47 protein-coding genes (1 of these 47 running past the window's edge) are annotated in these 57,671 nt (G+C 61.3%); 28 read left to right on the plus strand and 19 right to left on the minus strand.

Going from position 1 to position 57,671, the window contains the following annotated elements; translation table 11 throughout:
- Positions 1-106 precede the first annotated feature (106 nt).
- From DEHOM01_RS06775 to DEHOM01_RS06795, 5 genes are read left to right on the plus strand one after another with little or no spacing between them, the layout of a single operon-like run.
- Positions 107-1,681 carry an ABC transporter ATP-binding protein gene (locus DEHOM01_RS06775; RefSeq protein WP_061212078.1) on the plus strand — a complete coding sequence of 525 codons (1,575 nt, stop codon included), beginning with the start codon at positions 107-109 and terminating at the stop codon, positions 1,679-1,681.
- Entirely contained in the window at positions 1,678-3,006 is a 1,329-nt protein-coding gene (locus DEHOM01_RS06780) for an ABC transporter permease (protein WP_061212079.1), read from the plus strand. Before DEHOM01_RS06775 ends, DEHOM01_RS06780 begins: the two co-directional genes overlap by 4 nt.
- Position 3,007: 1 nt before the next feature.
- Positions 3,008-4,357, plus strand: coding sequence for an ABC transporter permease (locus tag DEHOM01_RS06785; protein ID WP_061212080.1), 1,350 nt, complete (start codon positions 3,008-3,010; stop codon positions 4,355-4,357).
- An 11-nt stretch (positions 4,358-4,368) separates the two neighbouring features.
- Entirely contained in the window at positions 4,369-4,770 is a 402-nt protein-coding gene (locus DEHOM01_RS06790) for a cytidine deaminase (protein ID WP_016665048.1), read from the plus strand.
- 38 nt (positions 4,771-4,808) lie between these two features.
- The gene (locus DEHOM01_RS06795; protein WP_061212081.1) at positions 4,809-6,095 is read left to right on the plus strand and encodes a thymidine phosphorylase; all 1,287 of its coding nucleotides are present in this window, start codon (positions 4,809-4,811) and stop codon (positions 6,093-6,095) included.
- A 31-nt stretch (positions 6,096-6,126) separates the two neighbouring features.
- Here DEHOM01_RS06795 and DEHOM01_RS06800 read toward each other — a convergent pair whose 3' ends face one another.
- Positions 6,127-7,257, minus strand: a complete 1,131-nt coding sequence (locus DEHOM01_RS06800; RefSeq protein WP_245630676.1) for an NUDIX domain-containing protein — start codon at positions 7,255-7,257, stop codon at positions 6,127-6,129.
- 64 nt (positions 7,258-7,321) lie between these two features.
- On the opposite strand from DEHOM01_RS06800, the gene deoC reads away from it, so the two are divergent.
- On the plus strand, positions 7,322-8,002 hold the full coding sequence (gene deoC, locus DEHOM01_RS06805) for a deoxyribose-phosphate aldolase (protein ID WP_061212148.1): 681 nt from the start codon (positions 7,322-7,324) through the stop codon (positions 8,000-8,002).
- A 3-nt stretch (positions 8,003-8,005) separates the two neighbouring features.
- Here deoC and DEHOM01_RS06810 read toward each other — a convergent pair whose 3' ends face one another.
- From DEHOM01_RS06810 to DEHOM01_RS06840, 7 genes are all read right to left on the minus strand, one after another.
- Positions 8,006-9,745 (minus strand): phospho-sugar mutase, encoded by a 1,740-nt coding sequence (locus DEHOM01_RS06810; RefSeq protein WP_061212083.1) that lies wholly within the window; start codon positions 9,743-9,745, stop codon positions 8,006-8,008.
- The gene (locus tag DEHOM01_RS06815) at positions 9,742-10,578 is read right to left on the minus strand and encodes a purine-nucleoside phosphorylase (protein ID WP_061212084.1); all 837 of its coding nucleotides are present in this window, start codon (positions 10,576-10,578) and stop codon (positions 9,742-9,744) included. Before DEHOM01_RS06815 ends, DEHOM01_RS06810 begins: the two co-directional genes overlap by 4 nt.
- A gap of 27 nt (positions 10,579-10,605) precedes the next feature.
- Positions 10,606-12,381, minus strand: a complete 1,776-nt coding sequence (locus DEHOM01_RS06820; RefSeq protein WP_061212085.1) for an acetyl/propionyl/methylcrotonyl-CoA carboxylase subunit alpha — start codon at positions 12,379-12,381, stop codon at positions 10,606-10,608.
- Positions 12,382-12,456: 75 nt separating this feature from the next.
- Entirely contained in the window at positions 12,457-13,176 is a 720-nt protein-coding gene (locus tag DEHOM01_RS06825; RefSeq protein ID WP_082738773.1) for a Maf family protein, read from the minus strand.
- Positions 13,173-14,873, minus strand: coding sequence for a DUF885 domain-containing protein (locus tag DEHOM01_RS06830; RefSeq protein ID WP_061212086.1), 1,701 nt, complete (start codon positions 14,871-14,873; stop codon positions 13,173-13,175). The genes DEHOM01_RS06825 and DEHOM01_RS06830 overlap by 4 nt, the downstream gene beginning before the upstream one ends.
- A gap of 22 nt (positions 14,874-14,895) precedes the next feature.
- The gene (locus tag DEHOM01_RS06835) at positions 14,896-15,189 is read right to left on the minus strand and encodes an acyl-CoA carboxylase epsilon subunit (RefSeq protein ID WP_061212087.1); all 294 of its coding nucleotides are present in this window, start codon (positions 15,187-15,189) and stop codon (positions 14,896-14,898) included.
- Complete coding sequence (locus DEHOM01_RS06840; RefSeq protein WP_061212088.1) at positions 15,186-16,772, minus strand: acyl-CoA carboxylase subunit beta; 1,587 nt, start codon at positions 16,770-16,772, stop codon at positions 15,186-15,188. Before DEHOM01_RS06840 ends, DEHOM01_RS06835 begins: the two co-directional genes overlap by 4 nt.
- A gap of 93 nt (positions 16,773-16,865) precedes the next feature.
- Between DEHOM01_RS06840 and DEHOM01_RS06845 the strand changes: the two genes are divergently transcribed.
- The 11 genes from DEHOM01_RS06845 (at position 16,866) to DEHOM01_RS06895 (ending at position 29,560) form a co-directional block, all read left to right on the plus strand.
- The gene (locus tag DEHOM01_RS06845) at positions 16,866-17,642 is read left to right on the plus strand and encodes a biotin--[acetyl-CoA-carboxylase] ligase (RefSeq protein WP_061212089.1); all 777 of its coding nucleotides are present in this window, start codon (positions 16,866-16,868) and stop codon (positions 17,640-17,642) included.
- A 43-nt stretch (positions 17,643-17,685) separates the two neighbouring features.
- The gene (locus DEHOM01_RS06850) at positions 17,686-18,795 is read left to right on the plus strand and encodes an adenylate/guanylate cyclase domain-containing protein (protein ID WP_061212090.1); all 1,110 of its coding nucleotides are present in this window, start codon (positions 17,686-17,688) and stop codon (positions 18,793-18,795) included.
- 72 nt (positions 18,796-18,867) lie between these two features.
- Positions 18,868-19,566 (plus strand): response regulator transcription factor, encoded by a 699-nt coding sequence (locus DEHOM01_RS06855; protein WP_061212091.1) that lies wholly within the window; start codon positions 18,868-18,870, stop codon positions 19,564-19,566.
- A 19-nt stretch (positions 19,567-19,585) separates the two neighbouring features.
- On the plus strand, positions 19,586-21,046 hold the full coding sequence (locus DEHOM01_RS06860; RefSeq protein ID WP_061212092.1) for a sensor histidine kinase: 1,461 nt from the start codon (positions 19,586-19,588) through the stop codon (positions 21,044-21,046).
- On the plus strand, positions 20,991-22,241 hold the full coding sequence (locus DEHOM01_RS06865; protein WP_082738774.1) for a 5-(carboxyamino)imidazole ribonucleotide synthase: 1,251 nt from the start codon (positions 20,991-20,993) through the stop codon (positions 22,239-22,241). The genes DEHOM01_RS06860 and DEHOM01_RS06865 overlap by 56 nt, the downstream gene beginning before the upstream one ends.
- Positions 22,242-22,244: 3 nt before the next feature.
- The gene (purE, locus tag DEHOM01_RS06870; RefSeq protein WP_061212093.1) at positions 22,245-22,787 is read left to right on the plus strand and encodes a 5-(carboxyamino)imidazole ribonucleotide mutase; all 543 of its coding nucleotides are present in this window, start codon (positions 22,245-22,247) and stop codon (positions 22,785-22,787) included.
- Positions 22,784-23,404: an acyltransferase gene (locus tag DEHOM01_RS06875; protein WP_061212094.1), complete on the plus strand. Its 621-nt coding sequence runs from the start codon at positions 22,784-22,786 to the stop codon at positions 23,402-23,404. The genes purE and DEHOM01_RS06875 overlap by 4 nt, the downstream gene beginning before the upstream one ends.
- 30 nt (positions 23,405-23,434) lie before the next feature.
- Complete coding sequence (locus tag DEHOM01_RS06880; protein ID WP_061212095.1) at positions 23,435-24,541, plus strand: DegT/DnrJ/EryC1/StrS family aminotransferase; 1,107 nt, start codon at positions 23,435-23,437, stop codon at positions 24,539-24,541.
- Positions 24,541-25,530, plus strand: a complete 990-nt coding sequence (locus DEHOM01_RS06885) for a Gfo/Idh/MocA family protein (RefSeq protein WP_061212096.1) — start codon at positions 24,541-24,543, stop codon at positions 25,528-25,530. The genes DEHOM01_RS06880 and DEHOM01_RS06885 overlap by 1 nt, the downstream gene beginning before the upstream one ends.
- A gap of 66 nt (positions 25,531-25,596) precedes the next feature.
- Complete coding sequence (locus tag DEHOM01_RS09975; RefSeq protein WP_150128895.1) at positions 25,597-27,669, plus strand: DUF6541 family protein; 2,073 nt, start codon at positions 25,597-25,599, stop codon at positions 27,667-27,669.
- 97 nt (positions 27,670-27,766) lie between these two features.
- The gene (locus tag DEHOM01_RS06895) at positions 27,767-29,560 is read left to right on the plus strand and encodes an ABC transporter ATP-binding protein (protein WP_061212098.1); all 1,794 of its coding nucleotides are present in this window, start codon (positions 27,767-27,769) and stop codon (positions 29,558-29,560) included.
- 41 nt (positions 29,561-29,601) lie between these two features.
- On the opposite strand, the gene DEHOM01_RS06900 is transcribed toward DEHOM01_RS06895, so the two are convergent.
- The 5 genes from DEHOM01_RS06900 to DEHOM01_RS09800 form a co-directional block, all read right to left on the minus strand.
- A complete protein-coding gene (locus DEHOM01_RS06900; RefSeq protein ID WP_061212099.1) occupies positions 29,602-30,726 on the minus strand; it encodes a glycosyltransferase in 1,125 nt (374 codons plus the stop codon).
- A gap of 1,300 nt (positions 30,727-32,026) precedes the next feature.
- On the minus strand, positions 32,027-32,719 hold the full coding sequence (locus tag DEHOM01_RS10070) for a glycosyltransferase (protein WP_161493616.1): 693 nt from the start codon (positions 32,717-32,719) through the stop codon (positions 32,027-32,029).
- A gap of 817 nt (positions 32,720-33,536) precedes the next feature.
- Positions 33,537-34,688 carry a glycosyltransferase gene (locus tag DEHOM01_RS10360; protein WP_150128896.1) on the minus strand — a complete coding sequence of 384 codons (1,152 nt, stop codon included), beginning with the start codon at positions 34,686-34,688 and terminating at the stop codon, positions 33,537-33,539.
- Positions 34,689-34,690: 2 nt separating this feature from the next.
- Positions 34,691-35,707: a glycosyltransferase family protein gene (locus DEHOM01_RS06905; RefSeq protein ID WP_156468320.1), complete on the minus strand. Its 1,017-nt coding sequence runs from the start codon at positions 35,705-35,707 to the stop codon at positions 34,691-34,693.
- 187 nt (positions 35,708-35,894) lie between these two features.
- Positions 35,895-37,004: a glycosyltransferase gene (locus tag DEHOM01_RS09800; RefSeq protein WP_167346659.1), complete on the minus strand. Its 1,110-nt coding sequence runs from the start codon at positions 37,002-37,004 to the stop codon at positions 35,895-35,897.
- Between the two features lie 120 nt (positions 37,005-37,124).
- On the opposite strand from DEHOM01_RS09800, the gene wecB reads away from it, so the two are divergent.
- Together wecB and DEHOM01_RS06920 are read left to right on the plus strand one after the other, a co-directional pair.
- Complete coding sequence (wecB, locus tag DEHOM01_RS06915) at positions 37,125-38,189, plus strand: non-hydrolyzing UDP-N-acetylglucosamine 2-epimerase (protein WP_061212102.1); 1,065 nt, start codon at positions 37,125-37,127, stop codon at positions 38,187-38,189.
- A 43-nt stretch (positions 38,190-38,232) separates the two neighbouring features.
- Complete coding sequence (locus DEHOM01_RS06920) at positions 38,233-39,360, plus strand: glycosyltransferase family 4 protein (RefSeq protein WP_245630677.1); 1,128 nt, start codon at positions 38,233-38,235, stop codon at positions 39,358-39,360.
- A gap of 27 nt (positions 39,361-39,387) precedes the next feature.
- Here the strand turns inward: DEHOM01_RS06920 and DEHOM01_RS06925 are convergent, their stop codons facing one another.
- From DEHOM01_RS06925 to DEHOM01_RS06935, 3 genes are read right to left on the minus strand one after another with little or no spacing between them, the layout of a single operon-like run.
- Entirely contained in the window at positions 39,388-41,328 is a 1,941-nt protein-coding gene (locus DEHOM01_RS06925; protein WP_061212104.1) for a DUF6541 family protein, read from the minus strand.
- Positions 41,325-41,744 carry a DUF2304 domain-containing protein gene (locus DEHOM01_RS06930; protein ID WP_061212105.1) on the minus strand — a complete coding sequence of 140 codons (420 nt, stop codon included), beginning with the start codon at positions 41,742-41,744 and terminating at the stop codon, positions 41,325-41,327. The genes DEHOM01_RS06925 and DEHOM01_RS06930 overlap by 4 nt, the downstream gene beginning before the upstream one ends.
- Positions 41,741-43,060 carry a nucleotide sugar dehydrogenase gene (locus tag DEHOM01_RS06935; protein WP_061212106.1) on the minus strand — a complete coding sequence of 440 codons (1,320 nt, stop codon included), beginning with the start codon at positions 43,058-43,060 and terminating at the stop codon, positions 41,741-41,743. Before DEHOM01_RS06935 ends, DEHOM01_RS06930 begins: the two co-directional genes overlap by 4 nt.
- 145 nt (positions 43,061-43,205) lie before the next feature.
- On the opposite strand from DEHOM01_RS06935, the gene DEHOM01_RS06940 reads away from it, so the two are divergent.
- Positions 43,206-43,889, plus strand: a complete 684-nt coding sequence (locus DEHOM01_RS06940; protein ID WP_061212107.1) for a glycosyltransferase family 2 protein — start codon at positions 43,206-43,208, stop codon at positions 43,887-43,889.
- Positions 43,890-43,920: 31 nt separating this feature from the next.
- On the opposite strand, the gene DEHOM01_RS06945 is transcribed toward DEHOM01_RS06940, so the two are convergent.
- Positions 43,921-44,832 carry an LCP family protein gene (locus DEHOM01_RS06945; RefSeq protein WP_061212108.1) on the minus strand — a complete coding sequence of 304 codons (912 nt, stop codon included), beginning with the start codon at positions 44,830-44,832 and terminating at the stop codon, positions 43,921-43,923.
- Positions 44,833-45,342: 510 nt separating this feature from the next.
- Between DEHOM01_RS06945 and DEHOM01_RS09805 the strand changes: the two genes are divergently transcribed.
- The 6 genes from DEHOM01_RS09805 (at position 45,343) to DEHOM01_RS06975 (ending at position 53,241) form a co-directional block, all read left to right on the plus strand.
- Positions 45,343-47,382 carry an NAD-dependent epimerase/dehydratase family protein gene (locus DEHOM01_RS09805; RefSeq protein WP_156468321.1) on the plus strand — a complete coding sequence of 680 codons (2,040 nt, stop codon included), beginning with the start codon at positions 45,343-45,345 and terminating at the stop codon, positions 47,380-47,382.
- Positions 47,379-48,266, plus strand: coding sequence for a glycosyltransferase (locus DEHOM01_RS06955; RefSeq protein ID WP_061212109.1), 888 nt, complete (start codon positions 47,379-47,381; stop codon positions 48,264-48,266). The genes DEHOM01_RS09805 and DEHOM01_RS06955 overlap by 4 nt, the downstream gene beginning before the upstream one ends.
- 120 nt (positions 48,267-48,386) lie before the next feature.
- On the plus strand, positions 48,387-49,544 hold the full coding sequence (glf, locus tag DEHOM01_RS06960) for a UDP-galactopyranose mutase (RefSeq protein WP_061212110.1): 1,158 nt from the start codon (positions 48,387-48,389) through the stop codon (positions 49,542-49,544).
- 42 nt (positions 49,545-49,586) lie between these two features.
- Positions 49,587-51,593 carry a glycosyltransferase gene (locus tag DEHOM01_RS06965; protein WP_245630678.1) on the plus strand — a complete coding sequence of 669 codons (2,007 nt, stop codon included), beginning with the start codon at positions 49,587-49,589 and terminating at the stop codon, positions 51,591-51,593.
- Positions 51,590-52,498, plus strand: coding sequence for an ABC transporter permease (locus DEHOM01_RS06970; protein WP_082738779.1), 909 nt, complete (start codon positions 51,590-51,592; stop codon positions 52,496-52,498). The genes DEHOM01_RS06965 and DEHOM01_RS06970 overlap by 4 nt, the downstream gene beginning before the upstream one ends.
- A complete protein-coding gene (locus DEHOM01_RS06975; protein ID WP_061212111.1) occupies positions 52,498-53,241 on the plus strand; it encodes an ABC transporter ATP-binding protein in 744 nt (247 codons plus the stop codon). The genes DEHOM01_RS06970 and DEHOM01_RS06975 overlap by 1 nt, the downstream gene beginning before the upstream one ends.
- A gap of 11 nt (positions 53,242-53,252) precedes the next feature.
- Here DEHOM01_RS06975 and DEHOM01_RS06980 read toward each other — a convergent pair whose 3' ends face one another.
- Together DEHOM01_RS06980 and DEHOM01_RS06985 are read right to left on the minus strand one after the other, a co-directional pair.
- A complete protein-coding gene (locus DEHOM01_RS06980) occupies positions 53,253-53,885 on the minus strand; it encodes a TIGR03089 family protein (protein WP_156468322.1) in 633 nt (210 codons plus the stop codon).
- The gene (locus DEHOM01_RS06985; protein WP_061212113.1) at positions 53,882-55,132 is read right to left on the minus strand and encodes a folylpolyglutamate synthase family protein; all 1,251 of its coding nucleotides are present in this window, start codon (positions 55,130-55,132) and stop codon (positions 53,882-53,884) included. The genes DEHOM01_RS06980 and DEHOM01_RS06985 overlap by 4 nt, the downstream gene beginning before the upstream one ends.
- Positions 55,133-55,381: 249 nt before the next feature.
- Between DEHOM01_RS06985 and DEHOM01_RS06990 the strand changes: the two genes are divergently transcribed.
- Positions 55,382-55,684 (plus strand): WhiB family transcriptional regulator, encoded by a 303-nt coding sequence (locus DEHOM01_RS06990; RefSeq protein ID WP_016665007.1) that lies wholly within the window; start codon positions 55,382-55,384, stop codon positions 55,682-55,684.
- Positions 55,685-55,714: 30 nt separating this feature from the next.
- Positions 55,715-57,671: the 5' portion of a hypothetical protein gene (locus tag DEHOM01_RS06995; protein WP_061212114.1), read on the plus strand. It continues 1,613 nt past the right edge of the window; only the first 1,957 of its 3,570 coding nucleotides appear in the window; it begins with the start codon at positions 55,715-55,717; its stop codon lies beyond the right edge, outside the window.

Here is a 57,671-nt window from a genome sequence, read left to right on the forward strand (position 1 = left end):
GGCCCCCTCCCGCGGGAGGGGGCCGCCAGCACGCCCATCCCCCTATACTCGAATCCACACCCCCTCGGGCCCGCGGGGTCCGTGTGACTCACGGAAGGCAGCGCTCGTGAAACTCGAACTGCGAGGCATCACGAAGGTGTTCGGCTCGCTCGTAGCCAATGACCACATTGACCTGGTCATCAATGAGGGCGAAATTCATTCGCTCCTCGGCGAAAACGGCGCGGGTAAGTCCACCCTCATGAACGTTCTGTACGGGCTCTATCAGCCCGACGGCGGCCAAATTCTTATCGATGATCAGCCCGTGCATTTCGCGGGCCCCGGAGATGCTATGACCGCCGGTATCGGCATGGTGCACCAGCACTTCATGCTCATCCCGGTCTTCACCGTTGCGGAAAACGTGGCGCTCGGCCACGAGCCTACGAAGGGCGCCTTCCTCGACCTCGACCAAGCACGCGCGAAGGTGCGCGAAATCTCCAAGCGTTTCGGCTTCGACATCGACCCGGACGCAAAGGTCGAAGATCTCCCCGTCGGTGCGCAGCAGCGAGTCGAGATCATCAAGGCGCTTTCGCGCCGCGCCGAGGTTCTTGTTCTCGACGAGCCCACGGCGGTGCTCACGCCGCAGGAAACCGATGAGCTCATGCAGATCATGCGGCAGTTGAAGGATGAGGGCACATCGATCGTGTTCATCACCCACAAACTGCGCGAGGTTAAGGCGGTCGCGGATCGCATCACGGTCATTCGACGCGGCAAGGTTGTGGGCGCAGCCGATCCAAGCGCGCCGCAAACCGAACTTGCAAACTTGATGGTGGGCCGTCCGGTGGCCCTTGACTTTGCGAAGTCTGAGCCGAAGGACGGCAAGGCGGCCCTCAGAGTTGAGGACCTCACGGTCACGGATTCGCAGGGACTCAAGCTTTTGAACTCCGTGAGTTTTGACGTCCACGAGGGAGAGATCCTTGGCGTCGCCGGTGTTCAGGGCAATGGCCAGACGGAACTCACCGAAGCCCTCCTCAGCCTTCAGGAGAACGTGAGCGGTCACGCCGTCCTGAACGGCACTGATCTCGTGGGCCTCAGCACGAAACGGATCCTGGACGAAGGCGTCGGATTTGTTCCCGAGGACCGCACCGAGGACGCCCTCATGAAGTCGTTCTCGGTCGCTGAAAATCTTGTTCTCGACCAACACGACCGCAGGCCTTTCGGCTCGGTAATCTCCCTTCACCCGGGCACGATCCGCACGCACGCTGAAAGCCAGGTCAAGGAGTTCGACATTCGTACGGCCGGAATTGACCTTCCCGTTGGCTCCCTCTCGGGTGGCAACCAGCAGAAGGTCGTCATGAGCCGCGCGCTTTCGCGAGACCTTTCGCTCTTTATCGCCTCTCAGCCCACACGCGGCGTCGACGTCGGCTCGATCGAGTTCCTTCACAAACGCATCGTTCTCGAACGAGACAAGGGAACCCCGGTCATCATCGTCTCGACCGAACTCGACGAGGTGTGCCAGCTTGCCGACCGCATCGCAGTGATGTACCGCGGTGAGATCCTCGGGATTGTGCCTGGAGACGAAAGCCGCGAAGTGCTGGGCCTCATGATGGCCGGGTACACCGCCGAGGCGGCTCGCGAGGCCGTCGCTAACGGAACGGGAACGCTGAGTGAGAGCGCCCTGACCGAGGAAGGAGAGCTCTCGTGAGCGAGAAAAACACCGCGTCGAGTCGCACCCTCGCCCAGCGGATTGGCCGCAGCGAAGTTTCGGTCGTCATCGGTGCGTTCATCATTGCCGCGATCATCGGTAGCGTTCTCATCTTGATCGCCAATGAAGATGTACGTGAGTCCTTCGGCTATGTCTTCGCGCGCCCGAGCGATTTCTTTGGGGCCTCGTGGGCAGCGATCGCCGGGGCGTACGAGGCGATGTTCCGCGGCGCTATCTTCGACTACAACGCGCGAACGACCGCCCTCATGTGGCGCCCTCTGTTCGAGACACTGACAGTCGCGACCCCGCTGATCATCGCCGCCTACGGCATGGCCGTGGGTTTCAGGGCGGGCATGTTCAACATCGGCGGCACCGGTCAGCTCCTCATCGGTGCTGCAATGGCCGGATACGTCGGCTTCACGTGGACGTTCCTTCCGCCTGTCGTCCACCTCATTGTCGCGCTTGCGGTCGGTGCACTCGCAGGTGCGGTGTGGGGCGGCATTGCGGGCTTCCTCAAAGCTCGATTCGAGGCGAACGAGGTCATCTCGACCATCATGCTCAACTGGATCGCGGTCTCGCTTCTCGGCTTCCTCCTGACGACGAAGGCCTTCACCGCAGCGAACTCGTCGCAGCCCATCTCGCCGAACGTCGCCGTGAATGCACAGCTTCCCGTTCTCCTCTCCGGTTACCGTCTGCACGCCGGTATCTTCATCATGCTCCTCGCGGGCGTGTTCATGTGGTGGCTGCTCACGCGCAGCTCGCTCGGCTTCAAGTTCCGGACCGTCGGTGAAAACCCCCGCGCCGCGCAGGTCGCGGGCATCAAGGTCGGCACGACGAGCTTCCTCGTCATGGTCGTCGCCGGCGCACTCGTGGGTCTGGCCGGCTCCGTTCACTTGCTCGGCACCGAGCACCGCCTCACGAGCGGAATCGCCGGCAACGTCGGCTTCGACGCGATCACGGTTGCGCTCCTCGGCCGCTCGGGCCCCATCGGGATCCTCCTTGCGGGTCTTCTCTTCGCGGCCCTCGGCGTTGGTGGCCGGTTCATGGAGTCGAACCAGGGAGTCCCGATCGACCTCGTGAGCATCGTCCAGGCACTCGTCGTGCTCTTCATCGCCGCGCCACCGCTCGTGAGGACCCTCACCGGTCTCTCGTTCCTCGCGCGAGACAAAAAGGACGACGACACACCGGCGGGTAGTGCCGCCCCCGCGACGGAGGAATCCGACGCCTCCACGGCAACCGTCGGAACCGCAACCCCCGCCGCAGCCGGCAGCCACCGGGTAAACGCCCCCGCAGCCGACTCCGCCGACGCTTCAAAGGAGGCATGAGATGAGCGTTCAGGATCCCCGCGCCCTTCCCACGGACGACGTCGTCGTTCTCGACACCGTCAAGGGGCGCCTCCCGAACTGGTGGCACATGCCCGTTGCCCTGAGCGTCTTTGCGCTCGTGGCCCTCGCAGGGTTTTGGCTCGGGGCGGTCCCCGGGCACGACTCGACATTCGCTATCGCCCGCGAGTCAATGTTTACCGACATGGGAGTGCCCCAGAGAATTGCGTTGCCCGCACAAGCAACCTCGCTCGTGCTGGGCCTCATTCTCGTCGCTCTCGCGGTCCTTGCGTGGATTGTTCAGGCGAAAAACATCGCGTGGCCGCGCGGTACAAAAGCGCTCCTGCAGGTCCTCTTCGGTATTGTGTGGGCCTTTGACTTCCTCGTGTGGGCGGTCGCGGGTCAGGCACTTGACCTCGGCTACCTCCTCCAGGCGACTCTTGCCCTCGCGGTTCCGCTCGTGTTCGGTGCGCTTTCGGGCGTGCTGTCGGAGCGCGCGGGCGTCGTCAACATCGCGATCGAGGGCCAGCTGCTACTCGGCGCTTTCGGCGCCGCGCTCGTAGGCTCGATGACGGGCAGCCCGTGGATCGGCATGATCGCCGCGCCGATCGTCGCGCTCCTGATCGGTGCACTGCTCGCGCTCTTTGCGGTCGGCTACCACGTGCAGCAAATTATCGTCGGTGTGGTGCTGAATGTGCTCGCGATCGGCCTCACGGGCTTCCTGTTTGGAACGCTCATGAAGCAGGATCCGGAACACTTCAACACCCCCATGCGGCTGCCGAACCTCCGCGTTCCCGTTCTCGCCGATATCCCCGTGATCGGACCCGCGCTCTTTGACCAGAACATTCTCGTGTACCTCATGTGGGTCATCGTTGCCATCCTCACGACCGCGCTTTTCTGGACCCGCTGGGGTCTTCGCGTACGTGCCGTTGGCGAGCACCCCCTCGCCGCCGACACCGTGGGCATTAACGTTGCGCGCACGCGCTGGAGCAATGTTCTCCTGGGCTCGGCCGTCGCCGGCCTCGGCGGCGCGACCCTCACCATTGGCACGAACGTGGCGTTCGCGAAGGAAATGAGCGCGGGCAAGGGCTATATCGCTCTCGCCGCCATGATCCTCGGCCGCTACCACCCCGTTGGAGCAATGTGTGCGGCGCTCTTCTTCGCGTTCGCGACTGCCCTCCAACAGAACCTCGGCATTCTCTCGAGTTCTCTTCCGCCGGACCTTCACAAGGCCACCGTGCCCTCGGAGTTCCTCGCGATGCTGCCGTACGTTGTGACCCTATTCGCCGTTGCGGGCTTCGTGGGACGCGTGCGCGTTCCGGCCGCCGATGGCGAGCCGTACATCAAGCAGTAGGAGCCTCGGCGATGACCGACTTCGAACCTTTGCTTGAGGCAGCGCGCGCGGTCGCCGCCCGCGCCTACGTCCCGTATTCGCACTACCCTGTGGGGGCCGCGGGGCTCGTGGACGACGGACGCATCGTACGCGGGTGCAATGTCGAGAACGCCGGTTATGGTGTGACGCTCTGCGCCGAATGCGGCATGATCTCAGAGCTCATGGCGAGCGGTGGCGGGAAGATCCGTGCGTTCGTGTGCGTCAACCGGCTCGGCGAGGTCATCATGCCGTGCGGCCGCTGCCGGCAACTTCTCGCCGAACACGCGGCGAGTGACTTCACGATCCTGACGCCGAAAGGGGAGGCGAGCCTCGACGAGATGCTTCCCCAATCGTTCGGCCCCGCCGATCTCGATGCTGCCGCGCCCGAGGCGTAGGCGCGTTTTCTCAATTGACACAGTCGAAAGGACACCCCATGGCTGAAGCATTTGATGCGGTTGATGTCATCCACGCCAAGCGAGACAAGCGCGAGCTCACGCCCGAGCAAATCGCCTGGACGATCGACGCATACACGCGTGGTGTGATCGCCGAAGAACAGATGAGCGCGCTCGCGATGGCGATCTTCCTCAACGGAATGAACCGCGAGGAGATTGCACTGTGGACGAAGGCCATGATCGCTTCGGGCGAGCGAATGAGCTTCGACGCACTGTCGAAGACGACGACCGATAAGCACTCCACGGGTGGCGTGGGGGATAAGATCACCCTTCCGCTCGCTCCGCTTGTCGCCTCCTTCGGGGTGGCTGTTCCGCAGCTCAGCGGCCGCGGTCTCGGCCACACGGGAGGTACACTCGACAAACTCGAGTCGATCCCCGGTTGGCGCGCAAACCTCACGAACGATGAAATGATGCGCCAGCTCGAGACCGTTGGTGCGGTCGTGTGCGCGGCGGGAAGCGGTCTTGCCCCGGCCGATAAGAAGCTCTATGCGCTGCGTGATGTGACGGGGACCGTGAACTGCATTCCGCTCATCGCGAGCTCGATCATGAGTAAGAAGATCGCCGAGGGAACCGCCTCCCTCGTGCTTGACGTGAAGACCGGCTCGGGCGCGTTCATGGAAGACGAGTCGATGGCGCGGGAGCTCGCCCGCACGATGGTCGATCTCGGTTCCGATGCGGGCGTCAATACCGTCGCGCTCCTGACCGACATGTCCGTCCCGCTCGGGCGCGCGGTCGGCAACGCGATCGAGGTCGAGGAAAGCGTCGAGGTTCTCGCCGGCGGTGGCCCGGCCGACGTCGTTGAACTCACCGTTGCCCTCGCGACCGAAATGCTTGCCGCAGCGGGCGTCACGGACGTTGACGTCGACGCCGCGCTCAAGGATGGCCGCGCGATGGACACGTGGAAGACCATGATTCGCGCTCAGGGCGGCGACCCGGAGGCCGCACTCCCCGTCGCGAAGCACAGTCACGAGGTCATCGCGCAGTCCGACGGCTGCGTGACTGGCCTCGATGCCATGAAGGTCGGCGTTGCCGGTTGGCGTCTCGGTGCTGGCCGTTCGCGGCCCGGCGAAGCCGTCCAGTTCGGCGCGGGCGTGCGTCTCAACAAGACCGTTTGCGATCGCGTCAGGAAGGGCGAAGTTCTCGCGACGCTCCTCACCGATACCGAGGATCGTTTTGCGCGCTCCCTCGAAGCGATCGAAGGCGCGTGGTGCATCGAGGACGTCGAGAGTTTCGAGCGTGGATCACTCGTGCTCGACCGGATCGCCTAAAGAGCGAATGGGGCCCTGCCCCCTTCGTTGCTCAGTGTGCGGCGTTGAGTTTCGCGCGTAAGCGCGGAAGCACCTCATCGCGAAACAGCGGGGCAAGGAGGTTCGCCTCGCCCGGCTGGGGGTGGATCGGAAACCACCGCACTTCTTCGATCTCTGCGTGCGCGGTGAACTCCTCGGGGCTCGCAACTTCGGGCGCGAGGAAGACATCGGAGATGAGGAGCGTACCGGCTTCGTTCGCAGCGGCGGTTTGAAAATGCCCAAGGTGCGTGAGCTTTTCCGGATCGAGGCGGAGATTGAGCTCCTCGTGAATCTCCCGCACCGCGCAGTCGAGTGGGGTTTCGCCCGCTTCGGGTTTTCCTCCCGGTTGCATGAACTTCTCTGTCCCGCGCTTGCGGACGCCGAGGACCTGCCACTCGCCTTGGGACTTGCCGTAGAAGCATACGGCAGACACCGTGATTGTGGGCGGTGTCTCGCGCGAGCGCGCGGGTTCGACGGTTGCTGAGCGAGCGTCGGCCTCCCACAGGCACTCAAGCCCGCCTAGGCGGGCGAGGGCCGGCCTGAGTGCGAGGCGGCGCATCCCGGCCCCCGCCCATGCGTCGACGTCTCGGCCCTGGGAACGGGCGAGTGCGAGACCGCGGCGAACGAGAGTGGGGATCGGCTTGCGTGCCTGGCGAACGTCGCGCACGAAGCGCAAACCGAAAACGAGGGCGGCGGGACGGTCGAGGACGATCGCATCCGCGAGAAGCCCGCGCTCGGCGAGGGAAGTGACGAGTTCGGCCGCGAAAATGCCTTCGGCAATGACAAGTGGAGATTCCTCCGCACTGAAGATGCGGGTGCCCGTGCGCCTGGACTGCGAAATCGAATACGTGGGAACCTCGACCGCTCCCTCGTAGCATAGTGTTTCGATAGCTGCGAGGGCGTCGCCTGCGCGCCACGATGCCGGATCGTCCCAGTCCACGATCCCAAAGGCGGAAGGGAGACCTTCTTCATCGCCGTCGCGGTAGAAGTCATCGAGATTGAGCACGGGCAAGCCCGAATGCTCCGCAAGGCGCCCCTTGCCGCTTCCCGAAGGGCCGGAGAGAAGGACGATGCGGCGCGCGGGCGCGCCGGAGCGTGGGCGATGCATCGAGGCGGGGCTTTGGGAAATTAGGGGATGACTCACGGAACCTCATCCTATGCGCATCGGCTTTGAGAGAGCCCCGGTTGGCGCGTGGGAGAATGAACGCATGACAAATCACAACGACAACACCACCGTGTCCTACGACGAGCTGGCCGCGATGATCGACCACACGCTCCTCAAGCCCGAGTCGACTCCTGCCGATGCCGCGGCTCTCGCGCGCGAGGCTGAGAAGCTTGGCACCTACTCGATTTGCGTGTCGCCATCGATGCTCCCGATCGAGACGAGCGTCCACGTCGCGACCGTGTGCGGTTTCCCTTCGGGGCAGGTAGCGCCCGAAGTGAAGGCCTACGAGGCCGCCGATTCGGTCAAGAAGGGGGCCGAAGAAATCGACATGGTGATCAACGTTGGCCGCGCGATCGCGGGCGACAGCGACTTCACTGAGCAGGAAATTCGCGCCGTGCGCGAAGCCGCGCCGAAGCCCGTCATTCTCAAGGTCATCATCGAGTCCGCAGCGCTCACCGATGAACAGATTGTTGCCTCATGCGAGGCGGCTAAGCGCGCGGGCGCCGATTTCGTGAAGACCTCCACGGGCTTCCATCCCGCCGGCGGTGCGAGCGCCCACGCCGTCGCGCTCATGCGCGAGACCGTGGGGGAAAACTTCGGCGTGAAGGCCTCGGGTGGCATCCGCACGCTCGAAGCCGCGGAAGAAATGATCGCCGCGGGCGCGAACAGGCTTGGCCTGTCCGGTTCCGCGGCGATCCTCGGTGAGCTAGAGGCGCGTTCCTAGGCTCTAGGCGCCAAGGAGTTCGCTGAGCTCCTTCTTCATGAGTTCGAGCTTCTCGGCCGCGCGTTCACGTGCGGCCGAGAGGTCGTTAAAGCCCGCGTCTGTCGCGATGGGGCTGACGACCTCGAGGTAGGCCTTGAGCTTCGGCTCGGTTCCCGACGGGCGCACGATCACACGCGAGTCGTCCTCGGCGAGCAGGAACATGCCGTTTGTGGGCGGTAGGCCCGTGGTCTCGAGCGACCCCTCGGCGAGATCGCGGACGTCGACCACAGGCGAGTTCGCGAGAGCGCTCGGGGGAGTCGTGCGCAGGGTGGTCATCATCTCGCCGATGCGGTCGAGGTTGCTCACCCGGATCGAGAGCTGCGAGGTGAGGTAGAGCCCGCACTCGCGCGCAAGGTCGTCAAGGAGATCGACTAGGCTCGCGCCGTGTGCTTTCGTGAGGGCGGCGAGCTCGGCGATCGCGAGAGCCGCAGACATGCCGTCCTTATCCTTGACGACATCGGGGAGCACGCAGTAGCCGATAGCTTCTTCGTACCCGAACGCGATGTTGTGTGCGCGGGCGATCCATTTGAAGCCCGTGAGGGTCTGGGTGCTCGCGTATCCGCGAGCTTTCGCGAGCGCCCCGAGGGAGCGTGAACTCACGATCGAGTTCGCAAATGTCCCCTCGACCTCGCGGTGGTCAGCAATGTAGGTCGCGAGAAGCAGTCCCAGCTCATCGCCGTGCAGCATGCGCCACGCCTCGCGGCGCGGGTCATAAATGGCGGCGGCACAGCGATCCGCGTCAGGATCGTTCGCAATGACCAGATCGGCCTCGACCTGTTCGGCGAGTTTTGCCGCGAGATCGATCGCGCCCTTTTCCTCCGGGTTCGGGAAGGGGACGGTCGGGAAGTCGGGATCTGGCCCTTGCTGTTCCTTCACGCTGTGGACATCCGTGAAGCCAGCGCTCTCGAAGGCGGAGAGCATCGTCGCGCTACCGACGCCGTGCATGGCCGTGTGGACGATACGCAGGTTCGCACGTGCGGCTCGCGCCGCATTCGTATCGGTCGCGTCGCTTCGCTCAATAATCGGGAGGATAGCCTCGACGTACTCGTCGACGAAGGATTCGGGCATCGTCTCCCACCCGCTTTCGGCCAGGGGAATGTCGCGCACCGCAACCACGGAGGCGATCTTCGCGGCGATATCCGCGTCGGCCGGCGGGACGATCTGCACGCCGTTGCCGTCTTCACTCGCGGCGCGGCCACCCAGGTAGACCTTGTAGCCGTTGTCCCGTGCGGGGTTGTGGGAAGCCGTCACCATGATGCCGCAATCTGCACTCTTCGCACGCACGGCGTGCGCGAGCACGGGAGTTGGCCAGTGGTGGGGCATCAGGATGACCTCGTGGCCGGCAGCGGTGAGGATAGCGGCGCTCGTTTCGGCAAACGTGCGTGAGTTGTAGCGCGCGTCGTAGCCAATCACGATGCGTGCCTTCCCAACGACATCGCTGAGGTAAGCGCCGATGCCTGCCGCGGCGCGCGACACGACCGCAACATTCATGCGGTTCGGGCCGGGGCCCATCGCACCTCGAAGACCGGCGGTGCCGAACTGGAGAGCTCCGGCGAAGGCTCCTTCGAGTTCGGCGAGTTCGGCCTCGTTGCCCTCCTCAGCAGCGGCAATGCGGTGCTGGAGTTCCTCGCGCGAGCTCTGGTCCGGGTCATCCTCCATCCATGCACGCGCGCGGGATGCAAGGTTTGGCTCGAGAGCGTTCATCGGTTGCTCTCCTCTGCGATGGCGTGGATGGTGCTGGACAAAAGCTTCGCGAGGCGCGGAGCCGCAGCGCGCCCTGCCTCAATGACTTCTTCGTGGTTGAGCGACGTCGGGGAGATTCCCGCGGCAAGGTTTGTCACGAGCGAGAAGCCGAGCACGTCGAGGCCCGCTTCGCGCGCAGCCATGGCCTCGAGCACGGTCGACATGCCCACGAGGCTCGCACCGAGAACGCGCGCCATTTGGACCTCCGCGGGGGACTCGTAGAACGGTCCGCGAAATTGCATGTAGATGCCTTCGTCGAGGCTCGGATCGATTGACTTCGCGATCTCGCGCAGGCGCGGTGTGTAGATGTCGGTTTGGTCGACGAAGGTCGCACCCGTGATCGGGCTGTCACCCGTGAAGTTGATGTGATCGGTGATGAGTACGGGACTACCCGGCTTCCACTGTTCGTTCAGGCCGCCGCAGCCGTTGGTCAGCACGAGCGTCGTCGCGCCAAATTCGGCAGCGGTGCGCACGCCATGGACCGTGGCGCCTACGCCATGGCCCTCGTAATAGTGGGTGCGGGCACCGAGGACGAGCACGCGGGGCCCGCCGGGAATCTCATAAATCCGGAGGGTTCCGACGTGGCCTTCGACCGAGGGCTTCTGGAAACCGGGGATCGCGTCGGCGGGAGTGCTGAACAGTTCGGTGCCGAGAAGCTCGGCTGCCCCGGACCAGCCGGATCCGAGCGTCACGGCAATGTCAATTCGCTCGATGCCGGAGGCTTCGCGCAGGGCGTTTGCCGCGTCCTTGGCGAGGAGGTACGGGTCGGGTGTCGTGTGTGCATTGTCAGTCATGCGACAAGCCTACCCGCGCGGGACCTCCTAATCTTCGATCGAGCAGAGTTGCGCACCCGCGGAAACCGTGGCGCCGATCTCCGCGTCGAGGTTCGTCACAATTCCGCTCCGGTGCGCAAGGATCGGCTGCTCCATTTTCATCGCCTCAAGGACGAGGATGAGGTCACCGTCGGCGACGGTTTGCCCCTCCTCGACGGCGATCTTGACGATGGTTCCCTGCATGGGTGCGCTCACCGCATGGCCGCCGGCCGAGGTACTCCGGGCGCTGCTCGTGCGACGCTTGCGGCGCTGGGGAGTGGCTGCACGAGGCGCGCGCAGAGACGCGGGAAGCGAGATCTCGACCTTGCGCCCGTCGATCTCGACGATGACGTCCTCGCGATCCTCGACGTCGTCCGTGGCGTTCGGGAGAGCGGAGGGGGTGATGTCACCCGAGAATTCCGTCTCAATCCAGCGCGTGTGCACGGCGAAGGGAGTATCCGGATCGCTCGGCGCGAATGCTGGATCGTCGACGACGAGTCGGTGGAAGGGCATGACGGTGGGAATGCCGTCGATGCGGAACTCAGCGAGGGCACGACGTGAGCGCTCGAGCGCCTCCTCGCGGGTCGCACCGGTCACGATGAGCTTCGCGAGCATGGAGTCGAAGTAGCCGGAAATCGAGTCACCCGTGCGTACACCCGAGTCGACGCGCACGCCCGGGCCGAGGGGCGGTTCGAAAAGCTTGACGGGCCCGGGGGCGGGGAGGAATCCTCGCCCCGCGTCTTCGCCGTTGATGCGGAACTCAAAGGAGTGTCCGCGAGTCTGAGGATCCACGGGGGAGATTTCCTCGCCCGCGGCGATGCGGAACTGTTCGCGCACAAGGTCGACTCCCGTGACCTCTTCGGTCACGGGATGCTCGACCTGGAGGCGCGTGTTGACTTCGAGGAACGAGATGGTGCCGTCCTGACCCACGAGAAACTCGCACGTGCCCGCCCCCACGTAGTGGGCTTCCTTCAAAATCGCTTTGGACGATTCGACAAGGCGCGCGTGTTGCTCGTCGCTCAAAAATGGTGCAGGCGCCTCCTCGACGAGTTTCTGGTGGCGTCGTTGGAGCGAGCAGTCCCTGGTAGAGACGACCTGGACGTTGCCGTGGCTATCGGCGAGGCACTGCGTTTCCACGTGGCGCGGTGCGTCGAGGTAGCGCTCAACAAAGCATTCTCCACGGCCGAACGATGCGATTGCCTCGCGAGTCGCGGAGTCGAAGAGCTCGCGCACCTCACTGAGCTCACGCGCGACTTTCAAACCGCGCCCGCCCCCGCCGAATGCCGCCTTGATGGCGATTGGGAGGCCGTGCTCCTTGGCAAAGGCGACCACTTCGCCCGAATCTTTGACGGGATCCTTGGTGCCCGCAACGAGCGGCGCTCCTGCCGCCTGGGCAATATGGCGTGCGGAGACCTTGTCGCCGAGCTTCTCGATGGCCTCGGGACTGGGGCCGATCCACACGAGGCCAGCGTCAATCACGGCTTGCGCGAAGTCCGCACGCTCCGACAGAAACCCGTAGCCCGGGTGGATTGCTTCAGCGCCGCTTCGCTGCGCGATGTCGAGAAGCTTGTCGATCACGAGATAGCTCTGCGCGGCGCTCGCTCCGCCGAGGGCGTAGGCCTCGTCCGCGACGCGCGTGTGCAGAGCGTCGCGATCCGAGTCGGAATACACGGCGATCGATCGCAGCCCGGCGTCGCGGCAGGCACGGGCAATGCGTACGGCGATCTCACCACGATTGGCAATGAGAACCGTGCGGAACGGTCGATGGAGCGCGGGCTTAGGCATTCGGGATCCTTTTCAGGTGTCGGGCGAAGTGCTCAGCAACCTTCCGAGCATATACCGCCCGTAGACGAAAGAGCTTTACGGCGTGGGCGTGGGACGCCAAAGGTCAGTGATCGGGAGAGAAATCTCCGCGAGCATCCGGCGAAGAAGCGGAAGCGACAGACCGATGACCGCGTGGTGATCGCCCTCGATGCGTTCAATGAAGGGGCCGCCGTACCCGTCGATCGTGAAGGCGCCCGCAACCCAAAGCGGTTCGGCCGTCGACACGTACGCGTCGATCTCGGCATCGGAAAGCTCGGCAAAATAGACATCTGTCGATGCCGTATTGCCGAACGTCGCCCCGGTTCCGCCATCGAGCGGGTCGCGATCATCGATGAGCCAGTGCCCCGAATGAAGTCGCGCCCTCTTTCCTCGCATCTCCCGCCACCTCTCGCGTGCGGCATCTGCCGTGCGGGGCTTGCCTACGAGGGTGCCATCGATCTCGAGCATCGAATCGCCCCCGAGAACGACATAGCCACCCTCGCTCGCCGCGCACGACGCTTCGGCCTTCGCTCTGGCGAGTGTCAACACTTGATCCTCGAAGGCCATCTCGCCCGAGGACTTGAGCGCCGCGGCGAGAACAGCCTCCTCGTCCACATCCGCGGGCAGGGTCGTGAACTCGATCCCCGCACGCGTCAGCACGGCCTTACGGCCGGCAGATTGGGAGGCCAAGAGCAGGAGCGGTTCGTGAAGTGGGGTTCCGACGGTTGCAGGGCTGCCGTCGGCCCCTTCGCCCACCCCGGGGAGCCCGCTGTTCATGCACCGACCCCGCTGCCGTGGGGAGCCGAAAGAGCGGAGCGCAGCACCGAAAGCGGCAGGCTGCCGAGCTCGAGCGCTTCGCGATGGAAGTCGCGAAGAGACGTGCCGCGCGCGAGAGCCTCGTCGCGCAACTGCTCCCAGACTCGCTGGCCGAGCTTGTAGCTCGGGGCCTGGCCGGCCCAACCGAGATAGCGGTGATACTCGAAGCGCTGAATCGGCTCTTCCATGCGCCAGTGCTCGCGGACGAACTCCCAACCGCGCTCGTAGGTCCACTGCCCGCCACCAAACTGTTCAGGAACGGGAAGTTCGTTGTGAAGACCGATATCGAGGACGACGCGGCCGGCGCGCATGCGCTGCTCCATGAGCATGCCGAGCTTTTCTCCATCGGTTGTGAGATAGCCGAGCTCCTCCATGAGCCGCTCTGCGTACAGCGCCCAGCCTTCGCCGTGGCCCGACACCCACATGAACGACGCGCGCCAGCGGTTCAGACGCTCCGCTTGAAGCTGCTGCGTGCCCACCTGGAGGTGATGCCCGGGCACGCCCTCGTGGTACACGGTTGTGGTTTCACTCCACGTGCGGAACGTGTCAACTCCGGCGGGGGTATCCCACCACATGCGACCGGGGCGCGAGAAGTCCTCGCTCGGGCCGGTGTAGTAGATGCCGCCCGCGCCCGTTTCAGCGATCATGCATTCCAGGCGCGTGAGCTCCTCCGGAATATCAAAGTGCGTCCCGGCAAGATCACGAATCGCCGCGTCGGAAAGCTCCTGCATCCACGCCTTGAGGTTGTCGGTGCCGTGAAGAACGAGCGACTCATCGGCATTGAGGGAGGCCATCGCGGCATCGATAGAATCGCCGCCGCCATTGCCGTAATGCGCATTCAGGCGCGAGGCTACCTGCTTCTGTTCGTCGATCAGGCGCGTGAGTTCCTCAACACCGAACTCGTATGCCTCCTCGACGTCGATCTCTTCGCCGAGGAACGTGCGCGAACCGAGCTGGTAGGCCTCGCGGCCGACGGCGTCCTTCTCGGGAGCGTTGTCCGCAAGTTCCTCAAACACCTCTGCGAGTTTCGTATAGGCCTCGCACGCGAGGTTCACGTTCTGTTCAAGCTTCGCGCGGGCCGAGCCCTCAAGGCCGGACTTGGCGACGAGGGAGGGGAAGAAACCGTCGGCCTTCGTGAAGGAGCGTGACTGTTCCGCGCCGATGAGCTGCTGGCGCTTTGCCGCGAGAACCCCCTTCGACGCGGCGTATCGGAGCGATTCGGCGTAGCCCTCGACGGCCGCCGGCACGCGTGCGAGGCGCTCGCTGATCGTGTCCCAATCCTCGGCGCTTTCGTTCGGCATCATGTCAAAAATGCTGCGGATCCCTTGAACGGGGGAGGCGATGTTGTTCACGGTCGCATGCGTGAGGAGCGCGTCGTGATGCTCGAGCTCGAGGCCGAGGCGCTCGCGCATGGCTGCGCGCGTTACGTGATCGACATCGTCGCCAGGATGCTCACGCTCAACGCCGTCAAGGGCGGCGAGCGTCTCGCGCGTCAGTGAAGCGCCCTTTTCAAGACCTTCTGGGGACAAGTCGTCCATGAGGTGATCCTGGCCGGGAACGCCGAGGCTCGTGGCGGTCATGGGGCTCAAAGCGATCGAGCGCTCAACAAAATCATTCGCGACGTGATCGGTAGGGCTAGGGGTGCGCTTCGTTGTCATGGCACCACTGTAGTCGCGTGAGTCAGCGCTGGGAGAAAATCCAGGAGCTTTGGCCTGCGCTCGCGCGGAGGGAGTGAGCCGATCTGTGGGTGCGCACGGGAGAATTCCATGCCGAGGATGAGCCTCCTGCGCGCTCTGCGATTTCACGCTGGTGTGCCTCTTCTCGCGAAATCGCGCTCATCGCCGCGACCGCCACTGAAATGGCGGCGATTTCTTCCTCGGCAAGGCGGCCCGAGACAAGTTCGACGCTTGGGCGAGGCTCTGCTCCGTCGCTTCCGGCGAATGAAGGAGGGCTCAGCTGCTCGTGAGCGCTCACAGCGGAATGTTCCCGTGTTTCTTTGTGGGCAGGGCGTCACGCTTGGTCCGCAGTGCCCTGAGCGCCCGCGTAATCGCCTCGCGAGTCTCGTGAGGCTGAATCACGCCGTCGAGAAGGCCCCGCTCAGCGGCCACATAGGGATTCGCGAAGGTCTCTTCGTACTCGGTTTGGAACTGTGCGCGAAGCGCCTCGGCGTCCTCGCCTGCTTCGCCGGCTGCTTTGAGTTCCTTTCGGTGAAGGATATTGACCGCTCCCTGTGCACCCATGACCGCGATTTGAGCGGTTGGCCACGCGAGATTGATATCCGCACCAAGCTCCTTCGAGCCCATCACGATGTACGCGCCGCCGTACGCCTTGCGGGTGATGACGGTAATGAGCGGGACGGTCGCCTCAGCATACGCGTACAGAAGCTTCGCGCCGCGGCGAATAATGCCGCCATACTCCTGGCCCGTTCCCGGGAGAAAACCCGGCACATCCACGAAAGTCAGCACCGGAATGTTGAAGGAATCGCATAGTCGAACGAAGCGTGCGGCTTTCTCGCTCGCATCGATATCGAGCGTGCCTGCGAGCTGCGAAGGCTGATTCGCGACGATGCCGACGCTGTGCCCTTCGACTCGCCCGAAACCCACGATGACGTTTTTCGCGAAATTCCCGTGGATCTCGAGGAACTCGTCGTCGAGGACCGCCTCGACCACGCTGAGCATGTCGTAGGGCTGATTCGGGGAATCGGGGACGAGGCGATCGAGCGCGCGGTCTTCCGCTCTCGGTTCGAGATCCGATTCGTCGGGATAGACGGGGGCCTCAGTAAGTGTGTTCGCCGGAAGATACGAGAGAAGGTCTCGTACGTAATCGAGTGCGTCTGACTCATCGCTCGCCATGTAATGCGCGACTCCGGACGTGCTCGAGTGCGTGCGAGCCCCGCCAAGTTCCTCAAAGCCCACGCTCTCGCCAGTGACGGTCTTGATGACGTCGGGACCCGTAATGAACATGTGCGAGGACTTCTCCACCATCACGATGATGTCCGTGAGCGCAGGTGAGTACACGGCGCCGCCAGCCGCGGGCCCCATGATCAGAGAGATCTGGGGGATAACGCCCGAAGCACGCGTGTTCCGCCGGAAAATTCCCGCGAAGGCCGCGAGTGACGCAACGCCTTCCTGGATGCGCGCGCCACCGCCGTCGAGGATCCCGATAATCGGAACCCCGGTGGACAGTGCGAGGTCTTGAATCTTCTGGATCTTCTTGCCGTGTGCCTCGCCGAGTGAGCCACCGAGAACAGTGAAATCCTGCGAGTACACGCACACCTGGCGGCCATCGATCGTCCCGTACCCCGTGACGATTCCATCGCCATCGATACGTTTATTCTCGAGCCCAAAATTGTGGCTTTGGTGGCGCACGAAGCGATCGGTCTCGACAAACGATCCCGCATCGAGGAGTTCCTCGATGCGCTCGCGGGCGGTTTTCTTGCCGCGCGCGTGCTGCTTCTTGATCGCTGCGGCCCCCGCCTCCGTGACGGCCGCATTCTCGCGGGACCGAAGTTCGTCAAGTCTCTCGGCGGTCGTGGACCGCCTCGGGGTCTCGTTCACTCCCACTCCTGCTCCGTCGTGGCCTGGCACAATTGCTCTCGTGAGTGTACGCCATAGTGGAAAAGCGAGGCAGCGAAGAGGGAGTGAAAGGCCGTGAGTGAGCATTTGCGTATCGACTATGTGGACTCCTGCACCTCGACCCTCGACATTCTCACCGAGCCGCCTTACGACGCGCTCGAAGCGCCGTTCGCTCTCTTGACTCTCGATCAGCGCGCCGGGCATGGGCGGCAAGGGCGGCGCTGGCAGAACCGGCCGGGAGAATCCCTCGCGCTCACGCTCGCGTGGCCGCTGCCGGGACCCGAGCGCCGAGGCTGGTACCCGCTCGCCGTGGCCCTCGCCGTTCTCGATGCCTGCGCTGAAGTAGCCCCCGGGGCTGCATTACCCCTTGTGAAGTGGCCAAACGACATTCTCTCGCTCTCAGGCGAGAAGATCGCGGGGATTCTCGTTCGGCTTGACCGTGGGCGTCTCCTCGCGGGAGTTGGCGTCAATCTCGTGGGGGAGATTGAACGGGGGCGCGAGGGGTTGGAGAAGGCGCAGACGCTTGCGAGCATGGATGCTTTGTACGGTGGAGTTCTCGCCGATGCGGATGGGCGCTGCGAGTTTGGCGCCGTGCTCGCGCGAAACATCGCGCGCATTTTCGCACTTGTCGATCACGGCGGAGAGGACTTCAGACACCTGCAGAGGCGGTATGCTGTGAACTGCCTCACTGTGGGGTCGTCGGTTGTTGTGACGACACCGGCGGGTGCCACCTACAGCGCGAGGGCGCTCGGGATCGATCCAGTGGGCAGGCTGCTCGTCCACAATGCCGATCGAGGTCACCACGCTCTCGATGCCGCCGACGTCCATCTGGCGCGGCCGAAGCAAGTGTGAGCACCAGGAGATGCGGGATTCGAGGACAGAACGAAAGGACCCGATGAGTACCGTCCACGATCGTGAGGAGCCCAGCGCGCCCGTCGCAGGCGACGCCGTGCCGAATGAGCTCAACGAACGCTTTGCGCGCGTGCGTGGCGCCATTGGTGCACTCGAGCGCTCCCTCCTCGACGGCGAACGCGAATACTCCAGGCGGGATCTCGAAGAAGACTTCAACGTCGACCGGCAACTCAGTACCGACTATTGGCGCGGACTCGGGTTTTCCAACGTCGCCTTCGACACGACCGTCTTCACCGAAGACGATGCCGAAGCGATCGCCGACCTCGCCGCTCTCGTCAACGACGGCACCTTGAGCGACGACGCATTTGTCACGATTGTTCGCGGGCTCGGCTTTCATATGGGACGCCTCGCGATGTGGCTTACCGAAGCACTCGTGGACGATGCCAAGCAACGCCACGGCATGAGCGACACCGAAGCGCGTATGCGCATGCTCGAGAGCGTTCCGCAGTTCGTCGAAATCTTCGAACACCAAGCGATCCACGTGTTCCGCCGGCAAATGTCGGCCTACACCGCGCGTGCCGGTGCGGAGATTCTGCGGACCTCGACGAGTGAATGGGACGACGATTCTCTCCCGCTCCCGCGCGCCGTTGGCTTCGCGGACCTCGTCCAGTTCACGCGCCTCGCTCAGTCGATCGATGGCATCGAGCTTGCCGGGGTCATCAGGGATTTTGAGAACCTCACACGCGATGTCATTTCTGACGGCGGCGGGCGCGTCGTCAAGACGGTGGGCGACGAAGTAATGTTCCTCGCCGATACCCCGGAGGACGGCGTCAGAATCGCGCTGTCGATTTCGGAAAACATTAAGCGTCAGCCGTCGCTGCCCAACGTGCGCGTGGGCCTTGCGTGGGGAAACATGTTTTCCCGCTACGGGGATGTGTTCGGCCCCAAAGTGAATCTCGCGGCGAGGCTCGAAGGTATCGCCGAACCGGGTGCGGTCGTGATCGACGGCGAGACGGCGGATCTGGTCGACCGCGCCTTCCCGGGCGGATTTACGCGCGTAGCCGAATGGACGGAGGAGCTTCACGGGATCGGCGAGACCGCCATTGTGAGGGTCGAACGGGCTGCGGCCTCGCTCATCGAGCGTCACTCGTGAGAGAGTAGGGAGTCGCTTGAAGGTCTGCGCTTCTCACAGCGGGGACACACGCACTCGGGTAAGGATGACTTCGTGACACGACTACTTCTTGTTGAAGACGATTCGGCGATCGCAGAGCCCCTCTCGCGAGCCCTCGACCGCGAAGGCTACTCCGTTGTGAGAGCGTCAAGAGGAATTGACGCCCTGACCATCGTCGCGAGCGAGGACCACATCGACTTCGTGATTCTCGATCTGGGCCTACCCGACATCGACGGCCTCGAAGTATGCAGGAGGCTTCGCAAAGGTGGCCTCGAGGCCCCCGTTCTCATTCTCACCGCGCGAGCCGACGAGGTCGACGCGGTTGTGGGGCTCGACGCTGGCGCCGACGATTACGTGACTAAGCCCTTCCGTCTCGGTGAGCTCCAAGCCCGTATCCGAGCCCTCCTTCGGCGGACCCAGGTCGCAGAAGACACGAGCTCGAACGTGTACGACATCAACGGGGTGAGCCTCGATCCATCCGCGCGCCGCGTGTACGTCGACGGCGAGGAGCTCTCCCTCAGCGCTAAAGAGTTCGATCTTCTCGCGGTGCTCATGCGCGAAGCAGGAAGCGTCGTCACTCGCGACGATCTCATGCGGGAGGTGTGGGGCGCCGAGTGGTGGGGCTCCACGAAAACGCTCGACATGCACATTTCGTGGCTGCGCCGCAAACTTGGCGACGACGCGACAAGTCCCAAGCGCATCACCACCATTCGCGGCGTGGGTTTCCGCTTCGAAGACACCGACGCCCACTAAGGCGCGCTAGGCGCTCACCATGCAACTTCGAGTTCTCCAGGCCACCCTCATGACCGTGCTTCTTGCGGTCCTCCTGCTCGGCATCCCCCTGGGTGCGGCGTGGCTGACAGCTGTTCGCGACAACCTCTCCGCTCAAGCCGGCACCCTGCTTCAAGACGTCATTTCCGAAACGGATCACCGCCTCAACGAGGGGCTCCCGATCGACGAGACAATGCTCCAAGAGACCGTCGATCAGGTTGTGAACCTCGACGTGCAAATTGCGGTCACGTATCAAAACACGGAACTCGAAGCAGGTGAAGACGCCGGCGCCGATGCACTCCAACAGTCGGCACAGGGCGTCAACGGCCAGATCGTGACCGTGCGCATTCCCCAATCCGATGTCCGAGCGCACACGGCAAGCGCGTGGGTACTCATCATTGTTGCCGCGATAAGCGCGATTGCGATCGGCGTGTCGGTCGCGCTGTGGCAAGCGCAGAGGCTTTCCGCGCCGCTCGTTCGCCTCACGAGGCGCGCTGAAGAACTTGGCAGCGGTAGGAGCCGCTCGGAGTGGAAGCCGAGCGGGATCGCCGAAATTGACACCGTAGCGGTCGAACTTACCCGCTCCGGCGCGATGCTCACCGAACGGCTCGAGGCGGAATCGGCACTCGCCTCCGACGCTTCCCACCAACTGCGCACACCGCTCACGGCCCTGTCCATGAGGCTCGACGAAATTCTCGCAACGAGCTCGGAAGAATGGGTCCGCGAGGAAGCGCGTGTGTCTCTCGAACAGGTTGACCGCCTCACCCAGGTCGTCCATGACCTCATTAACGCCCCCCGTTCCTCCCAGCGCCGCACCCCCGGCGTCGTCGATCTCCGTCAAGTCCTCGTACAGCAGGCCGAAGAATGGAAGCACGCCTTCCGTGGCGCCGGTCGCGAGCTGCGAATCCAGGTCCCGCACGCCGCAGCCGTATGGGCCTCGCACGGGCCGCTCACTCAAGTGATCGCCACGTTGATCGAGAACTCCCTCGCCCACGGCGGGGGAACGACCCGCGTGAAGGTACGCCGCAACGAGCAATCAACCGTCATCGAGGTCGTCGACGAAGGTGCCGGCATCGACCCGGCTCTGGGCCAGCGCATTTTCGAACGCTCCGTCTCAGGCAAAGACTCGCGTGGAACGGGCGTCGGCCTTGCCCTTGCCCGCACCCTCGTCGAGGATGACGGCGGTCGACTCGAGCTCATTGATGAGCGCCCCGCGCGCTTTGGCATCTTCCTCTCGACGGCACCCGCTCCCGAGGACCCCGAGCTCGCAGACACAGAAGACCAGCAGCCGTCGGACCCCGCCAAAGCCCACGGGCTCGTGGCGCGGCGGGAGAAGCGACGCGCCGAGCGACACCAACGAGAAGCTGCCGCCTCCGCGGCGCACGCTCTTGAGGCATTGCCCACCGATGCAAGTTCCGCCCAGCGTGCCGGGGACGCGAGCGCGGACGGCGCACTACACTAGCGGCGTGAGTACTCAACACGCCCGCAAGTCCAGCACATCACATGTGGAAGGTGCGCGCTCGCCGCGTATTGGCGTGATCGGTGGTGGACAGCTCGCGCGCATGATGATCCCCGCCGCAATCGAACTCGACCTCGACTTGCACGTACTCGCGACTACCCCGGAAGAGTCCGCGGCGCGCGTGAGCCCTCACGTCATGCTCGGGCGTCACGACGACCCCGAGGCAGTCACGGCCTTCGCGAGGAGCGTTGACGTCGTGACCTTCGATCACGAACACGTCCCTACGGGCCTCCTTCACGCGCTCGAGCACGAAGGGGTGGTGGTGCGTCCAGGCCCCAACGCGCTCGTGTACGCACAGGACAAGCTCGCCATGCGTGCGCGCCTCAGCGAACTTGGCCATCCATGCCCCCGGTGGTGGCGCGTCGAGACCGAAGCTGATCTCGAAGCCGCCCTCCATGAGAGCGGGGGAGACCTCATCCTGAAGACCGCGCGCGGCGGTTACGACGGTCACGGAGTGATGCGGGTTGAGGCACTCGAGGACGCCCGTGAGTGGCTCGAAAGAGGACAGCCGCTGCTCGCCGAGGAGCGCGTCCCCTTCGTCCGTGAACTCTCGGCGCAGGTCGCGCGGCGGCCGGGCGGAGAAACCGCGTCGTATCCCGTAACGGAATCCGAGCAAAAAGACGGGGTGTGCTTTCGCGTGAGCGCGCCCGCACCGAACCTCGCACCGGAAGTCGCCGAGCGAGCACGCACCCTCGCCGCAAATATCGCGAGCGATCTCGAGGTCGTGGGAATGCTCGCTGTCGAACTGTTCGAGTACCCGGATGGTCGCATTGCCGTCAACGAACTCGCGATGCGGCCCCACAATACGGGGCACTGGAGCATGGACGGGTGTGTCACGAGCCAATTTGAGCAGCATCTGCGCGCTGTCGCAGACCTCCCACTCGGAGACACCACCCCCACCGCTGCCTGGACCGTCATGGTCAACACTCTCGGCAGCACCCGCGAAAACCTCGCCGAAAGTGCACGAGAGGCTCTCGCGAACGATCCCGGAATCAAGCTGCATCTGTACGGCAAGAGCGTTCGCGCAGGCCGCAAACTTGGGCACGTGACCGCTCTCGGATCCTCCCTCGAGGAGACAGAGCGCCGAGCCCGCGCCGCGGCGCACACCATCGTGACCGGCGACGAATCAAAGGAATAGCACATGAGTAAGAAGCCTCTGGTCGGTATCGTCATGGGGTCCGATTCGGACTACCCCGTGATGAAAGATGCCGAAGAGCAGCTCGCCCATTTCGGCATCGCCTGCGAGGTCGAGGTCGTGAGCGCTCACCGCATGCCCGAAGACATGGTCGAGTACGGACGGTCCGCGCACGAGCACGGCCTGCGTGCGATCATTGCCGGTGCAGGCGGGGCCGCACACCTGCCGGGAATGCTCGCCGCCCTTACCCCCCTTCCTGTGATTGGCGTTCCTGTTCCGCTGCGGCACCTCGACGGCATGGACTCACTCTTGTCGATCGTGCAAATGCCGAAGGGAGTGCCCGTCGCAACCGTATCGATCGGTGGCGCTGCCAACGCCGGGCTCCTCGCAGCGCGCATTCTGGGTTCCGGAGACTCGGATTTTGCGCGAGAGATCCGCGAAAAAATGGTGAGGTACCAAACAGAATTGCGCGATCTCGCGTACGAAAAAGGCAAAAAGCTGCGGGAGTCCCGCCAACATTACTTTACGGATGGCAAGGTGGAGGTATGAGCACAGAGCGTAACTACCGGCTCGCAGAGGGTGCGGACGTTTCACCTGAGGCGAGTGTCGGCGAAGGCAGCTCAGTCTGGCACTACGCGCAGGTTCGCGAGGGGGCCTCGCTTGGTGAGAATTGCATCATCGGGCGCGGAGCTTATATCGGCTCCGGCGTCACAATGGGGGCGGGGTGCAAAGTGCAAAACTACGCCCTTGTGTATGAACCTGCCGTGCTTGGTGACGGGGTGTTCATCGGGCCCGCAGTCGTCCTTACCAACGATCATTTTCCGCGCGCAGTCAACCCGGATCTGAGCCCGAAGAGCGCGTCCGACTGGGAGCCGGTGGGCGTGACGATCGAAAAGGGCGCCGCTATCGGAGCTCGTTCTGTCTGCGTCGCCCCTGTCACTATCGGTGCCTGGGCGCTTGTGGCCGCGGGCTCGACCGTCGTTAAAGATGTCCCACCGCACGCGCTCGTTGCCGGGGTGCCCGCGAAGCGCATTGGTTGGGTTGGTAGGTCAGGTAAGCCCCTCGCAGCAGACCCCGAAGGCGGCTGGGTGTGTCCCGAGACGGGAGAGCGTTACATCGAAGATAATGAGAGCGGGGGCCTGACCTTGCTCGAGTACGCTGCATAGTTTTACTGATTGACAAGAAGGACATTGCACATGTCAAACAATTTGATTCCCGCCGCCAAACCGATCATCGGTGAGGAGGAGCGCGCAGCGGTTGATCGCGTACTTGCTTCCGGCATGATCGCGCAGGGGCCCGAGGTCGCGGCTTTCGAAAAGGAGTTCTCGAGTGCGCTCGCCGGTGGGCGTGAGTGCGTTGCCGTTAACTCGGGCACGTCGGGTCAGCACCTCGGTCTTCTCGCCTCGGGTATCAAGCCCGGCGACGAGGTTATTGTTCCGTCCTTCACCTTTGCGGCGACCGCTAATGCGGTTGCCGTGATCGGGGCGACGCCTGTTTTCGTCGATATCGATCTCGATACGTTTTGCATGGACCCCGCGCAAATCGAAGCGGCGATTACTGAGCGAACGGTAGCGATTGAGCCCGTGCACCTGTACGGTCACCCGGCTGCGATGGAGCAGATCTGTGAAATCGCGAAGAAGCACAACCTGTGGGTTGGCGAAGATGCCGCGCAGGCCCACGGCGCGACTCTCAACGGCAAGCAGGTCGGTACGTTCGGTCGCTGGGGCATGTTCTCGCTGTACCCGACCAAGAACATGACGTCGGGTGAGGGCGGCATGGTCTCGTGCGAGGATGCCGAGACCGCACGTCGAATCCGCCTGTTCCGTAACCAGGGGATGGAGAAGCAGTACGCAAACGAGGTCGCTGGCTTCAACAACCGAATGACCGACATCCATGCCGCGATTGGCCGTGTTCAGCTCACCAAGCTGGAGGCATGGACGAAGCGCCGCCAGGAGACAGCCGCATTCTTCGATGAACACCTCGAAGGCGTCGTGACGCCCAAGGTGGCCGAAGGAGCGACCCACGTGTACCACCAGTACACGATCCGAATTGATGGCGCCAGCGCAGAGGAGCGCGACCGCTTTGCCCAGGCGCTTCGCGAGGAGTATGCAGTGGGCTGCGGCGTGTACTACCCGACTCCCGTGCACCGCCTTGCCTCGTTTGATCGCCGCGACACTGAGCTCCCCGTGACGGAGAAAGCTGCGCGCGAGGTGCTCTCACTTCCGGTTCATCCGAGTGTGAGTGATGCGGATCGCGAGCGCGTGGTTGAGGCCGTGAATGCCGTTGCGAAAGCGGGTGCCTGATGAGCAAAAATCTTCGCGCTGGCCTTATTGGCCTCGGCATGATGGGCCGCCATCATGCCCGTAATCTCCGCGCTCTCGAAGGTGTTGATCTTGTGGCCGTTGCGGATCCTCAAGGCGATCCGCATGGCGCCGCGCCCGGCTACGAAGTCTTGCCAAATGTCGAAGCCCTTATCGAAGCTGGACTCGACTATTGCGTGGTTGCAGTGCCGACTGCATTTCACCGGGACGTAGCGCTCGCGCTCGCCGAGGCCGGTGTTCACACGCTTGTCGAAAAGCCGCTTGCTTTCGACATCATCGAGGCTGAAGAAATCACCAATGCCTTTGAATCAAAGGGTCTTGTGGGTGCGGTGGGCTATATCGAACGCTATAACCCCGCCCTCCAGGAAATGCGCAAGCGAATCGAAAACGGTCAGCTCGGCGATATTTATCAGATCTCTACCCGGCGCCAGGGGATTTTCCCGGCTCGAATTGCCGATGTCGGGGTAGTGAAAGATCTCGCCACTCACGATCTCGACCTCACGGCATTCGTTTCCCGCTCAAACTTTGCGCAGGTCTCGGCTGTGACGACCGGCAAGTCCGGCCGCGAATACGAGGATATGGTCTCGATTGCGGGCCGCCTCGCCGATGGCACCATTACGAACCATCTCGTAAATTGGCTATCGCCGTTCAAAGAGCGCGTGACTATCGTGACCGGTGAAAAAGGCGCACTCGTTGGCGACACGTTGACCGCAGATCTCACGTTCCATGCGAACGGCGAGACCGTAAACGAATGGGACGCAATTGCATCCTTCCGCGGCGTGAGTGAGGGCGATACCGTTCGCTACGCTCTCAACCGCAAGGAGCCTTTGAGGACCGAACACGAGGCCTTCCGCGACGCTGTACGCGGCGACGCCTCGAACATCGTGACGATGCGCGAAGGCCTTAATACGGTCCGCGCCGTGGAAGCAGTTTTGGACTCGGCGGCGGCAGGTCGCACGGTAGCTTTATAGCACTTTCGGGCCAGGGCCCATGCAGAACACTGGATATGGGTCCTGGTCTCTTAGAAGATTGACTTCATGGCGACGCTCCTCCCTCTTTTTACCTCCTTTGTCTGGCTTTGCGTGCCTGGCTACCTCGCATTGACTGCATTGCGCGCTCGGATTCCTTTTCGACTCGGCGCCGCGCCAGCAGTTAGTGCTGCACTCCTTTCGATCGTAGGGCTGGTGTGTGAACCACTCGGCATTCGGTGGGGCCCAGTGTCGGCAGCGGTGGGAATCTCTTTGGCCATCGCGATTCTTTGGGCGGTCGTGGCAATGGTCGATCCACGTCGCGCGCACAGGGTCCGTGGTGTGAGGTGGGCCGGCAACCAAACTTTGCGCGTCGATGAAGGTTCCGACGAACACGTGCATATGCGAGCCTCCCATGCATTGTGGAGACGAAACCTAGATTTTTGGCCTCTTGTACTTTCAACTTTAGGTGTCATCGTCGTCGCGCTGGTTTACCTACTTCCCATTGCGGGCGGTGGTATGAAGCTGACGTCGATTTCGAGCGCATTTGATGCCGTGTTTCATTACAACGGTGTTGCCTTCATTCGTAGTGAAGGTTCTGCGGCGCCATGGACTGCCCTGCAGTCTATGTACGGTTCCCAGCCGACGTTTTACCCTGTGGGGTTTCATATCATTGCCTCGCTCGTAGCTGGGGCGCCGGTAGTAGCCGCGAACGCGACGATGTTCGTAGCCTTGTGCTTATCTGGATCAGGGTTTGTAAGCCTATGTTGGCTCGTGGTTCCCGAGGGATTTGCGAGACTTCGAAGCGCAATTGTGATTGCGGCACTTATCCCTTCGTGCACGCTATTTTTCTCTATAGCTTCCATGTCACTCTTGACGGGCCTGTGGCCGAATGCCTTTGCTGGTGTGGTGTTTCCAGGGGTTGTGGCCGCAATTCTGAGTGCCTTCACACGGCGTGGAGGTGGAGTTGAGCGAGATTTGCCTTGGGCTCTCTCGTCTTTATTGCCGGCCGTCCTGGCCGTTCTAGGTGGAGTAGCAATCCACACGAGCACAGTTTTTGCAGTGGGGCTTGTCGTGTGGTCTTTGCTTGCTGCTCATGCGGTAGTGACATGGCGGGCAAACCGGGGTCGTGCGATTGCATTGATGGTATTTCTCGCCCTAGCTGTAGCTGGTTTTGAGTTTGTGGGAATGACAACTTTGCGGTCGATGGCACTGACACCGAAGATCGAAATGAATACCGTCGCGAAACTTTTGACACTCATCGCAGATCGCCCACGTATTACGGCTGTTCGCCTTAAAACTTCCTATGTGCTCGGTGTGTACTTTCTCGCCGGAATAGGCATTGTCTTTGGCGTTTTGCGGAGATCCCATTCGCGTATGCGCATAGCGCTCGTCATCATGTTGGGAGTGACATTCATCGTTGCCCTTGGCACCGCGTACTCCTTTCTCCCGCTTTCGTCTCTCGCTAATCCGTGGTATCAAGCTCGGGAGCGAGTACTCCCAATGATGATGACGGCGCTCATCCCGCTTGCCGTCATTGGTGCCTGTCACGCCATTGCGTGGTTGGAGGAGAAAGGACGCATGCTTGGGAGTGCTTTTTTAGCCCTCTTAATCGTCGCGAGTGTTAGTGGAGCGGTGTTGAATGGGACGAGACATGATCGAGTCCCCAAACTCGTCGAGCTTGCCTCGGATTCTTCAGATGGTTATTTTACAAACACAGTGAGCGCAGACGAGAGAGAATTCATCGAAGAAACAGCGTCGCGACTGGATCATGACGCGGTGGTTTTAGGAGATCCCCGTTCGGGCGCATCACTGTACTGGGCTCTTGGCGGCGTAAAGGTGGTATTTCCCCACCTTGGTCGGCCGACGCTCGACCGGGATATTCTGTTGGCAAAGCGTGCGGATGAATTTTCCTCCGACCCTGCTGTTTGTCGCGCTCTCATTGCGCATGGCCCTCGCGTATATTTATATGAAGACCACACTGCCACAAAACGAAAAATAGAATCCCAGGAAGACGTGAAAGAAGGGGACTTTAGGGGGCTAGAAAATTTCCCGGCTGGAAGCCGGACTTTAGTGGCAAAAAGTGGCAACGGAGACTATGAACTCACGGAGCTTAGGGTCAATTGTACCCCGAACCCATGATCGACAATACTGGACCCTGCACGTGCGCCTATGGGGCAGGTAGTCGGCCCATGGGGAGCGTCAAATGTGTTTGGCAATCGACCGATAGGATTGGGTTATGAAGAAAGTACGGGCCACACTCCGCGAGTTGATGCCCTTGTTGCCCTCCGATGCCCGTCGTTTCATTCGGTTTTTCGGAGTCGCCTCGGCAGCACTCGCCCTACTCGATTCGGTCGCGCTCGGCGTTCTGACGGTGATCCTCTCTCGCCTGATGTCCGGGTCCTCGACCATCTACGTTCCGCTACTTGGGAGCACCGATATTCAGAAAGGCGTCTTGCTTCTTCTCGGGGCGGCGGGCACGATGGTATTCAAGGCTGTGCTTAACATTTGGCTGCAGCGCTGGGCCACCTATCGATTCGCCCACTTTGAGCAAGAAATTGGCAAGCGTCTCTTTTTGAGCTATATTCGCGCGCCGTGGACAGAGCGACTCAAGCGATCGTCTGCTGAAGTGGTGCGCATGGTTGATGTAGGTATTGCCAATACGATCTCTGGTGTGATTGTTCCATGGGCGCAAATGCCGACTAATGTGCTTATCTTTTTGGGCTCTCTTTTGGTGATTATACTGATGCAGCCAGCAACAGCCCTAGTAACTTTTCTGTACCTAGGGTCGATTGCAGCCATCATGTATCTGTGGATTTCGCGCCGTTCGTTTGAGTCGGGTAGAGCAAATCGTCTTGCCGGAACTCAGATGGTAGCTATGGTCACCGAAATGATTTCTGCGTTGAAGGAGATCACCCTCCGAGACAAGTCCGACGAAGTCGCTCGTACTGTTTTTGAGTATCAGCGTGAGGCAGCGTTGAGCCGCTCGCATATTCGGTTTCTCGGAGCGGTCCCACGATTCGTGATTGACGTCGCACTTATTGGGGGGGTAGTCCTCATCGGCGCGATCAGCTATCTTCAGGGTGGTTTAACGCATGCAATGGTCTCGGTGGCTGTTTTCGGTATCGGCGGATACAAAATGGTGCCTGCGATAACCTCGATCCAAGCCCTTTCGAACCAAATGAACGCATCTCTGACACATGCTGAGGCCGTTGTCCGTGACATTAAAGATGCTGAGAGGTATAGCCTTACTTCAGAGCGAATTGGAACTGAACCCATCCCCGAAAATCCGCGGACTTTGTCGCTGAGAAATGTTGAGTTCACCTACCCTGGCGCGGACGGACCCGCCCTTTGCGATGTTTCGCTAGATATTCCGATGGGGTCAACGCTTGGAGTGGTGGGCGCTTCAGGGGCGGGCAAGTCGACACTGATTGACATTCTCCTGGGCCTTCTCACTCCGTCATCTGGAGATATCACGCTTGATGGGAGAAGGTTGTCGGATGTTCTCGGCGCGTGGCGAGCACGTGTCGGGTACGTTCCCCAGGACGTCACTATTTTCGACGGAACTATCGCGCAAAATGTTGCATTGACATGGAGCAACGATATTGACGAAGCGAGAGTTCTCGATGCGCTAGAGAAAGCGCAGTTGCTTGAAACAGTGATGAGGCGCAAAGGTGGGATTCATGAGAACGTGGGAGAGAGGGGCATTGCCATTTCGGGCGGCCAGCGCCAACGGTTGGGCATTGCACGAGCGTTGTATGTCCAGCCGCTCGTCCTCGTCCTTGATGAAGCGACCAGCGCGCTAGATACCGCTACCGAAGCGGCAGTGGCAAAGGCGGTGCGAGACCTTCGTGGTGAAGTGACCGTGATCAGCGTAGCTCATCGGCTTTCCACAATCCGCACGTACGATCAAATCGCCTTCATGAAAGAGGGACGAGTCTCCTCGCTGGGGGCCTTTGATGAAGTCGTCGCTGCAGAACCCGATTTCGCCATGCAGGCCACGCTTGCTGGGCTCGTTTCCTCCCGCGAGTGAGCTCCTGGGGTAGTGGGCTACGTGCGGTTTGGTAGAACTTTTTAGCCGAGAAGCGCGCTGAGAGCGGTGTCCCAAGCAGTCATTTGCGCCTCGGCGCTCAATGGTTTCGCTGCTTTGTGTGAGCGCTCTTTCATCATTGCAACTTGTCCCGGGGTAACAGAGCGGATCGCCGCGCGTAAAGATTCGACTCCGAAATCGCTTGCAACAATCCCAAGACCGTGCGCATCGACGACCGCGGCCATCTCCGGCGAAGGGCCAATTATTAGGGCGAGGCGCGCCTGGATAAAATCGTAGATCTTGTTGGGGACGGCCCATGTGGTGTTGAAGTTCACCGGAGGGAGAGAGTATAGGCCGACGTCGTAAGTGTTGAGTGTGCTGACAAGCTCACTGTAAGGGACCGGATCGAGCACACGAACGTTGGCTGTTTTCGACGCGCGTGACTTTAGCTCGCGGAAGTAGTCCGTGGTGTTTTGTGTGAGGTAGAGATCGAGCGTTACACCTTCAATTCCAGCCACAGCATCGATGTGGTTTTCTAGCCCTCGTTCGGCACGGGCGGCGCCGGAGTGCACGAGACGTAAGGGACGTGAGACGGCAGTCGGTCGCAGGCTCGAAGCGTATGGAGCGGCATTGGGCACGACTCCGACATTCTTCAGTCCGAATTGTGCTTCATATTCTCGGGCGATGTGATCTCCAACTGTAGTGACAGATGCCGCTTTGCGAACGTAGGTTCGCACCATCCACTCCATGAACGGCCGGACCCAAAAGTTCCATTTCGGGTATTGGTCGTTTTGGCGGGGAGCATATTCGTGGAGGTCAACATGAACCCCGTTGCGAGGGGCAAGCCACAGGGCAACTCCTGCCGCTTCAAGGTCATTGGCGATGATAGCGTCCACCGTTCCTCGCGGGACATTACGCCGAACCCACGCCACGCCTTCGTTATGCCAGTAGGCCCATGAATACGCACGAAGTCGCAGCGGTTTTCCATCCCACCACCAGGCGCGAACGTCATCTGGCACTTGGAAATGGTGGGTTGCTCCTGCTGGCTTCGGGCCATGGCCGACTGTGGTGATCTCATAACGAGAGGAAAACAGTGAGATCTGCTTGAGGATGCGGGCGTCGGCCACGAGAGGGGAAAATGACAGGATCATCAGGGAAGGCTTCGGCATGTTTTGAGAGTACCAGTGGACATCTTTAGGACCTTGCAAATGCAGTGTGAACATGTCTTGTCCTGTCTCTGCTAAATTCGGAGCATGCGCCCCTGGACAGTTGACGTTCTAATCGCGGTACACGATCCAAACCGACCCGTTGAAAGAGCAATTCGCTCGGTGGTGCGGCAGATTGATGATTGCCGTGTGGATGTAAACGCTCGAGTTCGTGTGCAGCTCATCATCCATAACACTGCTCCGGCTCCAGTTCTTTCGCGTCTTGATTCCGAACTGCAAGCTTGTGTTGACGTACAAGTCTTTGAAGACGGGATTGCTTCACCCGCAGGGCCTTTCAATGCGGGACTCGATTCGTCATCGGCCACTTACGTCGTGACGATGGGGTCGGATGACGCTCTTGAGCCTGGGACGTTGCCAGCCTGGATAGCGCGCGCCCGCAAGACCGAAGCAAACGCGGTAATTGCTTCGCTCAGGACATCTGAGGGGGTTGTGCTTACCCCCTATATGCGCCCGTGCCCGCGGACTTACCTCGATCCGCTTAAGGATGGCCTAGCATATCGGACTGCACCCCTAGGTTTGCTTAGGCGTGAACGACTTGAACAAATTGGGTTTCGATACACGAGTGGCGGGCATCTCAACGGGGAAGACGTGGAACCGGGTCTTCGTTTGTGGTTTACGGGGGAACGAATCGTGTACCCTTACAGATCGCCGTGTTATCGCGTTTTCGAAGATATGGGCGCAAGTCGTGCGACCTCGGCACTTGGTGCGATGGAGCGCGAGGTTGGATTTCTGCCACAGCTTCTGAACCAGGAATGGTTGCGTACCGCACCCCGTGCCGTCCGAGCCGCCGTGGCTGTCAAGATTGCAAGGGCCCAGCTCATCGGAGCTATTGTGCGAAGAGTACAACACGCTCGTGCAGCATCAGATTGGGCAGATTTTGACCGAGAGCTGCCGTTCAACACTCTATGGAACGCGGCCGATGCACACTTCGTAGCTCGCTCGACCCAAGCACTCCAGGCAATTTCTGAAGGAGGGCTCATATCCCTTTCCTGGTGGGAACAAAGGCTTCTGGAGACGAGTGCGTGTGCGATGGATACTCAGACGCTTCTCGATGCTTGGGGCGATCTGCCAAACAGTCGAGGGTTTGCTCGAGTTTTTCCGAGAACGCTTGGGGCCAGCGTGCATAGAACTGCTCGGCCGCGTACGTTCGTTACGCAGCAACTCACTCAACGACTCGGGGTGTTCAAGCACCCCGAACCTCCTGCGGCATGGGTGGAAGCCCAACAAATGCCGAACCGGTGCGCTAACGCCCGTGAATAGCATCCAGGTAGGGAGGCAACACGTCGGCGGAGCGGCGATTTTGGGCAACCCAGTCAATACACTCGCGTACGTGAACCTCGCGAACCGAAGGTCTCAGCGTCGAACGGATTCGAGCGACCGCCTCTGCGACTGACTCCACGACCCACTCGTCTGGATAGATAGAGCGCGCCCCACCGCCCCATCGGGCTGCATCGGGCCAATTGCGCACCACGGGTATACATCCTGCTGCGGCACCCTCAGCTATCGACTCGTGCGTGCCTTCATGCCTAGACGACGATATGATGAAACCTGCCCGATGCATAACTGCAGGCACGTCGTCGCGTTTTCCAAGGACCTCAACTGCGCTCCCTAGTGCAGCGAGACGTTCTTGCAGGGCGCTTATAAAAGCGATTTCTCGTGACTCAGGATCGAGGGGCGGCTCTGGCCCTACAAGCAGCAGCCGCCATTGCGGGTCTTCGTGGCGCAGCGCCTCGAGAACATCGAACGTGAAAAATGGGTCTTTGACGCTGACCGACCAACCAACTTGAAGTAGTGTCTTCTCAAATCCTTCTACTTTTTCTGGGCTGAATTGTTCGTAATTGTGGGGGTTTCTTACTGTTTGAATGCGTTTAGCCTGGTTAAGTCGCGGGGCTTCTGCCCTCACGAGTTCGCGCACCGATGGCGAGATGAAAAGCATGTCATCTACGCGAGTGAACCTCGCCAGTGCCGGATACGGCGTGAACGCTTCAAAGCGGTGAAGACGGCACACGAGTCGCACTTCGCCTAAGTCGAGGAGAGATAACCAGGCAAATGTGTACGTTCCCCACTCTACGAAAAGCGTATCTATTCCGTTGAGTCGTGCCTTCAAGGAGGCGGGGGCGGGAAGGGCAGAGCCATGAAGTGCAAGATGTGCTCTCGCGCGGACCGCGGACCGGTGGGAAGGCCGATCTTGACTAGGGAGTGTGGAGAGATCGAGAATCTCCACTCTCACATCGGGTTGGTCTTTGAGCTGTTCGATGACTCGATTGATGAACGTCCATGAACCGTGACTGACGACGAGTACGCGGGGCCCACCAGGACCGCGTGGGGTTGAGAGGTCTGGTTCAACGAGCATCGTTCGAGCGGTTACGGAATTACGGAACGGTGCGAGAAACACCTCCGGGTCACTCGCCAGAGGTGAGCCGGTAGATCGCATATGCACCGTTGGGTGATATGCGAGCTGTAACGCTGCATCGAAGAATTCGATCGATACGGTGTTCATATGACGCGATCTGGCCGAATCTGCTGAGTTGAGTAGCTGTACAATCGTGCGACAAAGGTCGAGAGGAACCTCCCCTGCTGTGAGAGTAGCCTTAGCCCGGATAAACCTCGCGTATGCGCCGAGACCTCCCGGAACACGCCCGAATACGTTGGTCCAACGCCCGTTCGGCAGTCGCTGAAGGAGAGCTGATACGGCGTGAACAGATCGCTTAGAGAATGACGTGAGGCCAGAAAAATATGGCATACCGCTGCTCCTATCGGCTACGTGGAGGATGGACTCTGGAACTCATTGAGACAAATGCCGAAGCGGCCATAAACCGCAGGGGAGCGATCCGGTGAAGCGCGTATAGCGGATCGGAAGTGATCAGGGTGGAAGGTTTTCCGTGCGCACGACGGGAGCGAGAAAGCCTTGCGAGTTCCGATGCTGGAAGTGCGGGTTCGAGACACCCTTTTATTAATGCTGCTTCTGCACGTGAAAGAACGTTAAGCGTGCGTGGAGCCGAATCTAGAAGAAGACGTGTGAGGGTCGACAGTTCGCTCCGATCGCCATCGAGCCAGTGATGCGTCTCCGGTCTATAGTGGACAGCGCCGAAGACATGGATTCGCAAGAATTTCACTGCAATCTCTCGTCGAACGGATGGAGGAAGAGCGTTGAACCACTCCGACTCGCATGTAGGGCGAACGAAGGCGAGTTGATCTGCCATCGGGCGAATGACATAAGTGACACGGTCGGATGCATCTTCACCAATGACATAGCTGGGTCCCCACCTATCGATAGCGACCCTAGCTTCGGCGAACAACCGAGTCGTGAAAATGACGTCTTCGCCTACTGCAAAGCCAGGATTGAAAGTCAGCTCCAGCTCCCCAATCAAGGATTTTCGAATTAAACCGAGCGGGGCTGATCGATATACAAGCCGATCCTTTCGAAAATCAGCGATACAGTCTCGTCGCCTAAATCGAGCTGGAGGCGTCGGGACGACGCGAGAGGGGGTTCCACGAGAGAGGCGGGTGACGACGACGTCCGCCCCCGTTCGTGCGGCGATCTGTAGCCACGAGTCGACAGTTCCCGGCATAAGGAAATCGTCAGAACCCATAATCGAGACCCATGGGTGTCTGGCCTGGGCAATGCCGTACGTGAAGGGCCCCGATGGTGAGGGAATGCCGTCGTCGAACCGCAGCATCCTCGTACGCTCTCGGTGTTCTGGTCGCAACGTAGCCGCAAGGCGGTCAGGGTCAATCCCATGTGCGATGACTGTGACGTCGGCAACGGCCCCGTTCCCTTCGAGCACACTGGCGACTGCTCGGCCAAGTGGGCGTGCGTCACTGTGGCAGGCAATGACAACTTCCACGCGGGGGTCAAGCAGAGAAATGTCACCCTGCGAGCTTTCAGGGGGGTTATTAAGCACTGTTAGCGCCCTTCAGCTAGCTGTGCCGAGATTGCGGCAATCTTTCGGTCCCATACTGCGATTTGACTTTCGGCGCTGAGGTCGCGGGCATTGGCATGTGAGGCAGACTTGAATTCTGTAACCGTTTCATGTGTAAACCTCTTCAGCATGGCAGATAGTGAGCTGGCATCGAAGGACTCAGCGACATTGCCTAGGTTTTTGCTTTCAACGATAGAACTCATCTCTATGGAGGGGCCGATTGCGAGGGCGAGGCGAGCTTGAATGAAGTCAAAAAATTTGTTGGGGAGGGAATGTTTCTGGTTGAAGCTTACGGGAGGAATCGAGTAGAACCCAATGTCGTAACGGTTGAGGGTGGCAATGAGTTCGTCATACGGTACTGGGTCGAGTATCCGAATGTGGCCGTTACCCGTAGCTGTGGCTAACTCTCGAAGCTCTTTAACGTACGAGGGAGAATTGTGAGTTAGGTAGAGGTCAAAAGTGATTCCGGGAACTCGCGAGGCCGCTTCAATCATGACTTCAATCTCGCGTTCCGGCATCGCGGCTCCAGAATGTACCACTCGGAGGGGGGATCCTGGAGCTGTGGGTTGAGGGGAGAGGCTGTGATACGGGCTCGCATTCGTAACGATGTCGGCGTCGATGCCGAAGTCTTTTCTGTATTCGTTGGCAAGTCCCTCGCAGACGGTTGTCACGGACGGAACTTGCGTGACGTAATGCTTCGTCAAGTAGCAGAAGTAAGGAGCCACGAAGTAGCGCCAGCGTCGGATGTCTTCCTTTTGACGAGGTGAGTATTCATGCAGGTCTGCGTGAATCCGATCAGCCGGAACGAGTGAAAGTGCGAGCGGAACGGATTCAACGTCGTTCGCGATAATTATATCTGGATGAACTGCTGCGAGCGCTTCTGTGCAGTATTCGACCACTTCTTGGTGCCAATACGTCCTTTCGTATTGGCGAATGATGGTGTGAAGCTTATTGAGTCGCCAGGAAAGAAGATTTTCTGGAATAGAGATGTGCTCTGCCACGCTTTCGGGAGCGGGTCCGTATCCACATGTTATGACTCGATATTGCGACGAGAAATGCCTGATCTGCTTGAGGACACGTGCATCTCGTGTGATGGGAGAGAATGAGATTATGAGGAGTGACCGGGGGGAGCTCACAGCTTCGGTTCCTAGGGTTGGTGAATTCGAGGGGTGAATCAGTTTTATCGACCTATTTGGAGGCGAGGGCGCGCATATACGTTGAGTCGTAGTCTCGTGAGACTGTGTCGGAAGAAAATCTGCTACCGATTGTTTCGGAGATTTCTTCGGAGGTAAGGTCGCGGGTGCGCTCGTCTACGTCGAGGATGGCGTCGGCATATACTTCCGGATTTTGTTGAGAAACGAGATGGCCGACCTTCTCTGCGACATACTCGCTCTGCCCGCCGGTGGCGCCAAGCACAACGGGGCGTCCCGCAACAATCGCCTCTGCAGCTGACACGAAAAAATTGTCTGCAAGCGTGGGCCCGAAGAAAATGTCATGACTGCCTAGTTGGCGACGAACCTCTGTGTCGCTGGCTGTACCCGGAAAATGAACGTAGTCAGCGACTCCCAATCGTTCGGAGAGAGTTTTGGAAGATGTAAGTAGGGGGCCTGTCCCAAGCCAGGTGAGGTGAGCTTTGACGCCTCGTGCACGCAAGCACTCAATCGTGCGGATCGCTGTATGCGGATCCTTGCGTTCAATCAAACCTCCGGTCGAAATTAATCTGAGTGAGCCGTCCGATCGAGAGCGACGAGGGTGCAGAGTATGGGGATTCACGATACACGGCACGATATCCACAGGGCGTCCCTTTCGTGCTTGACGGATGGGGCGCGCGAGATAGTCGCAAACAGCTGTGACGATGTCCGGTCCTTGCAGAAGGCTCGTCAGTAAAGGAAGGAAGTGGCGCGCAGACCCGAGCGATTCGGGAGTCGAGAGTGCCGACCAATGCTCCGTATGCACCCATGCTGCATCACGCGGCACCGCCCTGCGAAAGGGAGGAGCAAAGGGGAGCAGCGACGAAAATGCCATGGTGTGAATGACATCCGATCCGGCAAGGGCGGTGGTGAGAACTTTTGCGGCCCTCGCGACAGATAAAGGGGAGCGAGGATTCATCGGTATCCGAAGTGTATCGATTCCCTCCACGACTAGTCGTCGAGTTCCGTCATCATCCTGGTGGGGAACTAGATGGATGGCGCGAATGTCATGAAGTTTGGCGATCGCGTGCAAGTCCCGTACAACAAAGGCCCCTCTAGACGGGGCAACCTTGGTGGGGAACCACGTCGTCACGGCAGTGATCTTCACGGAAGCTCCTGATTTCAGTACCAAAAAGTTGGTCTAGTGCTCGTTAGGATAGCGCCTGGATATATGTGATCATGTCGCACATCGTACAACTCTACAGCCGAGCTCTCATCGGAGGCCCTGATGAAAATCCTATCCGTTGTTGGCGCACGCCCACAGTTTGTCAAACTCGCAGCGATTGCCGATGAAGCCGCGAAGCACGAGGATGTCGAGCACCTCATCATCCATACCGGCCAGCACTACGACGCCGCTATGAGTGACGTGTTTTTCGCCGATCTTAAAATTCCCGCGCCTGACCTGAACCTTGCGGTAGGTTCGGGCAGCCACGGAAGACAAACCGGCGCCATGCTCAGCGCTATGGATGCCGTGCTCGAGGAACACCAGCCCGACTGGACTCTGGTGTATGGAGACACAAACTCCACGCTTGCCGGCACGCTGAGCGCCGTAAAAATGCACCTCAAGGTCGCTCATCTCGAGGCAGGGTTACGCTCATTCAACCGTCGTATGCCAGAGGAACACAATCGCGTGCTCACCGACCATGCCGCGGACCTTCTGCTCGCGCCGACCGAGGTCGCACGCCAGCACCTTGAGAGTGAAGGGCTCGGGTCACGTACGCGCGTCGTTGGCGATGTCATGACTGATGTGTGCCTGCGCGTTGCGAAGGCAGTTGACGGCAGTTCGCTTCACCTTCCCGAGGGGATTGACGCCAACTCGCCGTTCGCCGTTGCCACCATGCACCGTGCCGACAACACAGATGATCCAGATCGACTCAAGGGTCTGATCACTGCGCTCCAAAGTGCTCCGCTTCCAATCGCGCTATTTGCCCACCCGCGGCTCACTGCTAGAGCTGAAGAGCAGGGGCTCACGCTCGCGGGTGGCAACCTTTTTGTGGGGACGCCGCTTCCGTACCCGGATCTCCTCAATGCGGTTTCTCGTGCGAGCGCCGTCGTGACCGATTCTGGTGGCCTCCAGAAAGAGGCATACCTCCTCGGCACTCCCACAACGACGCTCCGCACCGAAACCGAGTGGGTAGAAACGCTCGAAAACCAGTGGAACGTCTTGGTCAAGGAGCCGTCAGACCTTAGCGCCGCACTCCAACGGCCCCGTCCTATTGCCGAGCGCCCCCCTTACTACGGCGACGGGCATGCGGCGCGTACCGTCATCGAGGTGCTGCGTGAGGAGGCATAGCCGCGAGGGTGCTGGGCATGTCGTTCTGGCAACAAGGGTCTTCGTGCCAGAGCCGATTCCCGCGGCGTTTCGCACCCACCAACTCACAAAGGCGCTCGAGCGCGCTGACATTCGCGCTCGGGTGTACACGACTCGCGTCCCCCATCAACCGAGTCGCCAAGAACGAGGCATCACCCGGATCGTTCGCTGGCCCGTCAAACGCGATAAACAGGGCGCTGTACGCGGTTACTTCTCTTACCTGAGTTTCGATGTCCCGCTATTCTTTCGACTCCTTTTGACACGGGACCTCGACGGCATTATCGCCGAACCACCTCCGACGACAGGGCTCGTCGTCGCGTTTGTTGCACGCCTCAAAGGCGTGCCGTATGCCTTTTACGCGGCTGACGTGTGGGCTGATGCGACTGAATCCGTCGAAGGGGTCCCGCGCATTGTCAAACGTGTAGTCCGCTGGATGGAAGAAACCGTGTGGAGGCGCGCGTCGGTTGTGCTTACCATTTCCGACGGCGTCCAGGCACGAATCGAGGAGCGCATCGGAAAACGCCCCTCACTCGAGATGATCGGAAACGGCATCGACACGGATACCTTCACACCGGAAGGGCCGGATGCCGACGAAGAGGGGCCGTACTTCGTGTACGCGGGAACCGTCTCCGAATGGCAGGGTGCGCAGATTCTCGTGGAGGCCTTCGAGAAGGCCCGTGAAAAGCGCACGGATGCGCGCCTCATATTCTTTTCTGAAGGCACCGACCTCGAGGCCCTCAAACGTTTGGTCCGCGAGCGAGGTGTTAAGGGAATCGAGTTTCGCCCGAAGGTTCCCGCGGACGAAGTCGCGAAGCATATGCGCGGCGCCGTTGCTGGTCTGAGCTCGATCACACCCGGGTTAGGGTATGACTTTGCACTGCCTACTAAGATCTATGCGGCCGGTGCGTGTGGTCGGCCAATCATCCACGCCGGGGCCACGAACGCGGCAGCAACAATTCGCATCCGAAACAACGGCCTCGGCTACGCGCCGGGCTATGACACGGAGGCACTTGCGAACGCGATGATCGAGGCCATTGACAGCCATGACAAGGTCGATCGAGCACATTTGCGACAGTGGACCGTCAGCAATGCCTCTCTACAATCTTCGGCGGACCGTGGCGCAGCACGTATCTCACGTATGCTCGCCGATTAAGGCGTAACCATTGTGATCGCCGGGCTCTCATTCGCAGTGGAGCTCGTACAGCGCCGAGTGGCTCGTTGATGCCAGAGGATCCCCAAGATTCGGAAGGCGCCGGACGGTGAGCGGCGCCATGCCGCGTGCATAATTGTAGTAGCGGGCATCAACGTAGACGTAGCCGATCCCCGCATTGGTAAGACGGGCACACGCACCAGGATCTCGCGGATCCCCGATGAGTTCTGGTGTGCGGATGAGCACGGCATCGCTGTCCGTGTATGTTTGGCCAAGTACCCGAAAATGCACGCTCTGTCCGTTTAGTGCCCAAAGGTGGGAGCCACCGGAGAAAGGACTGGCGAGAACCTTCCTGCGTGGATCGAGTCGTCCGTCGAGACTCTTGAGCATCTCGAGTTCTTCCGTATCGAAGAAGCGGTTCCGGTTCGGCATGTCAAGGTCGAGATTGAGAGCTGCGTACGATGCGCGCGCGCCTACGCTCGTGGCCACGAGAGCGAGGGCAATCACCATGGATGCGATCGCGGTGATCATCCGCGCGGTGCGGGGTGTTTGGGGTGCCCGGGCGAACAGAAGGACCCTTTCAATTCCTGCGACTGCGCACAGGATCATCACGAGAGTGACGACCATCGACAGACGATCCTGACCTCGATACCAAAGAGCCGAGAGATTTAGAGGGGAGTCGATCGCGGAATCGAAGTAGAGGACGCCCACGACCAGTGCACACACGACGGGCGACCACGTGCCACGTCGCAAAAACGCGACAATTCCAATCCAGGAGAGAACCCAGACACCTACCCCGATGGCCATGGGCCACACCGTAAGCAGTCCCGTCAAGAGTTCACCGACTCCCTGCCATGCCGGGACGGTGAGGCCGCCTGAAAAATTCTGTATTACTGGTGACGTGCCGGGGAGAAGACATACAGCCACGATGGGAGCCACGCACGCGACTGGAACGCACATGACGAGCGCTCGGTGCCAGGCTCGAACATCAAAATTCCTGACTATTCGGATGGCATCGCATGCAGTCACGACAGACAGGAGAACACAAGCGGCGAAAAGAGCGTTGGGGTGCACGAAAGCGATACCGACAAGCGCTGTTGCCGTGCAGACAGCGGCTGCGAGCCCGCAGCGGATGTCGAGGCTACGGTGCCTCACCTGTCTGAGCAAGGTCTGCCAGCTCGCGACTGCTATTGCAAGCGCCCCCGGTAGGAAGGAGAAGCCCGCGAGGTTCGCGACGGGGGACAAGTGCACCCACTCGCTCAGAGGAACCGACGGCGCCAGCAAGGCCAGGCACGCGGCAGACGTTGGTGCCCACGCGGTGCGGGGCCACAAGATCCTGACGAGAACAGCGATCCCGACTGTCCACGGAACGGTGGCGAGCGTGATGACCGAAGCATTGAGAGCGATGGGTGTCGGAACCCCCGGAATGAGCGCTGCAATATCGTGGAATCCAGCCGGGTAAAACCCTGCCCGGCCATCGGTGTAGCCAAGCGATCCGACGTTGAAAACCGAGCCGTCTCCAGTAGACCGTATGAACTCGATCGCGCCCAAATGGTAGAGCGCGTCCCAGCGCTGAAGGATGGCATCAGGCCCGGGCATCGTATACAGAATAGGGCCGACAGCCGCGAAAGCGCACACGAGGGTAGCCGTCGGAAAGACCCAGCGCGCGGTTGCGGGTGCAAGAGCCCGAGGCGTGGAAAAAAATGAATCTCGGGTGAGCAGGAGGCGAAGGGAACTAAACGCGAGGGCTGCTACCCCGCTCACGAATGCGGCGCTGATGAGGTTCCACTGCTCGTCGAAGCGTGAGCAGACGATCGCGCCCAAGGAAAATACCGCGGCGGTGAGAGCCGGCCCCACGGCAACGGCAAGAAGCCGCGGAACCCGCAGGAGACGCGCGAACACAAAACCGGGCAGGAACGCTAGGGCAAGTGAGCAAGCAACTGCCCCCGCGAACACACACCAAGTGCTCATGAATCGTTCGTGACGTTTAAGGCGTGATTACGGAATGCCTCAGGTTGCTCCGCTTCGTAGACAGCAACTTTCCGTGCAAGCTTCGTCGTCCGCTTTTCCGCGTTCTTCGTGCGCGCCTCCTGGAGAGCCAGGAAGCCGAGAAGCACGACAACGGTGGCGTAGAGCAAGAGGTCGGTGCCACGACCGACGCCCACGAACTGGGCGAGGGCGGTCACTGCGCCGGGAAAGATGACGGCGAGAACCGCGAATACCGCGAATGCAAGAATGAGGAGCCGGCGGATCGCAAGCTGCTTGGCGCCACGTTTAATGAAAAGCCATGCGGTGATTCCGAGAATCCCGAGAATGAGGATGATTTGGATTATTAGTGAGCGACTGTCGAGAACGAGTCCGGTCGGAGAGCTGAGGATGTCGGTCATGAGGCCTTTCCTAGAGTTGAGTTCTCACCGTTGCCTAGCACGAAGCGCGGTGTGCCTACCCAGTTCTCGAACGAGGTAATGTTTCGGCCATCGATGAGAAGTCGCACACCTGGAATCGTTTCGGAAGTGTACTCACGGTATTCAGGGTGATTTGTTTGCACGATCGCGAGATCAGCGCTGTCGCCCTCGTGCCACGCGTCCCAACCGTATTTAGCGAGTTCTTCGTCGCTGTAGAACGGGTCGTGAACACGTACGCGGGCGCCCCGTGCCTCGAGCTCGGCAACGGTCGGGAAGACGCCTGAAAACGCTGTCTCCTTGACCCCGGTTCGGTATGCCGCGCCGAGCACCACCGCGGTGAGCCCCTCAAGTGAACCGAGGATTTCTTCCGCTCGGCCCACGAGCTTGCTCGGAACCGAGGCGTTGAGTTTACGAGCCGTACGAACAGTCTCCGCATTCGGGTCAGTCGAAAGGTAGAGCCGCGGGTATACGGGAATGCAGTGTCCACCCACTGCAATTCCCGGCTGGTGAATATGTGAGTACGGCTGAGAGTTGGATGCGGCAATGACCTTGTAGACGTCGATGCCGTGGTCCTGGCAGAAGAGCGCGAGTTCGTTCGCAAACCCGATGTTGAGGTCTCGGTAGGTTGTCTCGGCGAGTTTGGCGAGCTCGGCGGCTTCTGGGGAGCCGAGGTCCCATACCCCATTCGCGCGTTCGAGGTCGGGGCGTTCGTCGAATTGAAGGACCGCCTCGTACAGCTCGCGACCCTTTGCAGCCCCTTCGGGACTTAGAGCGCCGATGAGTTTCGGGTACTTCCTCAGATCAGCAAAAACTCGCCCGGTGAGGACTCGCTCGGGGGAGTAGACAGCGAAAAAGTCTCGAGATTCCTTAAGGCCCGAAACCTCTTCGAGTACGGGAACGAAACGTGTGCGGGTCGTGCCGACCGGGAGCGTTGTTTCATACGCCACCACGGTGCCGGGGGTGAGGTGTTCGGCGAGCGAACGCGTAGCCGCATCCATGTAGCGGAAGTCCGGCTCCCAGGTTTCCTCGTCTACGAAAACGGGAGCGACAAGCACTACTGCGTCGGCGTCCGGGATGGCATCGGCATAATCGGTCGTGGCGCGAAGCTTTCCAGCCGGTACAAGCTCGGCAAGGCGTTCGGCGAGCTGCTCTTCGCCCGGGAACGGCTCTTTCGCTTCGTTGATAGTCGCGACTTGACGTTCATTCACGTCGACGCCTACTACTTCGTGTCCACTCGCGGCGAACTGCACGGCGAGCGGCAATCCGATCTTTCCAAGTGCCACGACGGCGATCTTCATGAGGTGTGGTCCCTTCGGGGAGTTGAGTCTTTCGGGGCGCTATGCGCTGTTGTCACTACCGACTAGGGTAGCCTTTGCGGTGGCGGTAACGCGTACCCGCGCCAAGAATCGCGCCAAAAATTATCAATTTTCACGAGGTTTTCTGATGACCCTTGGCCCCGGAGCCGACACGACCTGGTTCGTTATCCCCCTGTATAACGAGGGGAAAGTAATTGGCGATGTTATTCGTGCACTGCGCGAAACATACCCGTTGGTCGTGTGTGTTGATGACGGTTCGCATGATGACTCGGCGGTCGAGGCAGAGGATGCAGGTGCCGTAGTCGTGCGACACCCCTACAACATGGGGCAGGGGGCTGCGCTAAAGACCGGTATCGACTACGCGCTTCGGGATCCGTCGATGCAGCAAATCGTCACCTTTGACGCCGATGGGCAACACCAGGTGAGCGATGCCGCGGCGATGATCGAGAAGATGAATGCTGAGAAGGTTGACTGTGTGCTCGGCTCACGATTCCTCGATAGCCGCACGAAGCCGGGCTTTCTCAAGCGCATCGTGCTGCGGATGGCGATCGTCTTCACGAACATCACGAGCGGCGTTCATCTCACCGATACTCACAACGGCCTTCGCGTGCTCAGCCGCCATGCGTGCGAATCCATCTCGATCGAGCAGAATCGTATGGCGCACGCCTCGGAGATCGTCTCGGAAATCGGTCGCAACGATCTCACGTACGCCGAATATCCGGTTCACATTCTCTACACGGATTATTCGAAGTCGAAGGGGCAGCCGCTGCTGAACGCGATCAACATCGTCACGGACCTTCTCTTCAAGTAGAGAAGATGAGCGTCGCTTCGGGCGGCGGTCTCTAGCCTTCGGGCTTCGATTCGGCCGAGCCGTCGGCGATCGATGAGAAGAAGGCGTGCACGTCTTCGTCGTCAACTTTGATGGCGACACCCGAGTGTTTCGTTTTGAAGTTCGGGTCCTCGATCGGCATGGCGAGAACACCTCCAGAGTTGGGGGCTGCTCGCATGACTAGGGCGGCACCCGCGAGGTCAATGAGGCCGGTGTCGTTATCGGTCACGAGGGCTTTCGTTCCCGCGCTTGCGAGATTCACCTGAGTGAGTGGGTTGAGCAGGACGCCAGGTGAGGATGCTCTTTTCATCAGAGCGCTCACGAACTGCTGTTGGCGTTGCTGCCTGCCTATGTCGGCCGTGGGATCGAAATAGCGGGCGCGTACGAACGCGAGGGCTTGCTCACCGCCCACGTCGTGGCAGCCTTTGGCCATCTTGAGACCCGAACGCACGTCATCGACATCGCGGTCGATACAGAGGTTCACTGTGCCGATTGCATTGACGACGTCCTCAACTCCGGAGAAGCCGATCACGACAAAATGATCGATCGTGAGACCCGAGAGTTTCTCAACGGTTTTGACGAGGAGGGGAGCGCCCCCCATCGAGTAGGCGGCGTTGATTTTGTGCGTTCCGTGCTCGGGAATTTCGGCAAGCGTGTCGCGCGGAATGGAGACGAGGTATTGCTTCCCGTTTGGTGCCTTGTGCAACAGCATGAGGGTGTCGGTGCGCTGGGCTCCGCCCTGTTCAATGTCGGCGCCTGCAAGAAGGTAGGTTTCGCCCGGTGTATCGGCCGCTCCGGAGAGCGCGTCCGTGTGCGCGATTTTCGAACTGGCCCACAGCCCGAGGCCAACCGGCCACCCGAGGGCAATAACGAGCATGAGAAGGACGATCGTGCGGGCAAGGCGAAACCCGCGCTTTCGAGACATGCCTTTTCTGCGAACCGGGCCCGAAGGCACTGGGTGCACCGGTGTGGGTTGATGCTGCGCGTGCTGCCCTGGGCTGCCCGATGGCTTCGAATTCAGACGCACCGGAGCCGGCCGGGCAGCATTGCGTACCGCTGGCATTTGACGCGTAGGCGTTTCGGCGGTGGGCTCGCTGTGAACGCCAGACTCTCGTGGACGCGGCGCGGATGGCCGCGTCAGAGGTCGCGCCGACCCGCCCGAGCGGGCGCGCGAATGGCCGGGCCGCGAGCGGCCTGTGCCGGCGTCGCGTGGGAAGTCACCCGTCATCGTGTTCACCTTCAATCGTGTGGGGCGCGGCAAGCCGCACCATGCGCGCTCCCACAGTACACACCGACGACAACAAAACCCCGGACACCGAGGTGGAGCGAGTGAATCTGGCCCGGCGATGGCGTGTGTACTCAGGCTCGGGACTCACTGCCCGTAAGATCGTGCCTAGACTCTGCGATAAACGTGGGCGAAAGGCGAGGAGACGACGTGTCAGAGAAAGAGCGACGGCAAACGCCGCCGCGCACCCTCGTTCTCGGTGGTGCGGGCTTTGCAGGTTCCCATATCGCGTGCGAGCTTCGTGAACACGGGACCCCCGTGGTGACGGCAGATATTCGACCCGCAAGCGGTGATGGCGAGCATTGCGTGCTCGATATTCGTGACGACGAAGCCCTGTGCGCCGCGGTTAGCGGATGCGACACGGTTGTGAACGCCGCTGGGGTTCCCGACTCGTCGAGCGTCAGCACACGTACGCTCAACTCGGTCCTTGTGGGAGGCGCGCGTTCGCTCATTGCCGCTGCCGAACGTGAGGATGTGCGAACCCTCGTCTTCATTTCGAGCGGCGCCGTGTACGGCGAGAAGCCTGACGGGCATAGTGCGCACGAATCTGACCCACAGGCCCCCACGACCGTCGAAGGGCGCGCGTTCGCAGAGGCGGAACGTCTGTACGGCCAGTGGGTGCGTGCGGGGCGGGGCCGACGCCTGCTGGTGATGCGCGTGGCCGAGCTTTTTGGTCCCGGTTCTCATGCGCGCATCTCGCGACTGATCGCTTCGCTCGTGAACTCAGGGGCGGTCTCGCTTACGCACACGGTCATCGCGCGCCCCCTGGCAAACGTCGGAACCCTCGCTGGCGCGACGCGCGCCGCTCTCAATCTGAACGTCCCCGAAGGCGAGCCCTACGTGCTCAACGTTGCAGATTCCCCTCGGCTCGACGATCACGAGTTGCGCGCCCTCGTGCGCTCGATTGCGAAAACTGCACCGCTCGCACTGTCCCTTCCCGGCCGGCGCCTCATGGCACGCGCGGGTCGGGCCGGGGAAGCGGTTCGTGCAAGCGGCCTCGAACTTCCCCGTCGAATCAAGCGATTCGCCCTTGACGCGCGGCCGAGCGCCGAAATGTCGCGGGAGAAACTCGACGCGCTTCTGCCCGCGCGGCCATCGCTCGAAGAGTCCCTCGCTGAGACTGTTCGCTGGGTGCGGGACAACAGCATCCCGAGCAATCCAGCGGACTCAGCCCCCATTCCGGAGCGCTTTGTTCCACATCCCGATGCCACGCAGGAGGACTCTCGACGAGTCGTTGCCGTGGTGGTGACGTACAACCGCGCTGATCTCCTCGGCGAGTGCCTCGATGCACTGCACGCGCAAAGCAGGCCTCTCGACAACGTCGTCATCATCGACAACGCAAGCACGGACCGTTCCGGAACCGTCGCCGATACCCACCCGATTGACGCCGACGTTGTTCACCTCAATCGCAACGTGGGCGGTGCCGGTGGCTTTTGTACCGGCATGGCGCATGCTCTCCTTGAGCACAGCCCTGATTTCCTGTGGATCATGGATGACGACACGGTTCCAGCGCCCGATGCGCTCGAGAAGCTCCTCGAGGTTGAGCGCAAGCTCGATGTTCACGCAAGCGTTCTCAGCTCGCTTGCGGTCTGGACCGACGGCAGGCCGCACCCCATGAACTCCTCGCGCACGCGCCTCGGCACGAGTGACGCCGACCTCGATCGTTACGCACAGCTAGGGGCGCGCCCCATCCGCACGGCGAGCTTCGTCTCGGCGCTCATTGCTGCCGAAGACGTGTGGGAGCACGGACTCCCCATTGCCGACTATTTCATTTGGTCTGATGACTTTGAATTCACAGGCCGGCTTCTGCGAGACTCCCACGGCTTCGCCGTCGCGTCGAGCACGGTTGAGCACCGCACCGTGAAGTTCTCGAATGCCCAAACGAATCCTGGTTCAAGGTTCTACTTCGACGTGCGCAACCGGTTGTGGGCCCTCACGAAAACCGACTCGTTCACCCCGATCGAGAAGGTTCTTTACGGGGGCAAGAGTGCGATTGGGTGGATGCAGACCCTGGTGCGCACTCGCGCGGATGTTCTTCCCGTCGCGCTCAAGGGTCTCCGTGAAGGGCTCTTCACGTCGCCACGACGCTCGAGCGTGGTTCTTGCTGCCGATCCCATGAGTGCCACCGAGATCCGCGCGCTCGAATCTTCGATCGATTCCGCCGAACGCTCACGAAGGGCACTCACGTGAGTAAGCACGGTGTGCGGAAGATCGAGGAAGACCTCACCGTCCTCATGCCCCTGTGGGAGGGGGACGACCCGGCGTACGCGCGCGAAGCCATTGCCTCGGCGACGGTCGACCAAACCACCGCCCCAGGCTTATTGCTGCTTGCCATTGACGGCCCGCTTCCCGACGCCCTGGAAGGCGTCATCGCCGACGTTCTCGACGGAAAATACGGTCGCGCACGAGTTGTGAGAAATAAGAGCCACGGTGGACTCGCCCGCACCCTCGACAGTGCCCTCAAGCATTGCGAAAGTCCGATCGTCGCGAGAGCCGATGCTGACGACGTGAATCATCCTGAACGGTTTGCGGTGCAGCTCGCTGCTTTGCGAGAGCGGGGCCTCGACATCGTGGGCGCGAACATGCGCGAAATCGACGAGTCTTCTCTGCCTCGCCGCGATGAGGCGGGCGAGGAGCGTATTCGCCGCCGCCCCCTCACCCACGAAGAAATCGCGAACTACATGCGCGATCACTCACCGTTTCACCATCCCACGGTTCTCATGCGAGTCGAGGCCGTGCGCAGAGCTGGTGGCTACAGGGACATTCCGCTGATGGAGGACTATGACCTGTGGCATCGCCTGTTGTGTACTGGCTCTCGCATGGGCAATATTGCGGACGTCCTCGTGGATTACCGCGTGAGTACGAGCCTCTATCGCAGGCGCGGGGGCCTCACGCTCTTTAAGAGCGATGTGCGAATGCAGTGGTCGATGCTCAAGAGCGGGACAACCAGCGTGCCCAGGGCCCTGAGAAATCTCGTAGGACGCGCGGTGTATCGCGTTGTGCCCGCATTTGCGCGCGACCGAGTGTATTGGCGCGTCATTGAACGCGGTCTCACGGGCACGCCGCGCTCGTAACCCGGCGGGGTCCCGCCATGTGACGAACCAGCGTCGCGCAGTCGGTGCGCCCTCGAGATTCTGCGCGTGCGGCCGCTATTGTGGGAGCGACGCATCAAACCTCGAAGGGAACGACACATCATGAGCACACCCGACCTTCTCATCGTCGGATCCGGCCTTTTCGGCCTTACGCTCGCAGACCGCGCCGCACGCGAACACGGGGCGAAAGTTACCGTGATCGACAACCGCCCACATATTGGCGGAAACGCCTACAGCGAGATCGACCCCGAGACGGGCATCGAAGTGCACAAGTACGGCGCTCACCTTTTCCATACCTCCAACACACGCGTGTGGGAGTACGTCAATACGTTTACGTCGTTCACGAATTACGTGCACCGCGTGTACACGAACCACAAGGGCATCGTGTACCCGATGCCGATCAATCTCGGCACAATCAACCAGTTCTTCAACGCGGCCATGACTCCGGACGAGGCGCGCGCGCTCATCGCCGAGCAGGCGGGCGAATTTGCCGGGCAAGATCCCGAGAACCTTAATGACAAGGGCATTTCGCTCATTGGCCGCCCGCTGTACGAGGCCTTCATCAAGCATTACACGGGCAAGCAGTGGCAGACAGACCCCAAGGATCTTCCCGCGTCGATCATCAAGCGTCTGCCCGTGCGCTACACGTACGACAACCGCTACTTCAACGACACCTACGAAGGTCTGCCCACGAACGGCTACACAGCGTGGCTCGAGAACATGGCGGATCACCCGAACATCGAAGTCAAGCTTGGCGTGGATTACTTCGACGAGTCGCAGCCGTTCAATAAGAAGGACGTGCGCGGCCAGCTCCCCGTTGTCTACACGGGCCCCGTCGACCGCTACTTCGATTACGAGCTCGGTGAGCTCAAGTGGCGCACGATTGATCTCGAGTCCGAAACACTCGACACGGGCGATTTCCAGGGAACGTCGGTGATGAACTATGCCGATGAGTCCGTGCCGTACACGCGCATCATCGAGCCACGCCACTTCCATCCTGAGCGTGATTACGCGAAGGACAAAACCATCATCATGCGCGAATACTCGCGGTTCGCAAGCCGTGAGGATGAGCCGTACTACCCCGTGAATTCGGCGGACGACCGATCGACTCTCCTCGAATACCGCGAGCGTGCGGAGGCTGAGCCCGCGACGCTCTTTGGTGGCCGTCTTGGCACCTACCAGTACCTCGACATGCACATGGCCATCGGCGCCGCCCTCTCGATGGCTGATAACAAGCTTGAGGAGCTTTTGCGCCGCTAGTTGTGCGCATCCGCCGTGACTCCGATGAGTGAAAAGAGCACCATGACTTACACGTTTACCCTGCCCGAAGGGCACCGCGAACTCCACCGGCTTGTCATGCCGCTTGGCGCGAGCCCCGAAACGACGCCGCTGTATGTTGAGTCGCAGGCTCACGTCACCCCGGTCGAGATGACAGGGGGGTCCCCGGGCGGATTTTCCGAAGCGCTCGCGAGCGCATCCTCGCCGGTGAACGTTGATGCGAGTGCTGATGCCTATTCCCGGACGGGGCTGACGATCCCCGCGGCGCGCATGCGCTCGTTTGGTACCTACTTCAACGCGTTCCCGGCCTCGTACTGGCGCCGCTGGACCCCCGTGCGTGAGGTGACGCTCACCATTGGAACAAAGGGTGAGGGAACGCTCGTCGTGAACCGCTCGAATGCGAAAGGGCGCTCGCAGCGCGTGGCCTCGAGGGCTGTATCGGGTGAGGAAACATCAACCTTCGTCCTTCCGCTCACGGCGTTCGGCGACGGCGGCTGGTACTGGTTCGACGCCTACGCTGGAAAAGACGAATTCGAGGTTCAGGGAGCTGTGTACTCGGCCCCCGAAAGCCTCGCGCGAGCTCGCGGTTCGTTCTCGATCGCGATGACGACCATGAACAAGGTCAGCTATTGCTTCGAGAACATCCGCACGATTGCTGATTCACCCCGCCTTCTCGAAACTCTCGACACGATGTTCATCGTCGATCAGGGAAGCGACCGCCTTCGCGATCACGCCGAGGAGCTCGCCGAGCTCGAGGCGGCAATGGGCGGCAAGCTTCGAATCATTGAGCAGGGGAACATCGGCGGTTCAGGTGGCTTCTCGCGCGGCATGTACGAGGCAAGCATGGCGGGAGAATCCACGTATGTCGTGAACTGCGATGACGACATTGTGATCGAACCCGTCTCGCTCGAGCGTCTCGTGACCTTCGCCGATTTCGCAACAAAGCCCACGATCGTGGGAGCGCACATGTTTGATCTCAACAATCGCACGTCCCTCCACACGTTCGGAGAGATCGTCGACCGGTGGCGCATCCAGCCGGCGCTTCCCCATCAGGAGATGTCACTCAGCTACGACCTTGGGTCGCACCCGTTGAGGGCGACGCCCTGGCTGCACCGCCGCGTGGACGTCGACTACAACGGTTGGTGGATGTGCCTCATCCCCACCGAGGTTGTGCGCGAAATTGGCCTGTCTCTCCCGGTGTTCATCAAATGGGACGACGCCGAATACGGCCTACGGGCGAAGAACGCCGGATACTCGACCGTGTCCCTTCCCGGAGCCGGAGTGTGGCACGTGGCGTGGGGCGATAAGGACGACCTTGTGGGGTGGCAGGCGTTTTTCCACGAGCGCAACCGGCTCATCACCGCCCTGTTGCATTCACCGTATGAGCGTGGCGGCAGGCTCGTGAAGGAATCGCACTTCATGGACATCAAGCATGTGATTTCCATGCAGTACTACACCCAGACGGGCCGCCTTATGGCCCAGCGCGATGTCCTTGCGGGCCCCGAGCATCTTCACGAGACGATCGGGACGACGCTTCCCGAGATTCGCGCACTGGCGGCACAGTTCGACGACGCCGTGCAGAAGAAAGACGTCGACGACTACCCTGACGTGCGTACGAATAAGCCGCCTCGCAAAGGGCGGGGCTTTAGCCAGCCTCGTCGACTCCTCATGCCGGCGTGGACGATCAAGCAGCTTGCGAAGCAGGCTTTCACGAAGCCGAGCGAGCTCTCGCTCGAACATCCGCAGGATGCAATTGCGCACCAAGACGCACGCTGGTGGCGCCTGTCGCACTACGACAGTGCTCTTGTGTCCAACGCCGAGGGCACACAGATCGCCTGGTACAAGCGAGATCCGAAGCAAGCCCGCGAACTGCTCGCCGAAGCCGTGCGCACGCACGCTGAACTCTTTGCGAAGTGGAGCACCTTGCGCGAGCAGTACCGCGCTGCAGCGTCACAACTCACGTCGTTTGAGGCGTGGGAGCGGACATTTGCGGCGAATCCCGCCCCAAAGCGTGAGGGCCGAAACGCGTGAGTATCTCCTCCATCACGCGCGAGGAAAAGGCTCAGGGATGGCGAGTACCGGGAAGCGACAAGGGATGGCTTAATCCTCTCTACGAGCGTTTCCTGCTGCGCCTTCTCGTGAAGAAGGAACTTCGGGTGCGCTACCGAGGCAGCGTGCTGGGCATGGCGTGGAGCTACGCGAAGCCCGCGGTGCAGTTCGCGGTGTTCTACCTGGCGCTCGGAGTCTTTCTTCAGCTGAACCGCTCGCTTCCGGCATACGCGGCGTATCTTTTCTCCGGCATCATCGTCATCAACCTCTTCAGTGAGGTGTTCGGGAACTGCACGCGTTCGATCGCATCGAACGCGCCGCTTGTGTCGAAGATTTACCTGCCGTCGGAGTTATTCCCGTGGGCGAGCGCACTCGTGGCGCTTGTGCATTTCGTGCCCCAAGTGCTCGTGCTCATGGTGGGGGCGGGCCTTTTCGGCTGGCGCCCTTCCATCGCTGAGGGATGGTGGTTCCTCATCGGCATGGTGATCCTGCTCGTGTTTACCGTGGGTCTTGGCATGCTCGCGGCGGCGCTCAATGCGGCATTCCGAGATGTCGAGAACTTCGTGGATCTCATCATTATGGTGGCGACGTGGACATCGCCGGTTCTCTACGCTCTCGTGATGGTCAAGGATGCTATTGGCACAAGCGCGTGGTGGGTTCTCTACAGCCTCAACCCGATCACGATCGTCGTGGAGTGTTTCCACGGGGCGTTCTGGCGCCCCATGGCGAGTGCGCTCGATTCAACCGGTGAAGCCGCCCCGACGATTGCCGTGGGCGCCGAGGCCACTCAGCTGTGGTGGGCGGGGCTGCTTATTGCGATCGCGGTCTTTGCCTTCGGAACGTTCGTGTTCGAGCGTTCGAAGCGGAAGTTTGCGCAGGAGCTGTGATGCCTGTTTCTGAATCACCACGCGAAATGGTGCGTATCGAGAACGTGTATAAGGAGTTCTCGCTTCGCCATACGAGGGCGCTGAAGGAGCTCGTATTTTCGGCGCTCAAGAGACAAAAGTTGCGCGATACGTTCATGGCGCTCAACGGGGTCGATGTGACGGTTCGAGCGGGGGAGACCGTCGGGCTGATCGGGTTTAACGGATCGGGCAAGTCGACGCTCCTGAAGACGATTTCGGGCGTGCTTTTTCCCGATCGCGGGCGTGTGCGCGTGCGCGGCAAGGTCGCGGGCCTCATCGAGGTTGGCGCGGGTTTCCACCCGGATCTGTCGGGTCGCGAGAATGTGTATCTCAACGGTGCGATTCTCGGGATGTCGAAGGCCGAGATTGACGCGTGCTTCGATGACATCGTGGCGTTCAGTGAGATCGAACAGTTCATCGACACTGACGTGAAGTATTACAGCTCGGGCATGTTTCTGCGCCTCGCGTTTGCCGTCGCGGTGCACACCGATCCCGATATTTTCCTCGTCGATGAGATTCTCGCGGTTGGCGATGAGCCTTTCCAGCGCAAGTGCCTTGCGCGGATTCGCGAGATGCAGGCGCATGGCAAGACCATGGTGATCGTCTCCCACGAGCTGGATATGCTCACCGAACTGTGCACGCGGATAGTGGTGCTGCAGAAGGGGCACGTGATCTTCGACGGCGACCCGGTCGAGGCTGTGGAGACTTTGCGCGCGAGCTCCTGAGCGTCGAATGCCTATTCGAGCCCTTCAGCCGCACGCGTAGCGACGTCGAGACGTGAAAGTGGCGTCACGACCGTGCGCCTTTCGCACCACGCGGCTATCGCGGCTGCCGCGTCTTCGCGATCGATGTCCTCGAGTCCTACCCGGTGGGCATCGCCCCAGGTTTGGTGTGGCGCCGGCTGGGGTCCCGTGAATGTCGTGAGGGGAGCCTCGAGGGCGTCTCCTGCCGCTCGCACGGCTTGGACCCAGTCGAGGGCCAGAGGGGGAGTCTCGCCCGGGAACGCGAGGGACAGCGCGCGAGCCTCGAGGACGAGGACGTCCTCGGCGCGTTCTGCGAGCGCCGTGTTGGGGCGTGACGTGGCGAGGACGTCGATGTGCTCGGGGAGGTCGTCGGAGCCCGCGATAGAGACGTTCGCGCCGAGGTGCCATGCGGCAATCTGGAGAACGCTGCGCTTGAAGTGCGGGGGCAGGTCGAGGACAAGCGTGAAGCCTTCGTCCACGAGCAGTTCGTTCGCGAAGAGGTTGATTGATTTGATGATCCAGTTGGCGAGGACGCGTCCGGACAGTTCGGTCCGTCCGTCTTCAGCGTAGCTCACGAGTGCGGGGGCGCTTCCGGCGGCGGCCAGTTCGTGAAGAAGCGTGCTCATTTTTGCGCCTGCGCCCATGGGTCGATCCATGTTTCGGTGTCGAGGCCCAGATAGGCCGCCATTTCTGCGGCGAAGCTCATGGTGCCAAGGGCGATTACTTCGCGTGAGCGGCGCTGGATGGCGGGCAGTGCTTCTGTCAGCGGCATGACTTCCCAATCGTCGGGGTAGTTGTCGAAGAACAGGTGGTCTTCATGTGTTGTCGCGAGGATCGTGCGGTCTCGGTCGAGGAGGGTGAGGATGCTGCGAATATCTTTGATGTCCGGCATGCACACGAGGGTGTGCGCGTCATCGAAGCGTCCCGTGTGTCGAGCGTTCTCGAGGGCGGATTCAACGCCTTCGCGTGAGATGGCGGCATCGAGGAGCCAGCGGGTGCCGTGGGCGTAGACGTGGGAGGAGCGGCCTGGGAGGCGAAGGCTCTGGGCAAGGTGGGCGGCGCGTGAGTGCGGGACGGGGGAGTGGGGGAGTCCGACGGCTGACTCGTGGGTGATTGCGGCTGCGGTGTATCCAGTCGCAACGTTCATGGAAGTGAGTGCGCCGAACCCTAGGTCGCGTGGTTCCGGGACTTCGTGCGGCGTAGCGTTCGGCAGGAGTACGCGAATGGCGGCGCGGGCTTCGGGACACTGTGTAGTGGGGAATACGACGTTCCCTGTACGGTCGTCTCCGGCCCCGACGAGGTTGCATGCGATCGCGTCGGTAGTGTCGCCGATGATCCCTTCGTGTTCGAGAAAAATGGGGGTCACAACCAGGGTGTCGAGCCGGAACTGGGAGATTTCGTCGCTCGCGCCGCCCAGGCCTTCCTCTATGACGAGAATTTCGACGCCGCAATCGAGGAGGTGCGCGGCGCCGGCGAGGGTGAACATACCCGTGGGGGCGAGGTAGCCGCCCGTGTCGGCAACGGGTGGCATGGCAGCGAGCGCAGCGGCAACGCGGTCGGCGAGGGCGTCGTAGTCGCGAGCCGAGAGCGGGCGGGCGTTGAGACGGATGCGCTCGCGGTTGGTGAGGAACGGGGGAGAGGAGATCGTGCCTACCCGGTACCCGAGGGACATGAGGTATTGGGTGGTCGCGGCGACTGCGGAGCCTTTGCCTTTGGAGCCTACGACGCCGATGACGGGGATCGTGGGCGATGTGTCAAGGGCGAGTTCGCGCGCAAAAAGTTTGGCGCGCGAGCGCGAGCGGGCGTACGGGCCGTGATACGTCTTCCATTCGCGGAAAAACGGCTCGTCCCCGGGGAGGTGGCGTGCGGGCATGTGCGGTTCCTTTGCAGGTCAGAGAGTCAGGCAGCGGACCCGAAGCTGGTGCGGCGCGCTCGGTGCGCCTTAAAGGAAAGGATCATAACCCTAAAGATTCGATTAAGCGGCTTGACGCGCCTAAGTTACATCAGTGTATTTTAGTGCTAACGCCGAACGCGTGCGCTTCCACTGTAGCGTCACTGTAGAGCCGCACCCCTTGCGTCTGCAGTTGTCGTGTCTGTAGTCCACACACCCGAAAGGACCCTCATGACCCTCCAGGCATTCGAGGACGATGCTCGCCGCGAGCTGACCTTGGTCGAGTTTTCCTCGCTGCTCCCCGAGGGCGAGGGAGAGGGCTCGTGGCAGGAGCGGGCTCTGTGTGCTCAAACCGACCCCGAGGCGTTCTTCCCTGAGAAGGGCGGTTCGACTCGCGAGGCGAAAAAGGTGTGCGTGTCGTGTGAGGTCCGCGCCGAGTGCCTGGAGTACGCGCTTGCGAACGACGAGCGGTTTGGCATCTGGGGCGGCCTGTCTGAGCGCGAACGTCGCAAGCTAAAGAAGCGTGCGATCTAATCGTTCGTCACGGATTGGTGGTTGCGCCCTGTGACTGAACGGGACGTCTCCGCGCTCATCCTCGTCTCTGCTAGCCATGAGATCGGGGATCTTGCCCGTACCCTCGAAATGGTGCGTGCGCAATCCGCCCCGCTTTCCTGCGTCGTTGCAGCCGTGCCGGAGTCTGCTCCGAAGGAGTTGCGCAACTTCGCTGAGTCGGCTCTCGACGAGGGACGTATTGATCTGCTGCGGGTTACTCCCGCAGAGGCGAGCCGCCCCGACATTGTCGAGGATCTCGTTGGCTCCCTCGAAGAGGCGAAGCAGGCGCGCGATGCGCGTCCCGAGCGCAAGTCTTCGCGCGCCTCAGAAACGCAGGATGGCGCGAGTTCTCCCGATGCGCCGCGACTTGAGGTCTCTGAAGCTGCGGGAGAAAAGGAAAGCGCGCCTCGCAACTTTACGCTGCTCAACCCCGCTTTCGGTGGGGCAGTCCGCCACGAGGATGAGGGCGCGACACTCGCTGAGGAACCGTCGGAACCCACACGCCACGATGAGACTCCCCAGTCCACAGTCCACTCGACGCGTGACCTCGAATGGGAAAAGCGCGTGTATCTCACGAGCGGTGCTCGGGGTCGCCGCGCGAAGGACATCGATCTCGACCGCGAAGAGCGGCGCGAGGAGAAAACAGCGACGCACACCGCCCTCGTCCCGGAAAGGCTCAGGGACGATACGAGCGAACTGTATGGAACGAGCGGGACTGGGCGCCGGCGTAAGCGTAGTCGTGGAGCCGAGTCATGGTTGTGGATTCTTGACGCAGCTGCGGCCCCGAACCTGACGTGCCTCGAGGAACTTGAGAGTGCTCTCGACGCCGATCCGACAGTGGGCCTCGCGGGTACGAAACACCTTGCACTCGAGGACGTTGAGCGCCCCGCCTCGCGACTGGTGGATCTCGGTCTTTCACTCACGCATTCGCACAGGATTCTCACGAGTGTCGACCCAGGCGAGATCGACCAGGGCCAAACGGACTGGCGAAGCGAGGTCTTGGCCGTTACGGCACCCGGAATGCTCGTGCGTGCGCGCACTTTTGACAAGCTCCGAGGATTAGACCCCGCGCTCACGGCGCCGTGGGATGACATTGATTTTTCTCAGCGAGTATGGCGCGCTGGCGAACGCGTCAAGGTGGTTCCTCAGGCCTCGACGCGTATCCCGCATGACGACCTCACGAGACCGAGGGATTTCCGATACCGCTCCTCTCAGGTGCTTTCGCTCCTCAAGTTCCGCTCGCTCCTGCTTACGTTCGCGACCCTCCTCGCCCTGCCTTTCGTCACGCTCGGGCGCATGGCGCGAGCGATCACGCAGCACGACGCTCGCGCGGTAGGGCACGAGTTCCTTGCATGCCTGAGAGTTTTTGCGAAGGCTCCCGGCGTCATGAGGCGATCTCGTCGAGCCGCCGGACGCGCTCGCTTGTCGCGCAAGCGCATGAGCGCGCTGTATATGCCCCGCAAAGTGGCTATGCGCGAGCAACTCGATGCGTGGTGGACCTCTCTGTTCGCCGACGACGATCGAACGCGCATGATCCGCCGCACGAGCTGGGGGATCGCAGGCACGCGTCACGGCCTCGATGATGCCGATTACGGCCGACACACAACCTGGACGATCATTGTTGTGCTCGCGTCTATCGTCGGTGGACTCTTCGCGATTCGGCCGTTGATCGGGGAAGGCACGCTGAGGGGCTCCCACTATCACCCGCTTTCCGCGAACGCGCGAGACAACTGGGACATCGTGACGTCGGCGTGGCTACCCGGAGGGCTCGGGGCTGAAGGGCCGACAGACCTCCTCGCACGTGTCGCGGCCCTCATCCCCGTGAACGGCGCGAGCGTGAGCGCGTTTATCCTCGTTGCGGGAATCGCCCTGAGCGCCATTGCCGCGTGGTGGGCGAGCGGCACGATCTCGCGGAGCATCATCGTGCGGGTGATTGCCACCACCATGTGGGTACTCTCTCCCGCTTTCG

It is taken from the genome of Dermabacter hominis NBRC 106157 (assembly GCF_001570785.1).
In the GTDB taxonomy this organism is placed as follows: domain Bacteria; phylum Actinomycetota; class Actinomycetes; order Actinomycetales; family Dermabacteraceae; genus Dermabacter; species Dermabacter hominis.

What these genes read in the sequence shown, in the direction of transcription:
- DEHOM01_RS06785 (WP_061212080.1), top strand. Translation starts at nt 3,008, where the DNA reads ATGAGCGTTCAGGATCCCCGCGCCCTTCCCACGGACGACGTCGTCGTT.
- DEHOM01_RS06790 (WP_016665048.1), top strand. Translation starts at nt 4,369, where the DNA reads ATGACCGACTTCGAACCTTTGCTTGAGGCAGCGCGCGCGGTCGCCGCC.
- DEHOM01_RS06795 (WP_061212081.1), top strand. Translation starts at nt 4,809, where the DNA reads ATGGCTGAAGCATTTGATGCGGTTGATGTCATCCACGCCAAGCGAGAC.
- deoC (WP_061212148.1), top strand. Translation starts at nt 7,322, where the DNA reads ATGACAAATCACAACGACAACACCACCGTGTCCTACGACGAGCTGGCC.
- DEHOM01_RS06810 (WP_061212083.1), bottom strand. Translation starts at nt 9,745, where the DNA reads ATGAACGCTCTCGAGCCAAACCTTGCATCCCGCGCGCGTGCATGGATG.
- DEHOM01_RS06815 (WP_061212084.1), bottom strand. Translation starts at nt 10,578, where the DNA reads ATGACTGACAATGCACACACGACACCCGACCCGTACCTCCTCGCCAAG.
- DEHOM01_RS06820 (WP_061212085.1), bottom strand. Translation starts at nt 12,381, where the DNA reads ATGCCTAAGCCCGCGCTCCATCGACCGTTCCGCACGGTTCTCATTGCC.
- DEHOM01_RS06825 (WP_082738773.1), bottom strand. Translation starts at nt 13,176, where the DNA reads ATGAACAGCGGGCTCCCCGGGGTGGGCGAAGGGGCCGACGGCAGCCCT.
- DEHOM01_RS06830 (WP_061212086.1), bottom strand. Translation starts at nt 14,873, where the DNA reads ATGACAACGAAGCGCACCCCTAGCCCTACCGATCACGTCGCGAATGAT.
- DEHOM01_RS06850 (WP_061212090.1), top strand. Translation starts at nt 17,686, where the DNA reads ATGAGTACCGTCCACGATCGTGAGGAGCCCAGCGCGCCCGTCGCAGGC.
- DEHOM01_RS06860 (WP_061212092.1), top strand. Translation starts at nt 19,586, where the DNA reads ATGCAACTTCGAGTTCTCCAGGCCACCCTCATGACCGTGCTTCTTGCG.
- DEHOM01_RS06865 (WP_082738774.1), top strand. Translation starts at nt 20,991, where the DNA reads ATGCAAGTTCCGCCCAGCGTGCCGGGGACGCGAGCGCGGACGGCGCAC.
- purE (WP_061212093.1), top strand. Translation starts at nt 22,245, where the DNA reads ATGAGTAAGAAGCCTCTGGTCGGTATCGTCATGGGGTCCGATTCGGAC.
- DEHOM01_RS06875 (WP_061212094.1), top strand. Translation starts at nt 22,784, where the DNA reads ATGAGCACAGAGCGTAACTACCGGCTCGCAGAGGGTGCGGACGTTTCA.
- DEHOM01_RS06880 (WP_061212095.1), top strand. Translation starts at nt 23,435, where the DNA reads ATGTCAAACAATTTGATTCCCGCCGCCAAACCGATCATCGGTGAGGAG.
- DEHOM01_RS06885 (WP_061212096.1), top strand. Translation starts at nt 24,541, where the DNA reads ATGAGCAAAAATCTTCGCGCTGGCCTTATTGGCCTCGGCATGATGGGC.
- DEHOM01_RS09975 (WP_150128895.1), top strand. Translation starts at nt 25,597, where the DNA reads ATGGCGACGCTCCTCCCTCTTTTTACCTCCTTTGTCTGGCTTTGCGTG.
- DEHOM01_RS06895 (WP_061212098.1), top strand. Translation starts at nt 27,767, where the DNA reads ATGAAGAAAGTACGGGCCACACTCCGCGAGTTGATGCCCTTGTTGCCC.
- DEHOM01_RS06900 (WP_061212099.1), bottom strand. Translation starts at nt 30,726, where the DNA reads ATGCCGAAGCCTTCCCTGATGATCCTGTCATTTTCCCCTCTCGTGGCC.
- DEHOM01_RS10070 (WP_161493616.1), bottom strand. Translation starts at nt 32,719, where the DNA reads ATGCTTTTCATCTCGCCATCGGTGCGCGAACTCGTGAGGGCAGAAGCC.
- wecB (WP_061212102.1), top strand. Translation starts at nt 37,125, where the DNA reads ATGAAAATCCTATCCGTTGTTGGCGCACGCCCACAGTTTGTCAAACTC.
- DEHOM01_RS06925 (WP_061212104.1), bottom strand. Translation starts at nt 41,328, where the DNA reads ATGAGCACTTGGTGTGTGTTCGCGGGGGCAGTTGCTTGCTCACTTGCC.
- DEHOM01_RS06930 (WP_061212105.1), bottom strand. Translation starts at nt 41,744, where the DNA reads ATGACCGACATCCTCAGCTCTCCGACCGGACTCGTTCTCGACAGTCGC.
- DEHOM01_RS06935 (WP_061212106.1), bottom strand. Translation starts at nt 43,060, where the DNA reads ATGAAGATCGCCGTCGTGGCACTTGGAAAGATCGGATTGCCGCTCGCC.
- DEHOM01_RS06940 (WP_061212107.1), top strand. Translation starts at nt 43,206, where the DNA reads ATGACCCTTGGCCCCGGAGCCGACACGACCTGGTTCGTTATCCCCCTG.
- DEHOM01_RS06945 (WP_061212108.1), bottom strand. Translation starts at nt 44,832, where the DNA reads ATGTCTCGAAAGCGCGGGTTTCGCCTTGCCCGCACGATCGTCCTTCTC.
- glf (WP_061212110.1), top strand. Translation starts at nt 48,387, where the DNA reads ATGAGCACACCCGACCTTCTCATCGTCGGATCCGGCCTTTTCGGCCTT.
- DEHOM01_RS06965 (WP_245630678.1), top strand. Translation starts at nt 49,587, where the DNA reads ATGACTTACACGTTTACCCTGCCCGAAGGGCACCGCGAACTCCACCGG.
- DEHOM01_RS06975 (WP_061212111.1), top strand. Translation starts at nt 52,498, where the DNA reads ATGCCTGTTTCTGAATCACCACGCGAAATGGTGCGTATCGAGAACGTG.
- DEHOM01_RS06980 (WP_156468322.1), bottom strand. Translation starts at nt 53,885, where the DNA reads ATGAGCACGCTTCTTCACGAACTGGCCGCCGCCGGAAGCGCCCCCGCA.
- DEHOM01_RS06985 (WP_061212113.1), bottom strand. Translation starts at nt 55,132, where the DNA reads ATGCCCGCACGCCACCTCCCCGGGGACGAGCCGTTTTTCCGCGAATGG.
- DEHOM01_RS06990 (WP_016665007.1), top strand. Translation starts at nt 55,382, where the DNA reads ATGACCCTCCAGGCATTCGAGGACGATGCTCGCCGCGAGCTGACCTTG.